The 57270-nt window shown below is 62.8% G+C and carries 57 protein-coding genes and 1 tRNA gene (1 of these 58 running past the window's edge); 44 read left to right on the top strand and 14 right to left on the bottom strand.

All coding sequences use genetic code 11. The features are described 5' to 3' along the window. Positions 1-210, bottom strand: the 5' portion of a protein-coding gene (locus B384_RS19230; RefSeq protein WP_272942581.1) for a class I SAM-dependent methyltransferase. Its footprint begins 297 nt before the window's first position; 210 of the gene's 507 nt are visible here — the first part of the coding sequence; the start codon lies at positions 208-210; its stop codon lies off the left edge, out of view. 184 nt (positions 211-394) lie between these two features. Here B384_RS19230 and B384_RS20690 point away from each other — a divergent pair, with 184 nt between their 5' ends. Further along, entirely contained in the window at positions 395-559 is a 165-nt protein-coding gene (locus tag B384_RS20690; protein ID WP_019484014.1) for a hypothetical protein, read from the top strand. A gap of 28 nt (positions 560-587) precedes the next feature. Here the strand turns inward: B384_RS20690 and B384_RS0115500 are convergent, their stop codons facing one another. The 3 genes from B384_RS0115500 to B384_RS0115490 all read right to left on the bottom strand — a co-directional run bounded on the left by B384_RS0115500 (position 588) and on the right by B384_RS0115490 (position 5157). Then, positions 588-2117, bottom strand: coding sequence for a long-chain-fatty-acid--CoA ligase (locus B384_RS0115500; protein WP_019484013.1), 1530 nt, complete (start codon positions 2115-2117; stop codon positions 588-590). Between the two features lie 138 nt (positions 2118-2255). Then, positions 2256-3722, bottom strand: a complete 1467-nt coding sequence (locus B384_RS0115495) for a peptide MFS transporter (RefSeq protein ID WP_024477146.1) — start codon at positions 3720-3722, stop codon at positions 2256-2258. 13 nt (positions 3723-3735) lie between these two features. Then, a complete protein-coding gene (locus B384_RS0115490; RefSeq protein WP_019484011.1) occupies positions 3736-5157 on the bottom strand; it encodes an amidase in 1422 nt (473 codons plus the stop codon). Positions 5158-5376: 219 nt separating this feature from the next. Between B384_RS0115490 and B384_RS0115485 the strand changes: the two genes are divergently transcribed. The 10 genes from B384_RS0115485 to B384_RS19225 all read left to right on the top strand — a co-directional run bounded on the left by B384_RS0115485 (position 5377) and on the right by B384_RS19225 (position 15155). Continuing rightward, positions 5377-5703, top strand: a complete 327-nt coding sequence (locus tag B384_RS0115485) for a rhodanese-like domain-containing protein (RefSeq protein WP_019484010.1) — start codon at positions 5377-5379, stop codon at positions 5701-5703. Between the two features lie 13 nt (positions 5704-5716). Further along, positions 5717-6658 (top strand): prephenate dehydratase, encoded by a 942-nt coding sequence (pheA, locus tag B384_RS0115480; RefSeq protein ID WP_019484009.1) that lies wholly within the window; start codon positions 5717-5719, stop codon positions 6656-6658. Between the two features lie 296 nt (positions 6659-6954). Beyond that, positions 6955-7920 (top strand): LacI family DNA-binding transcriptional regulator, encoded by a 966-nt coding sequence (locus tag B384_RS0115475; RefSeq protein WP_026041230.1) that lies wholly within the window; start codon positions 6955-6957, stop codon positions 7918-7920. A gap of 57 nt (positions 7921-7977) precedes the next feature. Next, complete coding sequence (locus B384_RS0115470; RefSeq protein WP_019484007.1) at positions 7978-9300, top strand: ABC transporter substrate-binding protein; 1323 nt, start codon at positions 7978-7980, stop codon at positions 9298-9300. Positions 9301-9378: 78 nt separating this feature from the next. Beyond that, positions 9379-10392 (top strand): carbohydrate ABC transporter permease, encoded by a 1014-nt coding sequence (locus tag B384_RS0115465; RefSeq protein ID WP_116778876.1) that lies wholly within the window; start codon positions 9379-9381, stop codon positions 10390-10392. Then, entirely contained in the window at positions 10389-11282 is an 894-nt protein-coding gene (locus B384_RS0115460; RefSeq protein WP_019484005.1) for a carbohydrate ABC transporter permease, read from the top strand. Before B384_RS0115465 ends, B384_RS0115460 begins: the two co-directional genes overlap by 4 nt. Then, positions 11279-12862 (top strand): alpha-amylase family glycosyl hydrolase, encoded by a 1584-nt coding sequence (locus tag B384_RS0115455; protein WP_024477147.1) that lies wholly within the window; start codon positions 11279-11281, stop codon positions 12860-12862. Before B384_RS0115460 ends, B384_RS0115455 begins: the two co-directional genes overlap by 4 nt. 73 nt (positions 12863-12935) lie before the next feature. Then, the gene (locus B384_RS0115450) at positions 12936-13667 is read left to right on the top strand and encodes a DUF72 domain-containing protein (RefSeq protein WP_019484002.1); all 732 of its coding nucleotides are present in this window, start codon (positions 12936-12938) and stop codon (positions 13665-13667) included. 63 nt (positions 13668-13730) lie between these two features. Beyond that, positions 13731-14705, top strand: coding sequence for a DNA topoisomerase IB (locus B384_RS0115445; RefSeq protein ID WP_019484001.1), 975 nt, complete (start codon positions 13731-13733; stop codon positions 14703-14705). A gap of 84 nt (positions 14706-14789) precedes the next feature. After that, a complete protein-coding gene (locus B384_RS19225; protein WP_019484000.1) occupies positions 14790-15155 on the top strand; it encodes a hypothetical protein in 366 nt (121 codons plus the stop codon). Here the strand turns inward: B384_RS19225 and B384_RS0115435 are convergent. Then, on the bottom strand, positions 15152-16252 hold the full coding sequence (locus B384_RS0115435) for a diacylglycerol/lipid kinase family protein (protein WP_024477149.1): 1101 nt from the start codon (positions 16250-16252) through the stop codon (positions 15152-15154). The genes B384_RS19225 and B384_RS0115435 overlap by 4 nt on opposite strands. A 72-nt stretch (positions 16253-16324) precedes the next feature. Between B384_RS0115435 and serS the strand changes: the two genes are divergently transcribed. Both serS and B384_RS0115425 read left to right on the top strand, forming a co-directional pair. After that, a complete protein-coding gene (gene serS, locus B384_RS0115430; protein ID WP_019483998.1) occupies positions 16325-17611 on the top strand; it encodes a serine--tRNA ligase in 1287 nt (428 codons plus the stop codon). Positions 17612-17654: 43 nt separating this feature from the next. Beyond that, entirely contained in the window at positions 17655-18485 is an 831-nt protein-coding gene (locus B384_RS0115425; RefSeq protein ID WP_019483997.1) for an HAD family hydrolase, read from the top strand. A gap of 14 nt (positions 18486-18499) precedes the next feature. Here B384_RS0115425 and B384_RS0115420 read toward each other — a convergent pair whose 3' ends face one another. Next, positions 18500-19147 carry a hypothetical protein gene (locus tag B384_RS0115420; RefSeq protein WP_019483996.1) on the bottom strand — a complete coding sequence of 216 codons (648 nt, stop codon included), beginning with the start codon at positions 19145-19147 and terminating at the stop codon, positions 18500-18502. Positions 19148-19216: 69 nt separating this feature from the next. Further along, positions 19217-19783: an inorganic diphosphatase gene (locus tag B384_RS0115415; protein ID WP_019483995.1), complete on the bottom strand. Its 567-nt coding sequence runs from the start codon at positions 19781-19783 to the stop codon at positions 19217-19219. Between the two features lie 142 nt (positions 19784-19925). Here B384_RS0115415 and B384_RS21330 point away from each other — a divergent pair, with 142 nt between their 5' ends. From B384_RS21330 to dhaM, 25 genes are all read left to right on the top strand, one after another. After that, positions 19926-20948, top strand: coding sequence for a D-alanyl-D-alanine carboxypeptidase (locus tag B384_RS21330; RefSeq protein ID WP_050995020.1), 1023 nt, complete (start codon positions 19926-19928; stop codon positions 20946-20948). After that, entirely contained in the window at positions 20830-21363 is a 534-nt protein-coding gene (locus B384_RS21325) for a D-alanyl-D-alanine carboxypeptidase (protein ID WP_192813105.1), read from the top strand. The genes B384_RS21330 and B384_RS21325 overlap by 119 nt, the downstream gene beginning before the upstream one ends. A 41-nt stretch (positions 21364-21404) precedes the next feature. Beyond that, positions 21405-22553, top strand: coding sequence for a zinc-dependent metalloprotease (locus B384_RS0115405; protein WP_019483994.1), 1149 nt, complete (start codon positions 21405-21407; stop codon positions 22551-22553). A 43-nt stretch (positions 22554-22596) separates the two neighbouring features. Beyond that, positions 22597-23589 carry a tRNA lysidine(34) synthetase TilS gene (tilS, locus tag B384_RS0115400; RefSeq protein WP_024477153.1) on the top strand — a complete coding sequence of 331 codons (993 nt, stop codon included), beginning with the start codon at positions 22597-22599 and terminating at the stop codon, positions 23587-23589. A 41-nt stretch (positions 23590-23630) separates the two neighbouring features. Further along, entirely contained in the window at positions 23631-24182 is a 552-nt protein-coding gene (gene hpt / locus B384_RS0115395; RefSeq protein ID WP_019483992.1) for a hypoxanthine phosphoribosyltransferase, read from the top strand. A 192-nt stretch (positions 24183-24374) separates the two neighbouring features. Beyond that, entirely contained in the window at positions 24375-26447 is a 2073-nt protein-coding gene (gene ftsH / locus B384_RS0115390) for an ATP-dependent zinc metalloprotease FtsH (protein WP_019483991.1), read from the top strand. Positions 26448-26483: 36 nt separating this feature from the next. Next, entirely contained in the window at positions 26484-27101 is a 618-nt protein-coding gene (gene folE, locus B384_RS0115385) for a GTP cyclohydrolase I FolE (protein WP_019483990.1), read from the top strand. 14 nt (positions 27102-27115) lie between these two features. Further along, a complete protein-coding gene (gene folP / locus B384_RS0115380; protein ID WP_019483989.1) occupies positions 27116-28021 on the top strand; it encodes a dihydropteroate synthase in 906 nt (301 codons plus the stop codon). Between the two features lie 8 nt (positions 28022-28029). Beyond that, complete coding sequence (gene folB / locus B384_RS0115375) at positions 28030-28419, top strand: dihydroneopterin aldolase (RefSeq protein ID WP_026041228.1); 390 nt, start codon at positions 28030-28032, stop codon at positions 28417-28419. Beyond that, positions 28416-28931, top strand: coding sequence for a 2-amino-4-hydroxy-6-hydroxymethyldihydropteridine diphosphokinase (folK, locus tag B384_RS0115370; RefSeq protein ID WP_019483987.1), 516 nt, complete (start codon positions 28416-28418; stop codon positions 28929-28931). The genes folB and folK overlap by 4 nt, the downstream gene beginning before the upstream one ends. Further along, the gene (locus tag B384_RS0115365) at positions 28919-29416 is read left to right on the top strand and encodes a DUF3180 domain-containing protein (protein ID WP_019483986.1); all 498 of its coding nucleotides are present in this window, start codon (positions 28919-28921) and stop codon (positions 29414-29416) included. Before folK ends, B384_RS0115365 begins: the two co-directional genes overlap by 13 nt. Next, positions 29409-29924 carry a PH domain-containing protein gene (locus tag B384_RS0115360; RefSeq protein ID WP_019483985.1) on the top strand — a complete coding sequence of 172 codons (516 nt, stop codon included), beginning with the start codon at positions 29409-29411 and terminating at the stop codon, positions 29922-29924. The genes B384_RS0115365 and B384_RS0115360 overlap by 8 nt, the downstream gene beginning before the upstream one ends. Continuing rightward, complete coding sequence (locus B384_RS0115355) at positions 29921-31516, top strand: PH domain-containing protein (RefSeq protein WP_019483984.1); 1596 nt, start codon at positions 29921-29923, stop codon at positions 31514-31516. The genes B384_RS0115360 and B384_RS0115355 overlap by 4 nt, the downstream gene beginning before the upstream one ends. Beyond that, positions 31503-32414, top strand: coding sequence for a Rossmann-like and DUF2520 domain-containing protein (locus B384_RS0115350; protein ID WP_019483983.1), 912 nt, complete (start codon positions 31503-31505; stop codon positions 32412-32414). The genes B384_RS0115355 and B384_RS0115350 overlap by 14 nt, the downstream gene beginning before the upstream one ends. After that, positions 32411-33328: a pantoate--beta-alanine ligase gene (gene panC, locus B384_RS0115345; RefSeq protein WP_237715336.1), complete on the top strand. Its 918-nt coding sequence runs from the start codon at positions 32411-32413 to the stop codon at positions 33326-33328. Before B384_RS0115350 ends, panC begins: the two co-directional genes overlap by 4 nt. Before the next feature lie 146 nt (positions 33329-33474). Continuing rightward, entirely contained in the window at positions 33475-34938 is a 1464-nt protein-coding gene (lysS, locus tag B384_RS0115340) for a lysine--tRNA ligase (protein ID WP_083850973.1), read from the top strand. Beyond that, on the top strand, positions 34931-35125 hold the full coding sequence (locus tag B384_RS0115335) for a hypothetical protein (RefSeq protein WP_019483980.1): 195 nt from the start codon (positions 34931-34933) through the stop codon (positions 35123-35125). The genes lysS and B384_RS0115335 overlap by 8 nt, the downstream gene beginning before the upstream one ends. A 126-nt stretch (positions 35126-35251) precedes the next feature. After that, on the top strand, positions 35252-35572 hold the full coding sequence (locus B384_RS0115330) for a histone-like nucleoid-structuring protein Lsr2 (protein WP_019483979.1): 321 nt from the start codon (positions 35252-35254) through the stop codon (positions 35570-35572). Between the two features lie 130 nt (positions 35573-35702). Continuing rightward, entirely contained in the window at positions 35703-38210 is a 2508-nt protein-coding gene (locus B384_RS0115325; RefSeq protein WP_026041226.1) for an ATP-dependent Clp protease ATP-binding subunit, read from the top strand. Between the two features lie 203 nt (positions 38211-38413). Continuing rightward, the gene (locus tag B384_RS0115320) at positions 38414-40504 is read left to right on the top strand and encodes a S9 family peptidase (RefSeq protein ID WP_019483977.1); all 2091 of its coding nucleotides are present in this window, start codon (positions 38414-38416) and stop codon (positions 40502-40504) included. Between the two features lie 34 nt (positions 40505-40538). Continuing rightward, positions 40539-41087: an amino-acid N-acetyltransferase gene (locus tag B384_RS0115315; RefSeq protein ID WP_019483976.1), complete on the top strand. Its 549-nt coding sequence runs from the start codon at positions 40539-40541 to the stop codon at positions 41085-41087. Between the two features lie 85 nt (positions 41088-41172). Then, a complete protein-coding gene (locus B384_RS0115310) occupies positions 41173-41355 on the top strand; it encodes a CsbD family protein (RefSeq protein ID WP_019483975.1) in 183 nt (60 codons plus the stop codon). A 228-nt stretch (positions 41356-41583) separates the two neighbouring features. After that, positions 41584-42585: a dihydroxyacetone kinase subunit DhaK gene (dhaK, locus tag B384_RS0115305; RefSeq protein WP_019483974.1), complete on the top strand. Its 1002-nt coding sequence runs from the start codon at positions 41584-41586 to the stop codon at positions 42583-42585. A 2-nt stretch (positions 42586-42587) separates the two neighbouring features. After that, positions 42588-43247: a dihydroxyacetone kinase subunit DhaL gene (gene dhaL / locus B384_RS0115300; RefSeq protein WP_019483973.1), complete on the top strand. Its 660-nt coding sequence runs from the start codon at positions 42588-42590 to the stop codon at positions 43245-43247. Continuing rightward, the gene (dhaM, locus tag B384_RS0115295; protein ID WP_019483972.1) at positions 43244-43978 is read left to right on the top strand and encodes a dihydroxyacetone kinase phosphoryl donor subunit DhaM; all 735 of its coding nucleotides are present in this window, start codon (positions 43244-43246) and stop codon (positions 43976-43978) included. The genes dhaL and dhaM overlap by 4 nt, the downstream gene beginning before the upstream one ends. A 15-nt stretch (positions 43979-43993) precedes the next feature. Here dhaM and B384_RS0115290 read toward each other — a convergent pair whose 3' ends face one another. Beyond that, a complete protein-coding gene (locus B384_RS0115290; protein WP_019483971.1) occupies positions 43994-44941 on the bottom strand; it encodes an A/G-specific adenine glycosylase in 948 nt (315 codons plus the stop codon). A gap of 86 nt (positions 44942-45027) precedes the next feature. On the opposite strand from B384_RS0115290, the gene B384_RS0115285 reads away from it, so the two are divergent. Next, entirely contained in the window at positions 45028-45747 is a 720-nt protein-coding gene (locus B384_RS0115285) for a hypothetical protein (RefSeq protein ID WP_024477167.1), read from the top strand. A 3-nt stretch (positions 45748-45750) separates the two neighbouring features. Here the strand turns inward: B384_RS0115285 and disA are convergent, their stop codons facing one another. From disA to B384_RS0115270, 3 genes are all read right to left on the bottom strand, one after another. Continuing rightward, positions 45751-46827: a DNA integrity scanning diadenylate cyclase DisA gene (disA, locus tag B384_RS0115280; RefSeq protein WP_019483969.1), complete on the bottom strand. Its 1077-nt coding sequence runs from the start codon at positions 46825-46827 to the stop codon at positions 45751-45753. A 169-nt stretch (positions 46828-46996) separates the two neighbouring features. Then, positions 46997-48373: a DNA repair protein RadA gene (gene radA / locus B384_RS0115275; protein WP_024477168.1), complete on the bottom strand. Its 1377-nt coding sequence runs from the start codon at positions 48371-48373 to the stop codon at positions 46997-46999. Positions 48374-48446: 73 nt separating this feature from the next. Continuing rightward, positions 48447-49574: an FUSC family protein gene (locus B384_RS0115270; RefSeq protein ID WP_026041224.1), complete on the bottom strand. Its 1128-nt coding sequence runs from the start codon at positions 49572-49574 to the stop codon at positions 48447-48449. Between the two features lie 268 nt (positions 49575-49842). Between B384_RS0115270 and pstS the strand changes: the two genes are divergently transcribed. The 4 genes from pstS (at position 49843) to pstB (ending at position 53986) form a co-directional block, all read left to right on the top strand. Next, positions 49843-50967: a phosphate ABC transporter substrate-binding protein PstS gene (pstS, locus tag B384_RS0115265; RefSeq protein WP_019483966.1), complete on the top strand. Its 1125-nt coding sequence runs from the start codon at positions 49843-49845 to the stop codon at positions 50965-50967. A 159-nt stretch (positions 50968-51126) separates the two neighbouring features. Continuing rightward, positions 51127-52074 (top strand): phosphate ABC transporter permease subunit PstC, encoded by a 948-nt coding sequence (gene pstC, locus B384_RS0115260; RefSeq protein ID WP_019483965.1) that lies wholly within the window; start codon positions 51127-51129, stop codon positions 52072-52074. Further along, positions 52074-53177 (top strand): phosphate ABC transporter permease PstA, encoded by a 1104-nt coding sequence (gene pstA / locus B384_RS0115255; RefSeq protein WP_019483964.1) that lies wholly within the window; start codon positions 52074-52076, stop codon positions 53175-53177. The genes pstC and pstA overlap by 1 nt, the downstream gene beginning before the upstream one ends. Positions 53178-53206: 29 nt before the next feature. Then, entirely contained in the window at positions 53207-53986 is a 780-nt protein-coding gene (gene pstB / locus B384_RS0115250; RefSeq protein WP_019483963.1) for a phosphate ABC transporter ATP-binding protein PstB, read from the top strand. 119 nt (positions 53987-54105) lie between these two features. Here the strand turns inward: pstB and B384_RS0115245 are convergent, their stop codons facing one another. The 3 genes from B384_RS0115245 to B384_RS0115235 all read right to left on the bottom strand — a co-directional run bounded on the left by B384_RS0115245 (position 54106) and on the right by B384_RS0115235 (position 56680). Further along, entirely contained in the window at positions 54106-55116 is a 1011-nt protein-coding gene (locus tag B384_RS0115245; protein ID WP_019483962.1) for an inorganic phosphate transporter, read from the bottom strand. After that, positions 55117-55734 carry a DUF47 domain-containing protein gene (locus B384_RS0115240; protein WP_024477172.1) on the bottom strand — a complete coding sequence of 206 codons (618 nt, stop codon included), beginning with the start codon at positions 55732-55734 and terminating at the stop codon, positions 55117-55119. A 298-nt stretch (positions 55735-56032) separates the two neighbouring features. Beyond that, on the bottom strand, positions 56033-56680 hold the full coding sequence (locus B384_RS0115235) for a hypothetical protein (protein ID WP_019483960.1): 648 nt from the start codon (positions 56678-56680) through the stop codon (positions 56033-56035). A gap of 483 nt (positions 56681-57163) precedes the next feature. Between B384_RS0115235 and B384_RS0115230 the strand changes: the two genes are divergently transcribed. Then, positions 57164-57236: transfer RNA gene (locus tag B384_RS0115230), tRNA-Lys, on the top strand. The last annotated feature ends 34 nt before the right edge of the window (positions 57237-57270 follow it).

The following is a 57270-nucleotide window of genomic DNA, read 5'->3' as shown; positions in this document are numbered from 1 at the left end:
GAACGAGCTGTCCGCGAAGGGAAGGTCTTCGGCGTTGCCTACCCTCAAATCCATCGGGCGGCCCAGACGGGATGCCCGTCCGGCGGCAATGCTCAGCATCGCCGGGCTGAGATCGATCCCGCTGACCTGCGAGTCGACCGGGAGATGGGGCAGATTCAGCCCGGTGCCGACCGCCACTTCAAGGACGCGCCCGGTTGCCCGGGCCCCCAGCCATTCCCGGCCACCGCCAAACTAGAACCGATCCAGGAATGCGATCTGCCGGTCATAGCTCGCAGCGTTCTGCTCCCAGGCCCGCAAAACCCTGGCCGTCTGGTCTTCTGCTGGGGTCATCGTGGTCTCCTCCAAGTGATAAGTTCGCTGTGTACTTAGCCAAATACAGGAAAGGTGCCATCCCATGAGTGAACAGATTGACAAGGAACGCGACGACGCGGCGGAGTCGGTCGGCGGGTCCGACAAGATCGATGCTGGCGGCTACGGTGGTCCCGGCCCGGCAAGTGAACTTCCCGAGGGTAAGGAAGTCGAAAGCGAGGATAACCGGGAGAACGACGACGACTCCTGATCCACGGGGTTGATCCCGGCGGCTGCCGCTAGACCCGGATTTCGCGTTTAAGGATCTTGCCGGTCGGGCCCTTGGGGAGGGCCTCCACCAGCAGGACCCGCCGAGGGTACTTGTAGGCCGCGACGCGTTCCTTGGTGAATTCGAGTATTTCGGAGCTCAGGCGCTCGCGGGCGGCGTCGTCCGCCGGTTCCGCTTCGGCTCTGATGCCGACAACGGCCACGATCTCCTCGCCCTGCAGCTCATCAGGAACACCAATAACTGCTGCTTCGGCGACTGCCGGGTGCTCGTAGAGAACTTCTTCGATCTCGCGTGGGTACACGTTGTACCCGCCACGCAGGATGATGTCCTTTTTGCGGTCCACGATGAAAATGGCTCCGTCCTCGTCAAATCTGGCAAGATCGCCGGTCCGGAACCAGCCGTCGGGGATAGCGGCGGCGGTGGCGTCGTCGTTGTTCCAGTAGCCCTTCATGACGCAGTGGCCGCTGACTGACAACTCGCCCACCTCGCCGGTAGGCACCTCCGCGCCGTCGGCGTCGAGCATCCGTACCTGGACGCCGTCGACCGGGGTCCCGATCGAGCCCGGTTTCCGTACTGTCCCGCGTCGGTTGAAGCTTACGATCGGCGATGTCTCCGACAAGCCGTATCCTTCCAGCAGCTCGGCACTGAAAACCCGCTCAAATTCGTGGAGCACCTCCACGGGCAATGCGGACCCTCCCGAAACCGCCACGCGCAGCGACGACAGGTCGGTCTCCGCGACCGAGGGGTGCCGCAGCATCGCGATGTACATGGTGGGCACCCCTTCGAAGATGGTTACCGAGTCGCGGGCGATAATCTCAAGGGCCTTACCTGGTTCAAACCTGGGTAGGAGGGTCACGGTCGCGCCGGTCAGTACTGATGCGTTCAAGGCGCAGGTCTGCCCAAAAATGTGGAAGAACGGCAGCCCCCCAAACAGCACATCCCCGGTGGCGATTCCCATCAGGTCCCGTGATATCTCAGCGTTTCGGCGCAGGTTGACGTGCGTCAGGGCGGCGCCTTTTGGCCGTCCGGTCGTTCCAGAGGTGTAGAGCAACACCGCGGTGTCCTCGTCATCGACCTCGACCACCTGCGGTGCTGGTTCAGTAGTTGAGAGCTGCTGCATGAAGGCGCCCGAATCGACAGCGATTACCTCGAGAGTTGTTCCCTGCGCCGCGCTGGCCGCAATCTGTCCGACCGCCGACTCAGCCTCCGATGCCACCCCCTCCCACGCGAAGACCAGGCGTGCCCCAGAATCGTCCAGATGATAGGCAATTTCCCGGGCTTTCAGCAGGGGGTTGAGGGGAACCACCACCGCACCGAACCGCAGAACGCCGTAATAGATAAATGCCATCTGCGGAATATTCGGCATGATCAGGGCTATCCGGTCGCCGGCTTGCACGTCTTTCTGTGCAAGCAGCCCTGCAACCCGTTGGCTCCACTGATCGAGCGCCGAGAAGGTGAGCTCGACGTCGTCGAGCTTGATCGCTACCGCCTCCGGGTGCTCGTGGGCAGTGGAAGTGAGGTTGTTGGCGAGGTTAGGCACGCGATCTCCTTTGATCAGGCTAGTTACTGATGAGTAACAGTCTGTTTCATGGAGTCGGGCTGCGCAATGGGGGCCGGGTCAGCGGGACGCCACAGGCGCCCACCAAATGCAGGTGGACGCCTGTGAAGAGTGGAGAGATTAGCGCACGCCCATCATCAGCTTCTTGATGGCTGGGGTGCCAACAACCAGCACTCCGCCGATTACTATCACCGAAATGCCAAGCACCGAGAAGTAGGTGCCCTCAGTTGATGGATCGTAGCGGCTCGCCAGAATGCCGGACAGCGTTGTCCCGAGGGAGATCGAGAGGAAGTTCAACGCAACCATCTGGGTCCTAAAGACTTCCGGCGCCAATTTGGTGGCCACCGACAGGCCGATGGGGGAGATCAACAGTTCGGAAATTGTGAAGACCAGCAAAGTGATTGCCATGGCGACTAGCGGGGTTGTGTTCGCGCCGCCGCCAGCGAACGGCAGGAACATCAGGTACGCGAGGCCGATCCCGATCAATCCGAAGGCAAACTTCAGGGGAGATGATGGCTGTCGGTCGCCCAACTTGGTCCACATTGCCGCGAAGATGCCGGCAAGCACGATGACGTATACCGGCACAAAGGAAACAATCCACTCAGGCAGAATCTCCAGGCCGAAGAAGTTCCGATTCAGCCTTTCCTCGGAATAGACGATGATCAGGGTGAACAGCTGCTGGTAGAGGGCCCAGAATGCGGCACTGGCAATAAACAGCGGAATGAAAGCCATGGTCTGCTTTCGCTCCGGAGCGGAAACCTTCGAGCTCGTCAGGATGACAGTGAAGTAGCCTGCTGCCGCGAGGATGGCCGCCCATGCCATTACCTGGGCCAGGTTGTCGGTACTGATCAAGCCGCTGAGGAAGGCGACAGTGACCACAGCAACGGCAGCGAATGCGATAGCGATCCACCGGAGGTATTGGGACCGGGGAAGGGGGTTCTCGATGACGTGCGCGTCGGCGGAGAAATGCTTCCGGACGATCGAGTATTGCACCAAGCCGATTGCCATGCCTATCGCTGCGGCTCCGAACCCGATGTGGAATCCTGCGGTATCACGCAACCACCCCGTGAGGAGTGGGCCAAACAGGGCGCCGAGGTTGATGCCCATGTAGAAGATGGAGAATCCAGCATCGCGTCGCTGGTCCTTCTTGCTGTACAGGGTGCCGACCAGAGAGGTGGCGTTTGCCTTCAATCCGCCAGAGCCGACTCCCACCAGCACCAGTCCGATGGTCAGTCCCACCCCGCCGGGGAGGACGGCTAGCGAGATGTGCCCCAACATGATCAGGATGGCCGAGTAGAACAGGGCCTTCTCGGACCCAAGCACGCGATCTGCGAGCCACGCGCCGAGAATTGTTGAGAGGTAGACGCTTCCGCCATAGGCACCCACCAGAGTGAGGGCCAAGCCCTGCTCAATGCCCAGGCCGCCAGCGGTGACTTCGAAGTACATATAGAACGCAAGGATCGCCTGCATTCCATAGAACGAAAACCGTTCCCACACTTCAAGGCTGAAGAGGTGGGCCAGCATTCGAGGGTGACCAAAAAAAGAGGTATCCGCCGAGCGGGGCGGTGAACTATGCGATGTGATCATTTATACGATGGTGTCACTCCACCAGGCCGGTGTCATCTGGGCCCCAGGCCGATTCGAGTTGGGCTGCAACCGACAGTAACTGGGCCTCACCGCTGGGGCGTCCAATGAGCTGGATACCCATTGAAAGCCCGGCTTCAGTGGTCAGGGTCGGCAGCGCGATGGCAGGCAAGCCGCAAACATTAACCATCGATGTGAACGGGGAGTACTGGCATTGCCTGAGGTAGTCGGTGTCCCCGTCCTCGGACGTGTACCACCCTATTGGCCTGGGGGTCTGCCCGAGCGCTGGGGTGAGGATGAAATCGTGAGCCGAGTACTGGGTGATGGTTTCCTGCTCAAACTGTCGCAGAATATCGATCGCCGCAACCAGGTCAGCCGCGCTTCGTGACAGCGCCCGCTCGCGCATGGTGGCGGCAAGCGGGGTGAGTAGCCGTTCATTGCCTGGCGGGATGGGCGCCGTCGCCAGTGCCGCTGTCCAGACGGTCTGAAAGGCTTGATGGTAGCGACTGTCGTAGGTGATCGAGGCTTCGACGACGTCGTGCCCGGCCGCGATGAGCGCCTCAATCCCCTTCTCGTAGGCGGCACGTGCCGCTGGGTCGAGCGCAATGTCGAATGCCGAGGCGAACGGTGACAGCGTACTGGCCCCGATGCGGAACGTGCCCTCCGCCTGGAGGGCAGCGTCGAGGAATGACGACGACGGCGGCACCGCGCTGGTCGCACGGAAATTTGGGGCATCCACCATCGCATCGAGAAGGAGTGCCGCGTCCGCCGTCGTGCGGGCCAGCGGCCCGGCGACCACAAATTGTCCGAGGTCGGCCTGCCCCGACAGGGACGGGATTCGGCCACGATTCGGTTTCAGTCCGATCAGCCCCGTGGCCGACGCCGGAATACGGACAGACCCGCCGCCGTCACTGCCTGGAGCGAAGGGGATCATGCCCGCAGCAACAGCTGCGGCACTGCCGCCCGAGGAGCCGCCCGGGCTGAACGCCGGATCGAGCGGATTGCGGGCAGCTGGTGCAATGTCATTCTCGCTGTGGCAGCTGAGGCCGAACTCGGGCACCTGGGTTTTGCCCAGACTGATTGCGCCTGCTCTGCGCAGGATGGCCACCAGCGGAGAATCGCTTGTCGCGATCGCCGGGGGAAACGCTGCGGTACCGAAGGTGGTGGGGACACCTGTGACATCGGCGAGATCCTTGTGGGCCAGGGGCATCCCGTGCAGTACCGGAAGCGACCCGGCAGCAGGCGATGCCAGCCGGTCATCGGCCGCTGCGGCTTCTCTCATGGCCAACTCACCGGTCACGGCGATGAACGATCCGAGGCCCGGATTGAGCTCATCAATCCGATGCAGGTAGTGGGCGGTCAGCTCCCGGGAGCTAAGTTCCCCGCGGGCGATTGCGTCACGCTGGGCCAACGCTGTCAGTTGGTGCAGTTCCGTCACTGAATGCTCCCCGGCAGTCTGGCGGCCAGGGGTTCCCCAACTGCTATCGCGTCAGCACTTCCCACGTAGGTAACGCGAGGACGACGACCGGTGGTGCCGGCGAGGATGGTGGGTTGATCAGCGGGCATTGTTACCTCCCGTTTGGGTACAGCATTGTGGGTGAGGTTCGTCTCCCACTATAGGCTTGGCGAAATAGGACCTTTGGGAAGGGGTTTGCCGATGAGCGAGTCCGAGAATGTCTCGATCGAGTCAATTGCCGACAGCAGCGCTGTGTTGGATGTCCGGGAGGACTACGAGTGGGAGGCAGGCCACATTGACGGGGCGGTGCACATTCCGATGGAGCAGATTCCAGCCCGCCTGGATGAACTTGACCCGGACACCGACCTGCACGTAATTTGCCGGACCGGTGGTCGCTCCCAGCAAGTCACGCAGTGGCTGGTTGCCAATGGCTACTCGGCAGTTAACGTCACTGGTGGGATGGGTGCCTGGCTTGAGGCAGGTAAGCCGATGGTCTCCGACACCAATCAGCCGCCCACCGTTCTGTGACTGTGAGGAATCCATGAGTTCTCGCGTTCCGGAGGCGTCCTATACTTTCCTGGGCCCGGAGGGCACCTTCACGGAGGCAGCTCTCTTGCAGGTTCCCGGCGCCGACGTCGCCCGGCGGGTACCGGCGCCGACGGTGAACGCAGCCCTGGACCTGGTGCGCAGCGGTTCCGTTGAGGCCGCGATGGTGCCAATCGAGAACTCAGTCGAGGGCGGGGTGAGTGCGACCCTTGACGCCATCTCCCAAGGCGAGCCCCTGCGGATAATCCGCGAAGTACTGGTTCCCATCACCTTCGTCCTGGTCGCCAAACCAGGGATGCAGTTGAACGAAGTCCACACCATCTCCACTCACGGGCACGCCTGGGCTCAGTGCCAGTTGTGGACCACCCAGAATATTCCAGGGGCAGAATATATGCCGGGTTCATCCACGGCCGCAGCGGCTGTGGGCCTATTGGAAGCAGACTGTCCGTACGATGCAGCGATTTGTTCACCTTTCGTAGCTGAGCGGTTGGGCTTGCCGGTGCTGGGAAGTCACATCGGGGACGTCGCGGATGCAGTTACCCGGTTCATTCTGGTGAGCCGGCCCAACATCCTGCCCGAGCCCACCGGCGCCGATAAAACCACTCTCGTCATCCCGCTGCCGGAAGACCACCCCGGTGCACTGATGGAGATCCTCGACCAGTTTGCTGCCCGTGGAGTGAACCTGAGTCGGATCGAATCCAGGCCCACCGGCCAGTTCCTCGGTGACTATTTTTTCAGTATCGACGCCGAAGGCCATATTGCTGATGCCCGGGTGGCCGACGCGTTGCAGGGGTTGCATCGGATCAGCCCCCAGCTGCGCTTTCTCGGTTCGTACGCCAGGGCCGATCGGCGCGAACACTCAGTCGCCAGGCACACCTCAGACGAAGCCTTCAAGGCAGCTCGGATCTGGGTGGAATCGCTCCAGCAGAGTGACTAGGTGATCGCCACCGGTTATTTCGCGAACGCGGCCCGGTCGCCTGGAGGCGGGGTGTGCCAAGACCTTAGTCGAAGACATTCCCCGACCGTTGTCAACCAGTTCCGGGATGCTCGGGTACCCCAGTAGACCGCGATCGGATTCGACCGTTCGGCCAGCTGTTTACGAAACGTGCTGGCTTTCTACTTCCCTCGGCTTAGCGTTAGTGCTGCAAGTCACGAAACCGTTTACGTAAACCGTTTGCGCGCAGGGTTTCGTGACTCCTCAGAGGGGAGGGAACCGTGACAACGATCAGGGATGTGGCACAACAAGCTGGCGTTTCGCCTGCCACTGTGTCCAGGGTTATCAACGGCCTGGTTGGCTATACGGACGCCACACGCCAGCGCGTGGAGGGGGCGATTGCAAAACTCAACTACGAGCCGGACTCCCTTGCGCGAACGCTCAAGACCCGTCAGACGTCCGTTATTGGCCTCCTGGCACCAATGGTGTCCGATGCCCTCGCCTCCGAGGTGATGCGGGGGGTCGAGGATGCAGCTCGTGAGCGCGGCTACGCGGTTATGCTCGGCCGGACAGGCGTGAAGTCCACCTTCATCGCCGGCTACCTGAGAACCCTACGCACCTACCGCGCCGCTGGGGTTATCCTGATCTCGGCCGTCATCACCCCGGAAATGCGTCAACTCCTGGGCCCCGCCATCCCGATCATCTCCGTTGCCATTAGCGATAACTCCGGTTCACCGAGCGTCGCGATCAACGATGAACTCGCTGCCTATGATGCCACCCGGTACCTGTTGAAGCTCGGTCACCGGCGCATCGGTTTACTTGCCGGAGATCCACTATCCATTTTCGTCGCAAAACCCCGGCAGCGCGGCTATGAACGGGCGATGAACGAGGCAGGCTGCGCGACGGTTACGGCGGCAGGCACATTCTTCTACGAGAGTGGCGCTTCCGGCCTCGCTCAACTCCTTCAACAGGACCCGGGCCTGACCGCCATTTTTGCCATGAGCGACGAAATGGGTGCCGCCGTCGTCAATGAACTCCAGAAGCTTGGTCGAAGAGTTCCCGAGGACGTTTCAGTGCTTGGCTTCGACAACACCTCGACCTCACAGCATGTTCACCCAGCCCTGAGCACGATCGCGCAGCCCCTGGAGGACATGGGACAGATCGCCGTAAGGAAAATTCTTCGGTCCCGGGATCTCGGTCCACGGGTAGTGCAGCACCGGTTGGTCAAGCGTGGATCGACGGGCCCGCCGCGGCCCGGTTCCTGACGTCACCACACAATTCCTTCTCACCATCACCATCACCAAACACACAAGGAGCAGTACATGAGGCAACGTCGCCAACACCGGCACATCCTTTTCGGCACGGCAGCATTTGCCATCTCAGCCCTCGCGCTTTCGGGCTGCGCGGGTGGCGAAGTATCCGAGGACGAAGGAACAGCCGTATCCGAAGCAGAATTTGAGGGCCGTGGTCCCATCAACTACGTCTCTTCGCGAGATGCTTCGGGGGCTGCACAGGACAGTCTCGACAAGTGGAATTCCGAGCATCCCGATGAGCAGGTGACTCTGATCGAGCTCCCGGACTCGGCCGATCAGCAGCGTCAGCAGCTGATCCAGAACGCGCAGATTGAGTCGGACACCTTCAGCGTGCTGAACCTCGATGTCGTCTGGACCTCCGAGTTCGCGGCGAACCGGTGGATCGAGCCGCTCCCCGAGGATGCGCTACCCACCGATAGCATGATCCCCGCTACGGTCGATGCCGCGTCTTACCGCGACACGCTTTACGGGGCTCCGTACTACACGGATGGCGCCCTGCTCTACTACCGGACCGACCTGCTGGAGGCGGCAGGGATCGACTCGCCCCCAGCAACCTGGGACGAGATGGAGGCTGCGTGCGACGCCATCCTTGCGCTTCCCGAGGGACAGGACATGTCCTGTTACGCGGGCCAGTTTGATAAGAACGAGGCACTCACCGTGAACTTCACCGAGGCTGTAGCCTCGGCAGGCGGCGCGGTGTTCGACGAGGAAGGCAACCCGACCGTCGATTCTCCGGAAGCCTTGGCTGGATTGACCCAGTTGAGTGATGCCTTCGCCGACAACCTCGTTCCGAGTGACGCCATCACTTATCTCGAAGAACAGGGACGTCGGGCCTTCCAGGACGGCGAAGTGGTGTTCTTGCGAAACTGGCCCTTTGTGTACGCGTCGTTGACCGCTACTGACGGTTCTAGCCAGGTGCTGGACAAGTTCGGCATCAGCTCGGTCCCAGGCATTGGAGACAATCCCGGCGTTTCCACCCTTGGTGGCCGAAACCTGGCCATTTCGCCGTTCACCGCCAATAAGGCCACGGCTCTGGATTTCATCAAGTTCTTCACCAGTGAAGAAGAATCTCGCGCCCGGCTGGACAAGAGTTCGCGTGCACCGGTGTATGCGTCTCTTCTGGAGGACCCGGCCGTTGTTGAGCAACGGCCGTTCTACCCCACCCTCCTGGAGTCGCTGGAGAATGCACAGCCCCGTCCAAAGGTAGTCCAGTATGGCGCCACTACAACGGCTATCCAGGAAGAAGCATACGCAGCGCTGACAGGCGACAAGGACCCTGAAGCGGCACTCGCCGATATGCAGGCGAAGCTCGAGGAATTGTCCGCCGAATAGTGACACTCGTGTCCGCCCGGGGCACCCCGGGCGGACACGGCACGTATCAGAATCTGTTGCAAATCAAGTGAGGACCACATGAGTACGAGAACTTCCGCGTCCGCGCGGTCGACGTCGGGTGCCCGCCCACTCGGGCGGAATAAACCCGGTAAACGCACAGCAGGCGAAGGTCGGATGGCGGCGATGCTGCTCTCTCCAACCCTTCTCGTGCTCGCCCTGGTCATTGCCTACCCCTTGATTTCGGCGCTCTACCAGTCCATGTTCCGGCAGCAGTCGGGCCTCGACGCTGACGGGTTCGTGTCTGAAGGAGAAGTCTTCGTTGGGCTCGGAAACTACACTGATCTTTTCGTTGGTGAGACAGGTGCCCGGTTCCTCAATGCCTTCGGTAACACCACCTTCTTCACCGTCACCACCGTCGCACTCGAAACCATTCTGGGCCTCTGCCTTGCTCTCGCGATGAACCGGGCCTTCCGTGGCCGGAGCTTCCTCCGGGCAAGCATTTTGATTCCCTGGGCTATCCCCACGGCCGTCTCGGGCCTCCTGTGGCGATGGATTTTCCAGTCGGACGGCATCGCCAACAATCTGATCGGAAGCGAGATCCTGTGGACCGCCGAAGGCGTCGCATCGAAGGTGGCAATCATCGTGGCGGAGGTCTGGAAGACCGCACCCTTCATCGGTCTGCTAGTTCTGGCAGGTATGCAGATCATTCCGGAGGAGGTCTACGAGGCGGCAAGAATTGACGGTGCCGGGTTCTGGCGCCAGGTTCGCTCCATCACTCTTCCACTCGTCAAGCCCACACTCCTGGTTGCGGTCCTGTTTCGCCTGCTCGACGCTCTGCGAATGTTTGACCTCCCGTTCGTGCTGATCGGTCCCGGCAAGGAATCAGTCGAAACTCTCTCGATGCTCGCCTGGGACGAATCAAACCAACTGCGGTACGGCTCGGCATCGGCATTCGCGATCATCCTGTTCCTTTATGTTGCGGTTGTTGCAATCGCTTTCGTCAAAATCCTCGGCGCGGATGTCGCCGGGACCAAAGAGGTGCGGGCGTTGAGCCGAGCCACCAGCACCCGAAAGGTCAAGGCAGCCCGATGACACAGATTCCCGTAATTCCGGCCGTTGAAACACCCGCCGAGGCAGCACCCAAGCGTCTGGGAAAGCGGCGAGGGTGGAAATCCTATTCGGTGTACGTAGGCCTGGCCGCAATCCTCGTCTACTGCCTGGCACCGTTCTATTGGATGCTGGTTTCGAGCTTCCGACGTACATCCGACATTTTCGACAACAGCCTCCTTCCTCAGCCGTTCTCCGCCGAAAACTACTTCAAGGTTTTTGACGGTTCCACCATGTTCGGGCAGGCACTGCTCAACAGCCTGATTGTTGCCGGCGTCACCACTGCGGCCGCGCTGGTTCTGGGAATCTTCGCGGCGTACGCTATCTCCCGGCTTAACTTCCGGTTCAAATCGGTGATCCTGGGCGTCATCATTGCAACATCAATGTTCCCCGGCATCTCAGTTGTTGTTCCCTTGCTGCGGCTCTTCACCGATATCGGCTGGATCAACACCTACCAGGCGATGATTGTGCCCAACCTTTCCTTTGCGATCCCGCTAGCCGTATGGAATCTGACCACCTTCATGAAATCACTGCCGTTTGACCTTGAGGAAGCCGCCATGATCGACGGCTGCAGCAAATGGCAGGCATTCCGGAAGGTGTTGCTTCCCCTTGCGGCGCCGGGTGTCTTCACCACCGCAATCCTTACTTTCATCCACAGCTGGAATGAGTTCATCATTGCTCTCTCGATGGTCAACGACCCTGCGATCCAAACTGCGACGGTCGCCATTTCCAAGTTCACTGGTGCTACCGAGTTTCAGGCACCCTTTGGGGAGCAGATGGCCGCGGGGGTGATTGTCACCATTCCCCTGGTGATCATGGTGCTCATTTTCCAGCGCCGCATTGTTGAGGGTCTCACCTCCGGGGCCACCAAATGAACGATCCGTGGTGGCAGACAGCTGTCATATACCAGGTATATCCGAGGTCTTTCGCCGACGGCGATGGTGATGGAGTAGGGGATCTGGCGGGTCTGCTGGCTCGACTTCCGTACATCGCGTCTCTCGGTGTGGACGGCATCTGGCTAACTCCATTCCAGCCTTCACCCCAGGTGGATCAGGGCTACGATGTCAGCGATTACTGCGATGTCGACCCCCTCTTTGGGACCCTTCAACAATTCGATCAACTTCTCGATCTTGCCCACTCGCTGGGCCTGAGGATAGTGCTCGACGTCGTTCCCAACCACTGCTCGTCGGAGCACCCGCTATTTCAACAAGCGATCAGCTCGTCGCCGGGCTCGTCCGAGCGGGCGATGTTCCATTTCGCCGACGGCCCCGATCCCGTCACGCCCCCAAATAATTGGCAGAGTGTCTTCGGTGGCAGCGCGTGGAGCCGAGTAAATCCGGGCTCGGACTCCGACCACCAGTGGTATCTGCACCTGTTCTCGCCGGCGCAACCGGACTGGAACTGGCGCAACCCGTTGGTCGGGGACTACTTCGCGGAGGTGCTGCGTTTTTGGTTCGACAGGGGAGTGGATGGACTGCGCATCGACGTAGCTCATGCACTGTTCAAGGCTGAGGGCCTGCCGGATGCGGCAACCACGGGCACCGTCATCGACGGGCTCAGATCAAATCCACTTGTGTCGGACCAGGAGGAGGTCCACGAAGTGTATCGGCGCTGGCGAACGCTAACCGATTCGTACACCCCGGAGCGTTTCCTTGTGGGCGAGGTCAACCTCGAGCCGCAGCGGGCGGCGCGGTATACCCGCAGCGACGAGATGCATCAGGCGTTCGCCTTTGCGTTCGTCCGCCTGGGCTGGGACGCAAATGAGTGGGCTGGTGTTGGGCGTGAGCTTGAAACAGCCCGGCTGGAACATGGTGCATCGCCCACTTGGGCTCTGGAGAACCATGACATTGTTCGTTCGGCAACACGCTTCGGAGGTGGCAGCCGCGGCGTGGCGCGGGCGCGGGCAGGTCTCCTGGCCATTCTTGGCCTACCCGGGGGAGCCTACATTTATCAGGGGCAGGAGCTTGGGCTGGCGGAGGTCGAGGTGCCAGTGGGCGCACGGGTGGATCCCATGTGGGAGCGCGGTGGGGTTTCCCGCGACGGCGCGCGAGTGCCGCTGCCCTGGACGGTGGCGCCCGAAAAATCCCATGGCTTCTCACTCGTCGATTCACCATCCTCGCCGTGGCTTCCGCTTCCGTCGTCGTGGGGGGCATCGGCTGTCGAGGTGCACCAGGCGGATGAGCATTCGACGCTCCGTCTAGTCACCTCCGCGCTTGAACTGCGGCGTCAGCTGGCTTTTAAGGGCGTGCTCGACTCCAACGATGCTGGCGTCTGGCGGGTGGGGAACGGAAACCTGCTCATGTGTGAACGCGGATCGGAGTTCTTTGTTGCTGTGGCCATGGGGGATGCACCAGTACGGTTGCCTACCGGCAGCACGGTGGTCATCGCTTCCTCGCCCCAGGCTGAGGAGGGCTGGTTGGAGCCGGATAGTGCGGCGTGGGTGCTTCGGCGCTGAAACGGCAAGCGAAGTACTCATACCGGGATCCTGAATGCCTAGCCCTGGAGCGGCCCGGTAGCCTGTTCTGGTGATGGGCATTCACATCGGCACCTCCGGATGGAGCTACGTCCACTGGAATGACGTGATCTATCCCGCAGGCACCGCCTCCAGTAAACGGCTGAGCTATTACGTGCAGCGGTTCGGAACGGTGGAACTCAACGCGAGCTTCTACCGTTGGCCGCGCGACACCACATTCGCTGGTTGGCGCAGCAGGCTTCCCGAAGGATTTCTTCTCTCAGTCAAAGCGCCACGAGGGCTCACTCACGGCAAGAAGTTGTACCAACCTGAGGTGTGGGTCGAACGCATCACCCGCTGCTGGCATGAGCTCGGGGATAAACGCGCCATCCTGCTCGTCCAGCTCCCGCCGGGCCTGCACCGTGACGACGCCCGTCTCGATTACTTCCTCGGACTGCTGCCGGACTGGATCCGGGTCGCCGTCGAGTTCCGGCACCACAGTTGGGACGACGAAGGCGTCTACTCACTGCTGGAACGCCACGGTGCGGCGTACTGCGTGATGAGCGGGGCACACCTGCCGTGCGTCCTCCGGGCCACTGCCCCGTTTGTCTATCTGAGGATGCACGGACCCGACTCCGAGCATTTGTACGGCGGTTCCTATACCGACGCCGAGCTGCAGTGGTGGGCGGGCCGGATCCGGGAATGGCAGGGAGCGGGAAAGGACGTTTACGTGTACTTCAACAACGACGGCGGCGGCAACGCGGTGCGGAACGCCGATAGCCTGCGTGCCATCCTTGGCGTGGGATAGCCTGCGGTGCCCTAATCAGGAATACGCAGTAGGCTGATCTTCTCAATCCGGAAAGGTGGCCCAATGCCCAGACTTCGCCGCAGCGACTGTGAAAAGCCGGGCATTACTCGCCGTCGACACGGTAAGGGGTTCGGCTACCGGCTAGCCGACGGAACCCCGTTACGTGACGCCGCTGATCTTCGACGCATCAAGGACTTGGCCATCCCGCCGGCATGGCAGGATGTCTGGATTGCTCCCTACCCCAATGGGCATATTCAGGCGCTGGGTACCGACGCCGCGGGCCGCCGCCAATACGTCTACCACACGGCCTGGCGGGAGAAGAAGGATCGCGAAAAGTTCGATCGTGCACTTGAATTCGGGGAAAAGCTGCCCGCCGCCCGACGAGTCATCACCACCCGCCTTCGCAGTGAGGGTATTCCTCGGGAGCGAGCCTTTGCCGCTGCACTACGAATCGTCGACTCAGGGTCACTCCGAATCGGCTCCGAGCAGTATGCGGAGACCAACGGATCCTTTGGGGTCACCACCCTGCAGGTGGAGCATGTCCGGATCAAGGGTCCGATGATCACCTTTGAGTTCCCGGGAAAGAGCGGTCAGCGGTGGGAATCATCCGTTGAGGATGCGGACCTTGCGGCGGCGATGCGGCCCATGTTGAAGCGGGAGCAGGCGGACACCGCTTTGGCCTACCGCACCCCCGACGGCGAATGGCATCGCGTCGACGCGTCGCAACTGAACGGGTTCCTCCGCCAGGTCACTGGCGAGGGCTTCACGGCCAAGGATTTCCGGACCTGGCAGGCCACAGTGGTTGCAGCAATGGACCTTGCCCGCAGCGACCTATTGGCCACCAGTAAGACCGCCCGGCAGAAGGCTGTGGCGGCGACAATGCGCGCAGTTGCCGAAAAGCTGGGCAACACGCCGGCGGTCGCCAAACGTTCCTATGTTGATCCGCGGCTGGTTGATCGGTTCATGGCCGGCGAAGTGATCGAGATTGCCAGCTACTCGGCTTCCGAGAAGGCTGTTCGCGGGCTGCTTAAAGCTTAGGGATCCTTCCCAGTTGAACCCGTTCATCAGTAGGCTTCACTCAAGGCGCCGGGGTCGGCGCAACCGTTCAACGAAAGGCGCACCATGAGCGAGCAAGCTAACGACGGACGCGACGTCAACCCAAACGAGGGCGGCGGAGCCACCTCTGACGAAAACTACCGCGGGGACGCCGGAGACCAGGCCAATGATCTGCGCTTCTCCGAGGAGCAGCAGCTCATCAACAGCCAGGCGAAAGGGGAGTTCCCGGACTCGAATAGCGAGAACCTTGAGCCAATCCCCGGCGGTGGCTACACCGGCGGTCAGAAAGAAAAAGAGACCGAAGGCGGCTACACCGGCGACCAGGACCCCGAGAAAGAGGGCGAGTACACGGACGTCGAGGAAGATCCAGCGGACGGTACCGGGCCTCAGGGAGAATACACGGATTCCGACACTGACCGCGGCACCCGCTAACTCCTAGTCCTTCGCGCCATTGATCTGGTGCGTTGCAGGTCAGGGAACGATGGGACCCTGACAAGCAACGCGCCAGGATCAATGCTGACGTCAAGTGAGGTGACGGCTCCGGAGAGGTCGCCGTCAAGCTGGGTCTCTGTAGGATCCGCTACCGTCACGGTGACCCGTCGTGCCTGATAATAGTTAATCACCGGGATGACGCTATGGGGGCGGAAGACAATCTTGGTCCCCAACCAGATCCACCCCACTATGCTGCGCGGGCTCATCACCACAACATCCAGATAACCGTCATCGAGGGTCGAGTTCGGGATCAGTTCGATGCCGCCCGGCAGCCGCCCGCAATTGGCGAAAAGCACGCTGTGCACCTTCCGGCTCTGAGCGGGCTGACCGTCGAGGCTAATGCTCACCCGCTGGCGCCTCCCCGGGAGGCTGCGGAACCCGGCCTCACTGTATGCCAGCCAACCCAACCGTTTTTTCAGGACGTCGCTGGTCGCCGCAACGACCACTGCATCAAGTCCAACGCCACCCATCACCAGGAAGACGTGCTCGGCACGGAACCCGGTCTGCTCGTTGTGTAACTCGATACGGCCCATATCAATTCGCCGCCCGTCGCCGTGAAGTGCAGCGCGCACGCTGGCTTTCAGGTCCGACACGGGAATCCCCAGATTGCGGGCCAGCAGGTTCCCGGTCCCCAAGGGCAGCAGCCCCAGCGCCGCATCCTGATGCGCCAGTGCCCGGGCAACGGCACGAACCGTCCCATCACCACCAGCGGCGATGACGACGTCGGCCCCCTCCCGCAGCGCCCGGCTCGCCTGCTCAAAACCCGGCTCGGAGACCGTGGTCTCAAAGACCAGGGGCGGGTCCCACCCGGCGTCAACGCATGCCGTTTCCACCTGGCCGCGCGCAAGATCGGCGTTGAGTTTTCCGGGGTGGATGATTAGGGCCACCCGCTGGCGGCCCGTCGGGGCCGGGAGGCGAGGCAGCGCCGTCGGAGCTGGATGCTGCCGGGAATGCAACCGGCGGACCCCCAGCCAGCTCATTGCGGAGGCGGCAGCGGCAAGGGCCAGGACAAAGAGGAGAATCAGGCGAATCGGCATGATGCACCTCAGCGTATCGCCATGAAGTGTCTGCCGGGGATAATCGTCCTGCGCCATTGATAGTCTTGGCTCGTGATCGATGTTAATGAACTCCGCGAAAACCCTGAGAAATTCCGCACCTCGCAGCGAGCCCGCCGCGCCGACGTTGCGCTGGTGGATGCGATCATTTCGGCTGATTCCCGCCGTCGTGAGGTGGTAACCAGCGCCGAATCCCTCCGGGCAGACCAGAACGCTTTCGGAAAGCGGGTCGCCCAGGCCAAAGGTGACGAAAAGCAGGCGCTGCTCGCAGAGGTAAAGGAGCTTGCCGCCTCAGTCAAGGCGGCGGCAGTCGAGGCTGAAGCGGCCAGGCAGGATCAGGACTCACTCCTTCGCCGGTTGCCGAACGCCATCCAGGACGGCGTCCCGGCCGGCGGCGAGGACGATTTCGAGGTCATCAAGACAGTCGGCACTCCACGGGATTTCAGCGCTGAAGGCTTCACCCCCAGGGACCACCTGGAAATCGGTGAGCTGATCGGTGCAATCGACATGGAGCGGGGGGCGAAGGTCTCGGGGTCCCGCTTTTACTTCCTCAAGGGTGTTGGTGCCCGGCTGGAGCTTGCGCTGCTGAACATGGCCATGGACCAGGCTATTCAGGCTGGTTTCACCCCCATGATCACCCCCACGCTGGTTCGCCCGGAAATCATGCAGGGTACTGGGTTCGACGTCGCCCACGACGCCGAAATCTACCGCCTGGCGGAGGATGACCTCTACCTAGTGGGCACTTCCGAAGTAGCAATGGCGGGCTATCATTCCGACGAGATCCTCGACCTTTCCGGCGGGCCGGTCCGTTATGCCGGCTGGTCCTCCTGCTATCGCCGGGAAGCTGGCTCACACGGCAAGGACACCCGTGGAATCATCAGGGTCCACCAGTTCAACAAGGTCGAAATGTTCGCTTACACCACCGAGGAAGAGTCCTACGCGGAGCACGCCCGCATGCTCGCGTGGGAAGAGGAAATGCTCGCCAAGGTGGAACTGCCCTACCGGGTGATCGATACTGCCGCCGGGGATTTGGGCATGTCCGCCGCCCGCAAGTTCGACTGCGAAGCCTGGGTTCCCACCCAGGAGGCTTACCGCGAGCTGACATCCACCTCTAACTGCACCACCTTCCAGGCCCGCCGCCTCAACATTCGGGAGCGGCAACCGGAGGGACAGAAGGGCACCCGGGCAGTTGCAACACTCAACGGCACGCTCGCCACCACCCGCTGGATCGTCGCTATCCTCGAGCACCACCAGAATGCCGATGGGTCAGTGACGGTTCCGCAGGCGCTCCGTCCCTACCTGGGCGGGCTGGAAGTGCTCCCGGTCCTCGGAGCATCCTGAGCCGACCTACCCCGGGGAGCAGCGAGTCTGGTTCACTGGAGTAATGAAAGAATTCTCCACTGCAGGCATCGAGGACCGGCAGACCGAACGCAAACTCATCGCCCTCGACGTCGACGGTACCCTCGTGGACCACGAGGGAATTATGTCCGAAGAGGTCCGTGATGCCGCGCGGGCGGTTGTCGACGCTGGGCATCAGGTCATCATCGCCACGGGACGCTCACTGGGAGCGGCGCTGCCCATCATCAAACAGATCGGCATCACCAGCGGGTACAGCGTGTGCTCCAACGGAGGAGTGACACTACGCGTCGATCCGACACTGGCCCACGGATTCGAAATTATTGATCGGGTCACCTTCGATCCCAGGCCAGCACTCGTCGCGCTGAGGGAGAAGTTGCCCACCGCCAAATATGCGCTTGAGGATGACGAGGGAAATTTCCTTGCCACCGAACGGTTTCAGGATGCCAGCTTCGGCGCCGAGACCCATACGGTGGACTTCGACGAAATGCTTGACGCGGCCGCGGTGCGGGTGGTGGTGTTCAGCACGGACAGCACTGCCGAACAGTTCGGGGAGGCGGTCGAGGCGATTGGCCTGCACGGTGTCACCTACTCGGTGGGGTGGACGGCCTGGCTGGATATTGCCGCGGCTGGTGTCACCAAGGCGAGTGCTCTTGAACTGCTTCGCCGACGTCTTGGTATCGACCCGTCCGGCACTGTTGCCATCGGTGATGGTCGGAACGACATCGAGATGCTCGAGTGGGCGGCCAGGGGTGTGGCGATGGGACAGTCACCCGATGAAGTGCTCGCGGCAGCAACCGAAGTGACGGCCAGCGTGTACGACGACGGTGCCGCGAAGGTCCTCCGCACCCTCGTCTAGCGTGCGGCACCCAGTCAGTAGACGCTACCCGATTCGTAGGGCAGCGTCGCTGGTGGTAGCGCCGCCGGACCGGCCGCAAGGTCGAGGAGCCTGGCGGCCGCCGGACGGGTTGCCCATTCCTCCACCCAGTGCGACCTGACCACCGCCTTGCTGACCGCCTGGGTGGTGATGCCCAGTTCCGCGGCGATCAGCTTTTGCTGACCCCGGGCGCCCGGGGTCAGCAGATCCAGCACATTCCACTCGGCCTCGGTCCGGGTGAACACAATTTGCCCCAACAGCCGAAGCACCGCTTCAGCCTCCGCCGCTACCTGCGAGTCAGGTCCCTCCACGGCCAATGGAATGCGTTCGCCGGTCTTCTGCGCCCGGGTGACCGCCCGTCGCGCGTACACCAGGCCGTAGCCCTGGGCTTCGAGAATGTTTTCAGGGATGGGCGAGTGAACTCCACCCACGCCAATCCCAACATGCCATCTCCGGTGACGCAGGGCCGTAAGCGCGACGTCGATCGCAGTGGCGGCGTTATCGACGACACCTTGCAGTTCATCGCCCGTTGACCGCTGGAATGGCACCACGGTTTCGACATGACGCAACCCGCGCAGTAGATCATTGACCAGGTCACCCACCTCACGGGAGTCACGCTGGTTGATCGTTAAGACGTAGAGCATGGCTTCAGTATGCCTGAAGCCATGCTCTTAACCGGTGTAATCAACCGGAAAACGTTGTTTTTGAACCTGCTAGCGGCCCTGCGGCGTGGTGGTGGCGTTCTCGACATCGGCGTCGACGTCGCGGCCCTGTGGCTCGTCCTCTTCCCGCTGTTCCCCGAGGTCCTGGAACCGCTTCAGTGAGGCCTCAACCTCAGCCTCCGCGGCTTCCCGATCCGCCCAATCGGCTGCCTCCACCCATTTGCCTGGTTCTAGGTCCTTGTACCGCTCGAAGAAGTGCTTGATCTCATCGAGCAGGAACGGTGACACGTCCGAGAGATCCTGGATGTGCTTGAAGCGCGGGTCGGTGGGCACGCAGAGCACCTTGGCGTCACCGCCGCCGTCGTCGGTCATGTTGAAGACGCCGATCGGACGCGACTCGACCAACACACCCGGGAGGAGGTCGAAGTCCTGGAGCATGACCATCGCATCCAGCGGGTCACCGTCCTCACCGAGCGTGTTTTCGAAGTAGCCGTAGTGGGTGGGGTACTGCATTGAGGTGAAGAGGACACGGTCCAGGCGTAGCCGGTGCGTCTCATGGTCGATTTCATACTTGACGCGTGATCCTTTGGGGATCTCGATGGTGACGTCGAGGTTCATGGCACTCTCCTGTGGAATCCTGTGGGGCAGCGCGGCGGTGTGCCTCAAAGGCTGCCGCGTCGGTCTAATCTTAAACATATAGGGTGAGGGCGCATCTCGTGGGTTCGAACCAGTGTGACAGCCAATCGATTGGGGGACCTGGATGCTCCGCGGCGCACGCGTGATCACCGCAGCCCTCCTTGTTGCCGTGTTCGCGGTTCTGGCAGTGCCCCTGGGGTTTGCCGCTGTTCCATCGGTGGTGCGCGCCCTCGAAGAGCCGGCAGCCACGCCGCAGCCCAGCACCCCTGAGCTCCAGATACCGCCGTCGGAGCTGACTCCGCCTGCACACGTAGCGGCACTCGACCCTGAAGCGCCGCTCCCAGATCCCGGGCTCCTGACGGCAGCCCTCGAAGCCGAGCTCATGCTCGACGGCCCTGGGAACCTGTCGGGGGTGGTGGTGGACGCCATCTCCGGCGATGTCCTTTTCGACCAGGATGGGGATGCTCACCAGCTACCGGCATCCAATCAGAAGCTGCTCACCGCCGCCGCCGCGATGACCAAGCTTTCAGCCGAGCGGCGGTTCGAAACAACAGTGGTTGCCGGTGCGAGAAGCAGCGAGCTGGTGCTGGTTGCTGGGGGTGACGTGCTGCTGTCCGCCGGGGAGTCGGATCCGGACGCGGTGGTGGGCCATGCCGGCCTGCAAACCCTTGCCAATGAAACCCTCGACGCGGTGGACCCGGCTGACGGACCGTTCACCATCCTGCTCGATGACACGATGTTCGTGGGACCCACACTCAACGCAGGATGGTTGCCGGGAGACATTGCGGCAGGAGAGATAAGTCCCATTTACCCGTTGGCGATCAATTCGTCATGGGTGGAAGAGGGCGTCTCCCGGGGGCCCCGCTCAGCCGACGCGGCATTCGACGCCGCAACGGCCTTCAGCGCGGCGTTTGCCGCCGCTGGCAGCGAAGCCGGTGTGGAGGTGGCGGCGGAAGTCATTCGGGCCTCAGCGCCTGCCGACGCCGTCGAGCTGGCAGCGGTCGCATCGGCAACCGTGGAACAACAGGTTGAGCATATGCTTCTCACCAGCGACAACTATCTCGCCGAGACACTCGCCCGGCTGGCGGCGGGNGGGAGCCGCTGGCCAGCCGGCATCGTTTGGTGGCGCCACCGATACCATCGATAGCGTCCTGGGCCAGTTGGGAGTGCCCGGGGAGGGGCTGGTAGTCGGCGACGCTGCTGGGCTCTCGCCGCGCAACGACGTGTCGCCAGCTCAGCTCGCCGCAGTGGTGCGGGCCTTGGCAATCTCCGAAGATCCTGCGCTCGTCGCGGCCCTGGGGGGCATGCCGATTGCTGGACTATCCGGCACCCTGCAGGATAGGTATGAGCTGCAGGGTCCTGCCGCTAACGGCGCCGGTCTGGTGAGAGCAAAAACGGGAACACTCAACGCGGTGACCGCGCTCAGCGGGTACGTGGTCACTGTTGACGGACGGCTTCTGGTGTTCTCGTTTATTGCCGGAGAATTGGACGGAAACACTGTCGCGGCGCGTACCGCAATCGACCGGACGGCAGCGGCCATCGCGGGTTGCGGTTGCCGATAGCTGCGCCAATCTTCACAGGCTAGTGTGGTCGAATGGACCACATGGAGAGCAACTTTTCGTCCACTGTCCGCCACAAGGCACCGCCTCAACTCATCAACTGGGAGCTGGCTGCCGCTAGCGCGGCCAAACTCACGTCCGCTGGGCCGCAGGTCAGTCCACGGGAGATTGCCGAGGTTGTCGCTGAACTCCGCGCCGCTGCTGACGCATCGATCGGCTACGTCCACCAGATCACCGGGCTCGACGCCGCCAAGGACCTGCGGGACTCCGATCTGTTGATCGTGGATCGGGCGTCCTGGGCGAAGGCAAACACCCAGAGCTTCCAGGCGCTGATGGCGCCAGCGCTGGAGCATCTTTCACGCACCAAAAAGGAGCAGCTCACCACCGCCAGTGCCGCGCTCGGCGGAACCCTCACCGGTGCCCAGTTCGGTGCAATCCTGGCCTTCCTCTCCTCAAAGGTGCTTGGACAATACGACCCCTTCGGGCCGGCGAAAAACGGATCAGGCGGGCGCCTGATGCTCGTAGCCCCCAATATCCTCGCGGTGGAGCGTGAGCTGAACGTAGAGCCTGCCGACTTCCGGTTGTGGGTATGCCTTCACGAGCAAACCCACCGGGTCCAGTTCGCCGCCGCACCCTGGTTGAAGGACCACATGCTGGCGCACATTTCCGAGCTGACCGAGGGGCTGCTGGATAAGGCGGATGGACTCTCCGACCGACTGGCCAAGGCGGCAAAGGGTCTCACCAGCGGCGGTGCTCCCACCGACAGTGACAGCAAGGACAGCGACCCCAAAGACAGCGACAACGGAATCCTCTCCCTGCTCCAGGATCCGCAGGACAAGGCTCGCATGTCACACCTCACCGCCGTCATGAGCCTCCTCGAAGGGCACGCGAACGTGGTGATGGACGCCGTTGACTCAAGCATCGTCCCGAGCGTCAAAACCATTCGCCGCCGCTTCAACGCGCGGGGAAAGTCACGCGGACCGGTGGAGAAATTCCTGCGGCGGGTCCTTGGGCTCGATGCCAAGATGCGGCAGTACAGCGACGGTGCGAGGTTTGTGCGCCGGGTCGTGGACCGGGTGGGCATGGAGGGATTCAACAGCGTCTGGACCAGTGCAGAGCACCTTCCGACTGAGGAAGAAATCCATGCCCCTGACAAGTGGATCGCCCGGATGGGGTTGCGCAACGGTGGTTAGGCGACCCCGGCTCAGCCCGGTGGTGGCCAACGCCCGCAACCTGCTGCAACACGCCCTTGAATCGGGGGGAACCCCGGTGGGGTCTCTCATCCTGGTGGCCTGCAGCGGAGGACCCGACTCTTTGGCACTGGCATCCGTCGCAGCACACTCAGCCCGCTCCGGACGGTACCGGGTAGGAGCGGTGGTAGTGGATCACGGCCTCCATCCAGACAGTGCAGCGGTCTCCGCGCAGACGGCAACCAAGCTCACAGAGCTGGGGCTGGAACCGGTGAGTGTACGGGCAGTCACTGTCGACCAGACAGGCATGGGACCGGAAGCGGCGGCGCGTACGGCCCGGTTCGGGGTTCTGGACGCGGCTGCAGCCGAACTGGGTGCTTCAGCGGTGCTCCTTGGCCACACACTTGATGACCAGGCGGAGCAGGTGCTGCTGGGGTTGGCGCGCGGATCCGGCACCAGGTCCCTCGCCGGCATGCCGGCCCAGCGCGGCCGCTACCTTCGGCCCTTTCTGGGACTGCGTCGTGAGGAGACGGTCGAAATTTGCCGTTTCGAGGGCCTTGAACCTTGGCATGATCCGTCAAACTCTGATCCCAGCTTCGCTCGTTCCCGGGTCCGAACCCAGGTACTGCCCTACCTGGAAGACCAGCTCGGCCCAGGGGTGGCCCGGGCACTGTATCGCACCTCACGCATTCTGGCGCAGGACGCCGACTATCTGGATCGGGTCAGCCTGGAAAAGTATGAGCAACTGCACGTGCTCGACGGCAACGACATCCTGCTCCCCGAAGACGCACTCCGCGCGCTGCCGCCATCCCTCCGGCAGCGCGTCCTGGCCCTCACTGCCGTCCGGCTCGGCGGGGAACAGCCGAGTTTTGAAAGGATCCGTGCGACAGAGACGTTGCTGGAGCGCCGTGGCTCTGCCGGCCCGGTGCAACTTGGCGGATTCATCAGCGTGCACCGTCAGGTGCGCGGGAAATCCGTTCCCCAAGGGGACCCAAGCTATGGCAGTCTTGTCTTTAGAAACAACCGCGCACTTTCCTAAGCCCTTCGGTGCCGCCCTATCCAAACCCTCAGGAGCAATTGGTGGATTCACAGGACGTCCATGACGACCTCAAGCATGTTCTCTACACAAAAGAGGAAATCCAGCAGCGCGTAGCCGAGCTGGCGGCCCAGATAGACGCCGACTACGCCGGCCGGGACATCCTGATCGTCGGTGTACTGAAGGGCGCAGTAATGGTGATGGCTGATCTGGCGCGTGCACTGCATTCCCACGTCACCATGGACTGGATGGCGGTATCGTCATACGGCTCTGGCACCCAGTCTTCGGGGGTGGTGCGTATCCTCAAAGACCTGGAAACCGATCTGATGGGAAAGCACGTCCTTATCGTGGAGGACATCATTGACTCGGGTCTGACCCTTTCCTGGCTGAAGTCCAACCTGCAGTCCCGCGGACCGGCCTCCGTTGAGATCTGCACCCTCCTGCGGAAACCAGACGCCGCGAAGGTCAGCATCGACGTGAAGTACGTCGGCTACAACATTCCCAACGAGTTTGTGGTCGGCTACGGCCTGGACTTCGCAGAAAAGTACCGCAACCTTGACTTCATCGGTACCCTCGCCCCGCACGTCTACGAGTAGACCGGGTCACCAGCGGGGCGGGCACACTCGAAATCTGTCCGCCCATAGGGAACTTATGCGCAATTTGGTGCGTGGTTGTGTGAAGACGGTGTAAAGCTTGGGTAGCAGCTTTCGCTGCGCGCGGACCGCGTTGCCGTAAGCGATATTTGGTTTGTTAAGCAGGAGGGACAGGGTCTCGCAGCCCTGAGACGAATGAAATTTAAGAACCTTTTCAAGGGGCCCATCTTTTGGATTGTGCTCGCCGTGGTGGCGCTGCTGATCATTTTGCCCAACCTGTTCAGTACCAGCAGTTCGCGGGTTGACACCAATGTTGGGCTGGACCTGCTTAACGACAACCAGGTGGAGCAGGCCAAGATTTACGACGGCGACCAGCGGGTTGATCTCACGCTGCGTGACGACTACGAGGATATGGGCCGCAGCGTCCAGTTCTTCTTCAGCACCGCCCGTGCGGAGGACGTGGTTGCAGCGATCAACACCTCCGACGTCGACGGTTTCACTGATCAGCCAGCCGAAAGCAACTGGTTCACCAGCCTGCTCGGTCTACTCCTGCCCCTCCTGATCATCGGCGCCATTTTCTGGTTCCTGCTCTCCCGGATGCAGGGCGGCGGATCCAAGGTGATGCAGTTCGGCAAGTCCAAGGCGAAGCTCGTCACCAAGGACATGCCGCAGGTCACCTTCAACGACGTCGCCGGCGCTGACGAGGCGGTCGAGGAACTCCACGAAATCAAGGAATTCCTGCAGGAACCGGCCAAGTTCCAGGCCCTCGGTGCCAAAATTCCCAAGGGTGTACTGCTCTACGGTCCCCCGGGGACCGGCAAGACCCTGCTGGCCCGAGCGGTAGCCGGCGAGGCGGGGGTTCCGTTCTATTCCATCTCCGGCTCCGACTTCGTGGAAATGTTCGTCGGCGTGGGCGCTTCACGGGTCCGTGACCTGTTCGAGCAGGCCAAAGCGAACGCGCCCGCGATTATTTTCGTTGACGAGATCGACGCCGTCGGACGCCACCGTGGCGCCGGCGTCGGCGGCGGCAACGACGAGCGCGAGCAGACCCTGAACCAGCTACTGGTTGAAATGGACGGCTTCGATGCAACATCGAACGTCATCCTCATCGCTGCCACCAACCGGCCCGACGTCCTGGATCCTGCGCTCCTTCGGCCCGGACGCTTCGACCGGCAGATTGGGGTTGAAGCACCCGACATGCTGGGCCGGGAACACATCCTCACGGTGCATTCCAAGGGCAAGCCGATGGCTCCGGGGGTGGACCTCCGTTCGGTAGCCAAGAAGACCCCAGGTTTTACCGGCGCTGATCTGGCCAACGTCCTTAACGAGGCGGCCCTCCTGACCGCACGTTCAAATGCCCAACTGATCGACGACCGGGCACTTGACGAGTCGATTGACCGGGTGATCGCCGGACCGCAGAAGCGCAGCCGGGTCATGAAGGAACTGGAACGCAAGATCACCGCCTACCACGAGGGTGGGCACGCCCTGGTAGCGGCCGCCCTGCGCAACACCGACCCGGTCACTAAGGTCACCATCCTCCCGCGTGGCCGCGCCCTGGGCTACACGATGGTGCTGCCCAGCGACGACAAGTACTCGATCACCCGCAATGAGCTGCTGGACCAGTTGGCCTACGCCATGGGCGGCCGGGTAGCGGAGGAGATCGTCTTCCACGACCCATCGACTGGTGCATCCAACGACATCGAGAAGGCAACTGCCACGGCCCGCAAAATGGTCACCCAGTACGGGATGAGCGAGCGGATCGGTTCGGTCAAGCTCGGGCAGGGTGGAGGTGAGCCGTTCCTCGGACGGGACATGGGTCACGAGCGCAATTACTCTGATCACATCGCGTACATCGTCGACGAAGAGATCCGCAGGCTGATCGACAACGCCCATGACGAGGCGTACGAAATTCTGACCGAGAACCGGGATGTGCTGGACCGTGTCGCGCTGGAGTTGCTGGAGCGGGAGACACTGAACCAGGCGGAAATCGCGGAGGTGTTCACCGAAATCCGCAAGCGTGACCTGCGCGACGTCTGGTTGTCCAAGGATTCCCGTCCGGTACACGCCCTGCCTCCGGTGGTCTCAAAGAAGGAGCGCGAGGAAGCCAGCGAGGCCGGCGAACCTGCGCCCGAGACCGTTGCACCCCAGGATCAGATTGCTGACGCGCAAATCGTTGGCGACTTTGATGTTCACGGCAACGATCTGCCTGAGCCCGAGTCCGGCGAAGGCTCACCCGGCAAAGGTGGCGCAGAGAGTTCCCAGCCCTAAACGGTGGGATTGCAGGTACCGCGTAGGATTGGTTCAGTGACCGAATTCGACGACGAGGTGTTCTCGGCGGCCCTTGAAGCGGCCGGTTCCCCAGTAGACCAGCCCAGAATCCAACGTGCAGTGCGGGAAATCCTTGCTGCCATTGGAGAGGACCCCGACCGGGACGGGCTGGTGGAAACCCCCAAACGGGTTGCAAAGGCCTACGCCGAGTTCTTCGCGGGGCTCCATCAGGACCCAGCGGAAATCCTCTCCACCACCTTCGAAATTGATCATGAAGAGCTGGTCCTGGTCAAGGACATCCCGTTCTACTCCACCTGCGAGCATCACCTGGTTCCTTTCCACGGGTCAGCCCACATCGGGTACATCCCCTCGGCGGAGGGGCGTGTCACCGGGCTAAGTAAGCTGGCCCGGCTGGTGGAAGTGTTCGCGCGCCGCCCCCAGGTGCAGGAGCGGCTCACCACCCAGATTGTTGAGGCGCTCATGACGCACCTGCAGCCAAAGGGTGCCATTGTGGTTATCGAGTGCGAACACATGTGCATGTCAATGCGTGGAGTTCGCAAACCTGGAGCGAAAACTGTCACTTCAGCCGTCCGCGGCCAGGTGCGCGACCCCGCCACCCGTGCCGAAGCCATGAGCCTGATACTCGGAAGATAGGACACCACATACCGATGGATTCACTCGCTGCGGCGCCGGGAACCGGACCCGCCACATCACCAATTCCTGTCCTGAGGGTCTCCAGAGTGGCGAAGACCCTGGCAGACCTACCCACCGACCGTTCACTCGTGATGGGTGTACTGAACATCACCCCTGATTCCTTCAGCGACGGCGGGCGCTTCACCAGCGCCGATGAGGCTATCGCGGAAGGCCTCAGGATGCATTACGCCGGCGCGGACATCATCGATGTGGGGGGCGAATCCACCCGCCCCAACGCTGACCTGGTCAGTCCGGACGAGGAACAGAAACGGATCCTGCCGGTGGTTAAGGCCCTGGTGAAGGCCGGTGCCCTCGTCAGCGTGGACACCATGCACGCCTCGACGGCAGGGACAGCGCTCGACGCCGGCGCTGCGTTGGTGAACGACGTTTCCGGCCTGGACTACGACCCCGAGATGCCCGCCCTGATTGCTGAGCGGAAGGTGCCCTACGTTCTGCTGCACCGCCGCGGCACGGCCGCGACGATGGGCTCACTCGCCGAGTACGAAAATGTCGTCGACGAGGTGATCGCCGAAATGAGCCAGGTTCGGGACGCTTTCGTCGCAGCCGGTGTGGAGCCACACCAGATCATCCTTGACCCAGGCCTCGGGTTTGCCAAGGATGAGGCCCACAACTGGACAATCCTGCGCGCCATTGACCGGTTCAACGCGCTGGGCCATCGGGTCCTGATCGGTGCTTCACGTAAGCGGTTCCTGGGGACGCTCCTCACCTCGGCGGGCAAAGCAGCCGCACCGCAGGAGCGCGACTCGGCAACCGTTGCGGTGTCGGCGCTGGCCGCGGCCGCAGGCGCCTGGGGTGTACGCGTGCATGAGGTCGGGCCCAACCTGGACGCCGTCAAGGTTTCCGCCGCGTGGACCGGCTAGGTCCCGACATGACACCGGTCCAGCAGGACACCATCACGATCACCGGAATAACCGCAGTAGGTTTCCACGGCGTTTTCGAGTCCGAGCGCAGGGACGGTCAGCCATTCGTCGTCGACGTCGTCCTGCATCTCGATCTCCGCGAGGCGGGCGCCACCGACGACCTCACCACCACCGCACATTACGGTGACGTCGCTGAGCAGGTTGCCGCGGTCATCACCGGCGACCCCCTGAACCTCATCGAAGCGCTAGCCGAACGGATAGCGTCGCGGCTTCTCGCGTCGTTCCCGGCCGAGACGGTTCAGGTAACGGTTCACAAACCACGGGCGCCGATTCCGGTGCCGTTTGGGGACGTCGCTGTTTCGCTAGTGCGCACCCGGATCGGCCAGGAAGCCTCGTGACCGAACGGGTGCGCTCGGTGCTGGCGTTGGGGAGCAACCTTGGCGACAGTCACAGCACCCTGTCCCTCGCCGTCGCCGACCTGGTGGACAGCGCCCGGGTGCGGTTGCGTGAGGTTTCACCGGTGGTACGGTCGATCCCGGTCGGGGGTCCGGCGGATCAGCCGGAGTACCTGAACATGGTGATCGAAGTCGAAACCGATCTGGGACCCTACGAGTTCCTGACCCACTGTCAGTCGGTAGAGGAAAAGCATCACCGGACCAGGGACGTCAGGTGGGGACCGAGGACTCTCGACATCGACATCATCACCTTCGGCGACTTCAGGTCAGACGACGAGCGACTGACCATCCCGCATCCCAGGGCAGCCGAGCGGGCATTTGTCCTGCAACCCTGGGCCTGGATGGACTCTACTGCGCTGCTTGACGGGCGCCTGGTAACCGAGCTGGTCAATGACACCGCGGACCGCACAGGAATCCGACCGTATGAGGGGGCCGACACTCAGTGGGTACCCTAAAGGTCGGCTGGCTGGCAGCATTCGGAGTGGTTGCCGGTATTGGTGGCTGGATGATGAACTGGTGGGCGGGCCGGAACGGTTTTCCGGTTCCGACACTGCACTTGAGTTCGCTGCTGACGGTGGCGGCCATCCTGACCGTAACGCTCATCTTCGGGATCCGGGTCCAGCGCTGGCGGAACGGGCGCCGCGACCGGCCGCTCAACCCCATCCTCGCCGCCCGCACCGTGGTGTTGGCCCAGGCGACAGCGTACGCTGGCGCATTGAACGCCGGCTGGCACCTGGGCATTCTGGTGGATCAGCTTTCGCTCGTCGCCGTGCGCGGTGTGACAGCCTCAGTCTGGGGCACGGTCGCATTGGTGGCCAGCGGCATGGTGATGATCGTTGTGGGGCTGATGGTGCAGGGATTCTGCCGGCTGCCGCCCGACGACGGTGCCACCGGCGTTGACGGGGAAAGTGGTCGCAATGACGAGGGGGAGTATGCGTAAGGAACCTATTGATCCGGCCGGTCTGGAGTGGACACGGGTATCACCGAAGTATCTGAGGGTGCGCCTGCTCGGCTGGGTGATCGGCACGATCATCAACGTCGCCATCTTCAGCATTCCCCTGATCCTGCGTCTCACCGACATCTGGTGGGGCTTCCCACCCATGTGGGTAGCCTGGGCCCTGCCGATCGGGGCGCTGGTTCTTTCCGTTTGGCGAGGAATTCTGCTGCCACGGCAGGTCAGGGCTATCGGCTACGCGGAGCGGCACGAAGACCTGTTGATCCGTACCGGGGTCTTCTACCAACGGACCATGGTGGTGCCCTACGGGCGGATGCAGTACGTGGACGTCGCTGTCGGCCCAATCGAACGGGCCTTCGGATTATGCACCCTGAAGATGCACACCGCTTCCCCCGGCACCAACGCTTCCATCCCGGGGCTGCCAGCAGACGAAGGCGCACGGCTGCGCGAGCAACTCTCTGCCCGTGGTGAGGCGAAGCTGGCCGGACTGTGACAACCCACGACCAGACACCCCATGAGGACCCGGTCGTTCCGGATGAGTCACTGCTGGCGACCTCCGACAATCAATGGCGCCGGGTGCACGTAATTTCCCCACTGGTGCGGGGCTGGATTGCGTTGATCGCAATCGCCTTTTTTGCGGGCCAAGACCTGTTTGAGAGCCTCCTCAGCGGTGATGGTATTCCCAACCTGTCCGACGGCGGGGCGCGGCTGCCGTGGACCATCGCCGCCATTGCCGGGATCGTGGTGCTCGTCGCGATTGGCTTCCTTCTGTCGTGGTACTTCACGCGCTATCAGGTGACGGCCGAGCATGTGAAGGTCAACTCGGGGATAGTGTTTCGGCAGAACCGGCAGGCACGGCTTGACCGGGTACAGGCCATCGACGTGGTGCAACCCTTCCTGGCGCGGGTCTTTGGCCTGGCGGAACTAAAATTCGAAGTGGCTGACGCAGGCGAGTCCGCTGTCAAGCTCGCATTCCTCAAACTCAGCGATGCGCAACGCTTGCGCGCCACCATCCTGGCCCGGGCAGCGGGGGTCAGCATTGACCCCGATAACCCCGACGATATTCAGGAGGCACCCGAGCGCGAGGTGTTGGCTCTGAAACCCGGGCGGGTGATCGCAGCCGCGCTTCTCTCAGGAACCACCATCTTCCTCATCATCGGTGTGGCAGTGGTGGTTGTCCTGGCGGTGATCCTTGAGCAGGCGGCGCCGCTCGCGGTGATAATACCGTTGGGCCTAGGTGTTGCCGGAGGCTACTGGAGCAGCATCAAGAACGGGTTCAACTTCCGGGCCGCTATTTCCCCGGACGGCATCCGGGTCCGCTACGGGCTGCTGGATACCCGGACACAGACCGTCCCACCCGGGCGAATCCAGGCGGTCGGAATTACCCAGCCCCCGCTCTGGCGGGCCAAGGGCTGGTACCGGATGACAGTCAACGTAGCCGGATACGGCATTTCAGCATCGGGAGACGCCCAGGCGCGGGCAACGCTCCTGCCCGTAGGCACCCGGCAGGACGTCCTACAGATCCTGGCCCTGGTCCTCCCAGACCCCGGCACTGACGAACCCCTCGACGTTTTTACCGCCGGAATGGAGGGGAGAGACAGCCGGGCCGGGTTCCTCTCGACCCCGCGGCGTGCACGGTGGATTGGGCCGCTGGAATGGCGCCGCAACGGCTTCGCGGTCACCAGGACGGCTCTCCTGATCCGGTCGGGATTCTTCTGGCGGAACCTTGCCGTGGTCCCGCACGAACGGACCCAATCGCTGGCACTTCACCAGGGGCCGGTGTACCGGCGATTCCGGGTCGTCGACCTATTGCTTCATACCACTCCGGGGCCGGTCAGCCCACGGATCCAGCAGGTCGATGAGGACACCGCCTGGCGGCTCTTTCACGAACAGGGCATCCGCGCCGCTGAGGCGCGTCGCCGCAGTCTGCCGGAGCAGTGGATGAGGCCGGTGGAGGTTGCAGACGCCACGCTGATGCCACCGCCGCCAACCTATGACGGAGCGACACGACCGGACGACGAACCTGAGGAGCTAGAAGAAATGTCGGTGGATGAGGAAGGAACCCCTCGAGATGGCGAGCGGTAGCGGGGCACGGCGCCCGGGCCGACTCGGGGTCGGAGTCATTGGCGCCGGCAAGGTAGGAGCGGTGCTCGGTGCAGCACTGCGCGCCGCCGACCACGCAATTATCGGGGTGTCGGCTGTTTCTGAGGCGAGTCGGGAACGTGCGGAAATGCTCCTGCCCGGCGTGCCGGTGCTGGAGATTCCGGAGATCATCGAGCGGTCCGAGCTGGTCCTGATCGCGGTTCCCGATGATGCGCTTCCGGAACTCGTCGAGGGTCTGGCCGTGCTCGGGGCATGGCAGCCCGGGCAACTCGTTGCCCACACCTCCGGGCGGTTCGGTATTTCGGTGCTGGACCCAGCCCGCAAGCTAGGAGCCATTCCGCTGGCGTTGCACCCTGCGATGACCTTTACCGGCATGAGCCTTGACCTCGCTCGCCTGCCCGACTGCAGCTTCGGGATTACCGCGCCAACAGCCGTGCTTCCGGTCGCCCAGGCACTGGTAGTCGAAATGGGTGCGGAACCGGTGGCGATTGAAGAAGCTCACCGGCCGCTGTACCACGCGGCACTGGCTCACGCGTCGAACCATCTTGTGACGATCACCGCTCAGTCGACCCAACTGCTCTCTGACATTGGCGTTGAGCAACCCCACCGAATGCTCGGACCACTGATGCGGGCTTCACTTGAAAACGCTCTATCAGCAGGCGAGGGAGCGCTTACCGGGCCAGTGGCACGCGGCGACATAGGGACCGTCGAGGCGCACATGGCGGCTTTGAAAGACCAACCCTCCGAGGACATCCGCGCCGCCTACCGTTCACTGGCGGTTGCCACCGCCCGACGGGCCGTCGAACGGGGACTTCTCAGCCACGCACAGGGTGCGGCAATCGCCCATGCCCTCGCACTCGATACGTCGGGCACCTCGTGAATGGTTCGAACCGCCCGACGGTGGTCAGGACCCCGGCCGAACTAGCTGAGACCACCGCCGACCTCCTGGACCGACGCCCGGGAACACCCCGCGGTGAGCGGCGTCCCACCCTCGGCTTTGTCCCCACCATGGGTGCCCTCCACGACGGGCACGCGGCGCTGGTGAGGGCGGCACGCAAAAACAACGACGTAGTGGTCGCCTCAATCTTCGTCAATCCGCTGCAATTCGGTGAACGAACCGATCTGCAACGCTACCCGCGGCAACTGGATCAGGATTTGGAACTGTTGGCCAGCTGCGGGGCAGAGGTGGTCTTTGCCCCATCGGAGACGGTGATGTATCCGGACGGCCCACCGCTTGTTTCCCTCAACTCCGGTGCCCTCGGTGAAAAGTTTGAAGGGGCCGCCCGGCCAGGGCATTTCGACGGAATGCTCACGGTGGTAGCGAAACTGCTGCACCTTACGGCGCCAACAGTTGACGCCGGGTTCAAGTGCTATTTTGGCCAGAAGGATGCGCAGCAGCTTGCCCTGATCCGCCGGATGGTTCGGGACCTGGACTTCCCCGCCGAAATTGTCACGGTACCAACGGTCAGGACCGCTGATGGGCTGGCGCTCTCCAGCCGCAACCGTTTCCTGACGTCGGCCGAAGAAGAAGCAGCGTTGGTGCTGTCACGTGCGCTACGTCTCCTGGAGGGTCGGGCGGAACGGAATGAGCCGCTGGACCTGGACTCCGCAGTGGCATTGGTCACTAGCCAGCCGCTGGTGGAACTGGACTATTTTGAGGTTGTCCACCCCTCGACGCTCGAACCGTTGGCTTTCAACTGCCGCCAGACACCCTTCACCGGAGAGGCATTGGCGCTGATCGCGGCGAAGGTTGGAACGGTCAGACTAATTGATAACGCTCCGCTGGGGTCCTGACCGAACCACGATCTTGATCGGCTGCAAATCCGGGTGGCGAAAAGCAGCCGGTAAACTTATATCTCGTGACCCCAGATAATTCCAGCACCGCCAAAGAATCAGTCCTCGCCGATGTCGTGGGCAACGCCGACGAAACCAACGAGCAGATGCGTATCCGCATGGAGAAACGCGAGCGGCTGCTCGAACGGGGGGATGAGGCCTACCCGGTTAAGCCGGCGCGCACACACTCGTTGGCCGAGCTGCGGAAAGAGTTTGGGCAATTGCCCGCTGAAGCCACCACCGGTGAGATGGTGTCGGTGGTGGGTCGAGTGGTGTTCATTCGCAACACCGGGAAACTGTGTTTCGCGACGCTGCAGGAGGGTGGTGGGGCCAGGCTTCAGGCCATGCTCAGCCTGGCCGAAATTGGTGACCAGTCGCTTGCGGACTGGAAAGCGCTGGTGGACCTCGGGGACCACGTTGAAGTGCACGGTGAAGTAATCAGTTCCAGGCGCGGGGAGCTCTCGGTCATGGCGGACGGGTGGAGCATGGCCTCAAAGGCACTGCGTCCGCTGCCAACCCTGCATACGGGAGTCAGCGAGGAAACCCGGGTCAGGCAACGCTACGTCGATCTGATGGTGCGCGAAGAAGCGCGGGAGATGGTTCGAACCAGGGCCGCTATCGTGCGATCCATTAGGGAAACTCTGCACTCGCTGGAATATGTAGAAGTAGAAACGCCAATGCTGCAGTTGGTGCATGGCGGTGCTGCTGCACGACCGTTTGAAACCCATCTCAACGCTTTCGATCAGAAAATGACTCTTCGAATCGCACTGGAGCTTTATTTGAAGCGGGCGGTCGTCGGCGGAATAGACCGGGTCTATGAGATTGGCCGGATTTTCCGCAATGAGGGGGTCGACTCAACTCACAGCCCCGAATTCACCATGCTGGAGTGTTACGAGGCGTACACCGACCAGTTCGGAATGGCCGAACGAATGAAGGAAATCATTCTTAATTGTGCGGACATCCTGGGCACACGGACCATCGAAACAGAGGCCGGCGTGATTGACCTTGATGGGGAATGGCGGTGGCTCGGCGTGTACCCGGGGCTTTCGGAGGTAGTGGGTAGCGAGGTAACTCCGGAGACATCCGCTGAGGAGCTCCGGAATATCGCCGAAATCCACCAGGTGAAGATTGCGCCGGAATGGGGCAGCGAAAAGCTTGTCCTCGAATTGTTCGGCGAGCTGGTTGAGCCGACCCTGATCCAGCCTACTTTTGTCTACGACTACCCTCCCTCGGCCCAGCCGCTGGCCCGGCCGCACCGGGAGGATCCCGCTCTGATTGAGGCGTGGGACCTGATCATCGGCGGAATGGAGCGAGGGACGGCGTTCTCTGAACTCATCGACCCGGTGGTGCAGAGGGCACGCCTGGTTGAGCAGTCCCTGCAGGCAGCTGCCGGCGACCACGAGGCTATGCAGTTCGATGAGGATTTCCTCCGCGCGCTCGAATATGGCGCACCCCCCATGGGAGGCATCGGCCTTGGGATTGATCGACTGGTGATGCTGTTCACCAATGCAGGTATTAGGGAAACCATCCTGTTTCCCATTCTGAAACCAGTTGGAGATAGTCGTGCTTGAGTATGTTGCGGTATTGCTGCCATCGATAGGGGTCGGGGCGATCTTTTACTTTGTCATGCGGTCCATTTTCAACGCGGATAGGGCTGAGCGCGAAGCAATGAGCCAGGCCGAGGAGCGTCAGGCCCAGGCACAGCAGGAAGCGCCAGTTGCAACGCCCGATCACGAGGACCCAGCCGAGTCCCGATGAAGTAGTTTTGTTCGCCTTTTCGAAAAAGTTCCCAAAAGTAGGATTTTTCACACTTTGACGATTACTGTCTGCCTAGCCCATAATTAGAGTTACATATAAATTCAGTACAAAACGCAGGAGCTAACCGTGGCACAAAAAGTAAAGATCCTCCTGATCGATGACCTCGACGGTGGCGAAGCTGATGAAACCGTACGTTTTGGCCTTGATGGTGTGCAGTATGAAATAGATCTTTCAAAATCCCATGCGAAAGAACTCAGGGCCGCTATGAGCAATTACGTATCCGGGGCCCGCCGCAGCACGCAGGTAAAAGCGCGGGTGGCGACGCCGGGTCGTAACCAGGAAGCAGCCCAGGTGCGTGAATGGGCGCGAGCCAATGGCCACAATGTCTCGGCGCGTGGACGCGTCAACAGCGAAATCGTCGAGGCCTACCGGGCAGCTCAGCGCTAAAGAGGAACCGGACTGCGCCCCCTGGGGCGCAGTCGCAGGTGGGTGTGATATCTCGCCTGTGGCGAACACGCTCCAAAAGCCTGTGCAGGACACGTAGCATCGAATTACGCGTTAGCTAGGAGTGTGCCCCATGTTTGAGAGATTTACCGACCGCGCCCGTCGTGTTGTAGTGCTGGCCCAAGAAGAGGCCCGCATGCTCAACCACAATTACATCGGCACCGAGCACATCCTGCTCGGGCTCATCCACGAGGGTGAAGGGGTCGCCGCAAAGGCGCTCGAATCCCTCAGCATCTCCCTCGGCGCCGTCCGTGAGCAGGTCCAGGAGATCATCGGCCAGGGCCAGCAGGCACCGTCCGGCCACATCCCGTTCACCCCGCGCGCCAAGAAGGTACTTGAGCTTTCGCTGCGGGAAGCGCTGCAGCTCGGCCACAACTACATTGGCACCGAGCACATCCTGCTCGGGCTCATCCGTGAGGGTGAAGGCGTCGCAGCCCAGGTACTGGTCAAGCTTGGCGCCGACCTCAACCGTGTCCGCCAGCAAGTGATCCAGCTGCTGTCCGGGTATCAGGGCAAAGAGCCTGCGTCAGTGGGCGGCCAGCAGCAGGAAGGCACCCCAGCCGGTTCGGTGGTCCTTGACCAGTTTGGGCGGAACCTCACCCAGGCTGCCCGCGAAGGCAAACTTGACCCGGTTATTGGGCGTGCCCTGGAAATGGAACGCGTGATGCAGGTGCTGTCGCGCCGCACCAAGAACAACCCTGTTCTGATCGGTGAGCCAGGCGTCGGCAAGACGGCAGTCGTCGAAGGTCTCGCGCAGGCAATTGTCCGCGGTGACGTGCCCGAGACGATCAAGGACAAGCAGTTGTACACCCTCGACCTCGGGTCGCTGGTGGCAGGATCCAGGTACCGCGGAGACTTCGAGGAACGCCTCAAGAAGGTGCTCAAGGAAATTCGCACCCGCGGCGACATCATCCTGTTCATCGACGAGATCCACACCCTGGTGGGTGCGGGAGCCGCAGAAGGTGCAATTGATGCCGCTTCGATACTGAAGCCGATGCTCGCCCGGGGGGAGTTGCAGACCATTGGCGCCACCACCCTCGACGAGTACCGCAAGCACATCGAGAAGGATGCGGCCCTGGAGCGTCGATTCCAGCCCATTCAGGTGCAGGAACCGTCAGTGGCGCACACCATTGAGATCCTCAAGGGCCTGCGGGACCGTTACGAAGCACATCACCGCGTGTCAATCACCGACGAGGCGCTCACCTCGGCTGCGACGCTCGCCGAGCGTTACATCTCGGACCGGTTCCTGCCCGATAAGGCAATCGACCTGATCGATGAGGCTGGTGCGCGGCTGCGTATCCGCCGGATGACCGCCCCGCCCGAGCTGAAGGAAATTGACGACCGCATTGCGGACGTCAAGCGGGAGAAGGAGTCGGCGATCGATGCGCAGGACTTCGAGGGTGCCGCCTCACTGCGCGACAAGGAGCAGAAGCTTCATGACGAGCGGATGGAGAAGGAGCGTCGTTGGAAGTCGGGCGGTCTCGATGACATTGCCGAGGTCGATGAGGAACTCATTGCTGAGGTCCTCGCCAACTCAACCGGTATTCCGGTCTTCAAGCTCACCGAAGAAGAGTCCACGAGGCTCCTCAAGATGGAAGACGAGCTGCACAGGCGGGTCGTCGGCCAGAACGACGCCATCAAGGCGATCTCGCAGGCAATCCGGCGCACACGTGCCGGGCTGAAGGATCCGAAACGGCCGGGTGGATCATTCATCTTCGCCGGCCCCACCGGTGTCGGTAAGACCGAGCTCGCCAAGGCCCTGGCGGAATTCCTGTTCGGTGATGAGGACGCGTTGATCACCCTCGACATGTCCGAATACTCCGAGAAGCACACGGTGTCCCGGCTCTTTGGTGCCCCTCCCGGTTATGTGGGCTACGAAGAGGGTGGGCAGCTCACCGAAAAGGTGCGGCGCCGTCCGTTCTCGGTGGTGCTGTTCGATGAGGTCGAGAAGGCCCACGCGGACCTGTTCAACTCGCTCCTCCAGATCCTGGAAGACGGTCGCCTGACTGACAGCCAGGGCCGGGTGGTGGACTTCAAGAACACGGTCATCATCATGACCACCAACCTCGGCACCCGGGATATTTCCAAGGGCGTCATGACGGGTTTCCAGTCCGGCACCGACACCACCACCACCTACAACCGGATGAAGGCGAAGGTGACGGAAGAGCTGAAGCAGCACTTCCGCCCCGAGTTCCTCAACCGTGTTGATGACACGGTGGTATTCCCACAGCTCACCCAGGACGAGATTGTCGAGATCGTCGACCTGTTCCTTGAGCGGCTGGGCAAGCGGATGGCTGACAAGGGGATGAGCATCGAGCTGACCCCCGCGGCGAAGGTACTGCTGGCCACCCGCGGTTACGATCCTTCGATGGGTGCCCGGCCGCTGCGCCGCACCATCCAGCGGGAGATCGAGGACCAGCTCTCCGAGAAGATTCTGTTCGGTGAACTGAAGTCCGGTGAACTGGTCTCCGTTGATGTCGAAGGCGAAGGGGACGAAGCCCGCTTCACCTTCGTTGGGCACGGTGCTCCGAAAGAAATCGAGGATGCTCCTGCGGCTATTGAGGCCACAGTCCCCGAGTAGACAGCGGTGACGCCGGGTGGCGTCAGCCTGAAGGCCTCCGGCCGGCACCATGGTGCTGGCCGGGGGCCTTCGGTTTATCAGCTACCGACACGGCAGGCCCGGCCGGAAGCTCACCTTGTGTGCCTGAAGCAACTTATTACTCTCTCAGAGAAGTCGCTGTGAACCACGCCACGTCCGCTGCGGGACGGTGGTAGACAGGGGCGATGACACCCGAATCGGAACAGCAGCCCGAAACCCCCTTCCACGACCTGGATCTCTTCATCGCGATGCCCCGGCTGGCCGCCCTGGCGCTGAGCCCCGACGGGTCTCGACTGGTGACGACCGTGGCTACGCTCAATGCCAAGGCAACTGAATACGGGACGGCGCTCTGGGAAGTTGATCCGCGCGGAGAGCAACCCGCGCGCCGGATTACGCGCAGCGCCAAGGGCGAAACGGGTGCCTCATTCCTGGCTGGCGGGGACCTGCTGTTCACCTCGGCGCGGCCCGATCCGGATGGGGCAGAGGGGGATGCGGCCAAGGAACCCACCAACGCGATCTGGCGGCTCCCGGCCCGGGGAGGGGAGGCGCAGCTGGTGCTCTCTCGCCAGGGCGGTGTGAGCAGCGTACTAACGTCCTCCGAGGCGGAGTCCGCCATCGTCGTCGCTGACGTCCTCGCGGGTTCGACCGACGAGGGCGACGACGGTGCGCGCCGTACTCTGCGGAAGGAAGCCAAGGTGGGCGCCATCCTGCACTCCGGTTATCCGGTTCGTTATTGGGATGCCGATCTAGGTCCGGCAGAGCCTCGTTACTTCGCGTTGGAGGGGAAGGGGACCGCCGGGCAGCCGCTCCAGGCAACCGACGCTGCAGCCCGGTTCGAGCTCCGCAACATCACACCCGCCGCAGGCACCTCCCTCAGGAACGCCAAGCAGGTGATCAGCCCGAACGGTTCAGTTGTGGTGACAGCGGTGAGCATTCCGGTGGGTAAGGGGGACGCACGAAGCATCCTTGCCAGGATTGATGTTGCCACCGGGGAGCGCTCGGTCCTGCTCGACGACCCCGGCTACGACTTCTCGCCCGGACCGATCAGCCCCGACGGTGCCACCCTGGTGGTCCACCGGGCCAGACGGACCACCGCTGAGGTTGCGCCGCAACAAACACTTGGCCTGCTCCCACTCGCCGGCGGGGAACTCCTTCCCCTTGCCGCAAAGTGGGACCGTTGGCCGTCCCCGGCTGCGTGGTTGCCCGATGGCAGCGCAGTGCTGGTCACTGCCGATGAGGAGGGCGCCTCGCCGCTGTTCTTGATCGACGTAGCCACCAATGAGGTGACCCGGGTGACCAGCGACGCAGCCTCGTACACCAACGCGGTGGTGGCCCCCGATGGTCACACCGCCTACGCACTGCGCAGCTCCTACGAATTTCCCGCCGAAGTGGTCACAATTGACCTCATCAACCGAACCGTGGCGGCACTACGGGGACCAGTCGAGCGACCAGCCTTGTCGGGGCGGCTGGAACGAGTAGAGACCACCGCCGACGATGGACAGACGATTGGATCCTGGCTGGTCCTCCCCGCCGGAGCGGACTCTTCCCGGCCCGCTCCGCTGCTTTTATGGATCCACGGCGGCCCGCTGGGCTCCTGGAACGCCTGGACCTGGCGGTGGTCGCCGTGGCTGCTGGCGGCCCAGGGCTACGCGGTCCTGCTCCCTGATCCAGCCTTGTCTACCGGGTACGGCCAGCACATGATCGACCGGGGCTGGGGACAGTGGGGCAAAGCACCGTTCACTGACCTGATGACAGCAACCGATGCCGTGGTAGCACGAGACGACATCGACGAGACCCGGACCGCCGCCATGGGCGGGTCCTTCGGCGGCTACATGGCCAACTGGATAGCTGGCCACACGGACCGGTTCACCGCTGTAGTCACCCACGCCAGTCTGTGGGCGCTCGACCAGTTTGGCCCAACCACTGATGCGTCCTACTACTGGGAGAAGGAGATGACGCCCGAGATGGCGTCGGAAAACTCTCCGCACCACCACGTGGAGAACATATCGACACCCATGTTGGTGATCCACGGGGACAAGGATTACCGCGTCCCAATCGGAGAGGGCCTCAGGCTCTGGTACGAACTGCTGTCACGATCCCAGCTGGCAGTAGATGAGGAAGGCCGGACCGCTCACCGGTTCCTTTACTTCCCGGATGAGAACCACTGGATTCTCAAACCCCAGCACGCGAAAGTCTGGTACGGCGTCGTCGGGCATTTCCTGGCGCACCACGTCCTCGGTGAACGCAGAGACCTGCCCCCCGAACTCGGACTGTAGCTGATACCTGCGGCAGGGTTTGTAGACTGCCTTAGTGAGTTCCTCCTTCAGAATCCGGCCCGCGCGTACTTCCGACGTCCCAGCAATCAAGGCGTTGGTGGCCCCGCTTGCTGAGAGCCGGGTACTGATGGCCAAGGAAACTGTTGCCTACTATGAGGGTTTGCAGGAGTTCCGGATTGCCGAGGACGACGACGGCGTCCTCGGTTGCGGGGCGCTGCACGTCATGTGGGAAGACCTGGCCGAGATCCGCACCCTTGCCACGTTCCAGGCCGCGAAGGGGCGCGGCGTCGGCAGTGCCCTGGTGGCGAAGCTGCTCGACGACGCGCGCGCCCTGGGCGTCGAACGCGTCTTCTGCCTGACCTTTGAAGTGGAGTTCTTCCAGCGCCAGGGGTTCCAGGTGATGGCTGACCAGTCGGCAGTGGACCCGGCGGTCTATTCGGAACTCCTTCGTTCCCACGACGAGGGCGTCGCTGAATTTCTCGACCTTGCCCGGGTCAAACCGAACACCCTCGGCAACACCCGGATGATCCGTCAGCTCGGGAATAGCCCGCATAAGGTGGCAAACCGAGGTCAGGATCGATAAGCTAAGGGAGCTTGGCATCTATGATGATGCGAAAAGCGGGACCCGGACCCGGGCCCCGACACACCGAGCGGAAGTAGGTCAGACTATGGGTGCAGACGACAAGGCAGCAAACAGCGGCGAGAAGCTGGGCGGCAAGATCAAAGAAGGCGTTGGCAAGCTCACCGGCAACGAAAAGATGGAAGCCGATGGCCACAAGGACCAGGCCTCCGGCGACATCAAGAACGCCGGCGAAAACGTCAAGGACGCCTTCAAGGGTGACAACCGCTAGATCTGGTCCAGCAGGCGTTCACCCGATTCATAGTCGCCAGTGGAAGCCGCCGAAGGATTAGTGCTGTGGGAGGAGCCGAGCGTAAGTAGCTCGGGGGCCTCCCACAGCCGTTTAACCAGTAGTGCACCCTATAGGCAAGCAGTTGACCGGAGGGTAGGGTTCAGACAAGGCCAGCAGGTCCGGCGGGCCGGCAAACCCAATCCTGTGTCCTTTCACCGAGGAGCCGCCATGAAAAAGCTAATCAATGACCCAAAGCAGGTCGTCACCGAGTCCGTTGAAGGGTTCGGGGCCGCCCACGCAGACCTGGTCAATGTCCATCCCGACCCCCTGTTCATCACCCGGAAAGACGCACCCCGCCAAGGAAAAGTCGGGCTGGTCTCCGGCGGGGGCAGCGGTCACGAACCGCTGCACGCCGGATATGTAGGTCGGGGAATGCTCGATGCCGCCGTACCCGGGGCCATGTTCACCTCCCCGACCCCCGACCAGATTCTCCCAGCCACCACAGCTGTTGATGGGGGAGCGGGGGTGCTCCACATTGTGAAGAACTACACGGGCGACGTCCTGAACTTTGAAACCGCAGCCGAGCTCGCTGAAGCCGAGGGCGTGACCGTGCGGACGGTCCTGGTGAACGACGACGTCGCAGTCGAGGATTCGCTGTACACCGCTGGCAGACGCGGCGTCGGCGGAACGGTCCTCGTTGAACGGATCGCGGGCGGCGCAGCCGAGCGGGGAGACACCCTCGATGCGGTGACTGCAATCGCCCAGCGTGTCATCGACAATGTCAGGTCCATGGGGGTGGCGCTCGCCGCCTGTACTGTGCCGCACGCCGGCCAGCCGAGCTTCGACCTCACCGACGACGAGATCGAGATCGGCATCGGCATCCACGGTGAACCCGGCAGGCATCGCATTGCGATGGAAAACGCCGACGGGATCACCGGACGGCTGATGGAGCCAATCCTCGCCGATCTCAAGGTGGACAGCGGCGAGAAGGTGCTGCTCTTCGTCAATGGCATGGGAGGCACGCCGGTAAGTGAGCTGTACATCGTCTACCGGCGCGCCAGGCAACTCCTTGAGGAGCAGGGAATCGTTGTTGAACGATCCCTGGTGGGCAACTACATCACCGCCCTGGAAATGCAGGGCGCCTCGATCACCGTGCTGCGACTTGACGACGAAATGGTCGAGTTGTGGGATTCGCCAGTTAACACTGCGGCGCTCCGGTGGGGAGTCTAGGCGTGGTAGAGGGATCCACCAATACCCTCACTACTGAATGGGTGGTCGCGTGGCTGCGGGAGAGTGCCCGGGTGGTCAGCGAGAACCGGCAATACCTGATCGACCTTGATCGGGCTATCGGCGATGCCGATCACGGTGAGAATCTCGATCGTGGGTTCACGGCGGTAGTGAAAAAGCTCGACGACGGTACACACCCCGCCACGCCGGGTGCCGTGCTGAAGCTGGCCGCGATGACCCTCATGTCATCCGTGGGGGGCGCAGCTGGGCCCCTCTACGGAACCGCCCTGCTCCGTGCAGCCACCTCGCTGGGCGACACCGAGGCAATAGGCCCCGACGACGTCGCCGGGCTGCTGACCGCTGCCCGCGATGGGATAGTAGCGCGCGGCAAGGCCGAATCCGGTGACAAGACGATGGTCGATGCCTGGACTCCTGCGGCTGAGGCGGCAGGCACCGCCGCGATGGCCGGCGCATCGGTTGCAGAGGTGCTGGCGGCAGCCGCCAACGCTGCAAACGCCGGGGCCGCGGCTACCGAACCCCTGATTGCACGGAAGGGCCGTGCCAGCTACCTCGGCGAACGCAGCGCCGGCCACCTCGACCCGGGCGCCGTCTCGTCAGGGTTGATTTTGCAGGCAGCGGCCGATGCGGCAGGTGCGCACGAGTGAACGTTGGCCTGGTCATTGTGTCCCATAGTTCGAAGATCGCCGAGGGAATCTGCGACCTCGCCCGTGAGATGGCGGGGGACGTCCCGCTCGTCGCCGCCGGTGGGTTGGACGATGATTCTGGTGTCCCACTGATCGGAACCAGCTTCGAGAAGGTGCTTGAGGCTATTTCGACGGCCGACCAGGGTGCCGGAGTCGTGCTCCTGACAGATCTGGGCTCTGCCGTGATGACTGCCGAGATGGCGCTTGAGTTCATTGACAGCGACCAGCGTTTGCGGGTCAGGCTTGCCCGCGCGGCACTGGTCGAAGGTACAGTCGCCGCGGCCGTCGAGGCGCAGTCCGGAGCCGATGTAGACACGGTGACACGTGCCGCCGAGACAGCGATCGTCGCGCTGGATCCAACGGAGCTCGAACCGTTTGTCAGCCATGCTGCAGCCGCGCCCGGAGAAGGCGGATCTCAATCCTCCACCGATGGAAAGCCGGTTGAGGCAGCCTGGGAATTGCCCAACCCGATGGGGTTGCACGCCCGCCCCGCGGCAACCCTGGCCCGGATGATGAGTGAACTGGATGTGGAGGTGACGGTCAACGGGGTGGACGCGAAGTCGGTGATGCTGCTCATGAGCCTGGGTCTCGGCCAGGGCAAGGTCCTGACCGCGTCAGCCGCTGGCCCCGACGCGCAGAAAGCCATTGATCAGATAGGTGCTGAGGTGGCCAGCGGGTTCGGGGAACTCTGAAGCGGTCTGGGCCGGTCAGCTGGGGAGGCTGATGCCGGCCGGGGTCTCGCTGGCAAGACCATCCGCCACGAGCCCGTCAAGGGACCGTTCAAGTTGCTCCCTTGACGCGTTCAAGCGGTGCAGTTTAATGAGTGGGGACACTACGGTGCCGGGCGGCGAGCCGAGCGCGAGGTCCACCGGTTCGGCAACGAGCACCTCCCTGATCACCGGTGCCACCGCGTCCCGAAGGACTCCCATCATCGCCCCGCGCACCTGACGATCCGTCCCGGCCCAAGCCTGTCCCCTGGGCACGTAATGAGGTTCCGGTCGCCCCGCAGCAACCCATGCGCAGGCGTCGAGCACCGGACACTGGGAGCACTTGGGGGCCCGGGCAGTGCAGATCAATGCGCCAAGCTCCATCACTGCCGCGTTCCACTTGACTGATTCGCCGTCGTCGTCGGGCAGGAGGTCAGCCGCCCGCCGCATCTCGGCGGCCGTCAGGGTGGGGGCCGGCAGAGCATCCCCGCCGAGCAGCCGCGCGTGGACTCTGCGGATGTTGGTGTCAACAACTGTCTCCCGCTTCCCGTACGCAAACGCTGCCACCGCAGCAGCCGTATAGGTGCCGACGCCGGGAAGGGTCAGGAGCTCCGCGGCGGTGCGGGGCACCCGACCCCCGTGGTGTTCGACGATGGCCCCCGCGGCCGCGTGGAGGCGCAGGGCGCGGCGCGGATAACCAAGCCGCCCCCAGTGCCTCAAAGCATCACCGGCTGGAGCCGCAGCAAGGTCAGCCGGTGTGGGCCACCGGTCGAGCCAGTCGGCGTAGACGGGCAGGACCCGCACCACCGGTGTCTGCTGCAACATGAACTCGCTGACCATTACCGCCCAGGGGGTTCGCCCGGGACCACGCCACGGGAGATCCCGGGCCTGGACGTCGAACCAGCCAATAATGCGTCGATGCAGCTGGGCGGTGGGAACCGGGATCATTGGCACTCCTGATAGTTGACCATCAATACTGTACTGACCGGCGTGGTGTGACGCGCATCCGAGGATTGGGTCCCTAGCCTTAACCCATGGATTCACACGGGGGGCCGTCGCGAGGCGGGCCGCAGGACAGGTCAGCGCGGCCGTCCAACGCGCCCCGGGTCAGCCCGAAGGTGTATCGCCGACGCAGGATTGTGGTGCTGGTCCTGGGCCTCATCCTGGCCGGCGTACTGGTTTGGGGCGGAATCGCCCTAGCTGGCCTCATCGGCAACGGCGCGAACACCGACGACGCCGTGAGCGCACCCACCGGCTCGGCCCAACCAGCCCCCTCAACCTCCCCGTCCGAACCAACGGCAGAAGTCAGCGAGCCCGCAGCACCGACCGAATCCGCAGCACCGACCGTGTCCCCTTCGCCGTCGGAACCCGAGTGTGGTCCGGAGCTGGTGGAAGTCAGCGCATCGACCGATGCGGACGCCTACGCCCCCGAAGAGAATCCAGTGCTCACGCTGACGGTAACCAACACTGGTGATATCCCCTGCCCGGTCAATGTGGGAACTTCACAGATGGAATTCCTGGTCACCAGCGGTGAGGATCGCATCTTCTCCTCTGCCGACTGCCAGGAAGGCGCCGAGGACCTCAACCGGGACATCCCGCCGGGCGGGTCGGAGGAAGCGAACTTCACGTGGGAACGAAACCGTAGCGCACCGGGTTGCCAGGCGGTCGAGGCGAACCCTACCCCCGGTTTTTACAACCTGACGGTGACGCTCGGCGAACGGACCAGCGAAGAAGCAACTTTCGAGCTGCAATAGCAGCTACATGAAACGGTCGAGCAGGCTCGTTTCAGCGATCCTTGACAGTCCCTCACGCACGGTCCGGGCACGTTGCTCACCGATCCCATCCACAGCCATCAGGTCATCAATGTTCGCTGCCATCAGGTTTTGCAGGCCCTCGAAGTGGTCGACCAGCCGGTTCGCCACTGCAGGCGGCACAGCCTTGATGCCGGACACCAGCCTGAATCCCTTGGGTTGCACCACGGCGTCCAGAGAATCAACCGAGGGATTGAAGCCCACCACGCTGGCGATGGTGCCGAGGTCGATGAGGTCGGTGGAGCTGAAGGCCTGCAGCTTCGCAAGTTGCTCTTCGACCACCAGGTTGGCGTCTCCAAGGTCCAGGTAATCCCGGAGCACCATTTCGCTGCCCGGGCCCAGCCCGGTGGTCAGTTCTTCCACCTGCAGCGAGAGGAGCCGGCCATCGACGCCGAGCTCGAGCACGTATTGCGAAATTTCCTCGGAGATGCGTCGGACCATCTCCTGGCGTTGCAGGGTCACCGCCACATCCCGGACCGTGACCATCGCCTCGATTTCCAGGGCGGACAGCGAGCCGGTCACCTGGTCCAGTCGTGCCCGATAGCGTTCGAGGGTGGCGAGGGCCTGGTTGGCTCTTGCCAGGACCGGCTCGGAGCCTTCCAGCACATGCCGCAGTCCGTTGATGTAGAGGGCGATGATGTGCATCGACTGGCTGACTGAGATGACCGGGAGTCCGGTCTGGATGGCTACCCGCTCTGCTGTCCGGTGCCGTGTCCCGGACTCCTGGGTATAGATGGTGTGGTCAGGTACCAGCTGCACGCCTGCCCGGAGGATATTGCTTGCATCTTTATCGCAAACGATGGCGCCGTCCATCTTGGCAAGTTCCCGGAGCCGGGTGGGGGAGAAGGTGATACCGATATCGAACCCGCCGGAACAGATCGAATCCACGGTGCGGTCAAAGCCGAGGACGATCAAGGCTCCGGTACGCCCGCGAAGGATGCGTTCGAGACCATCCCGCAACTGGGTGCCCGGCGCAACGCGCGCCAAAGTGGCCTTCAACGCGTCCTCTGGGCTGCGAACCATTGCCACTTCCTTCCGGCTACCGGCGTTGCCAACCGGTTCCCGGATGTGCAAGGCCCTGCCGCGCAGGCACCAACGCAGCCGTTCCAATCCTAGTGGGCGCGCCGCCTAAACCCGGATACCAGCTACGGGCGCAAATGTATAACGGTTATCTGCCGGTCCAGCCGGAAGTCTAAAAGAGTAGCTCCAGGGCTTCGGTCAGGGTCGATACCTCGTGCACCTTGAACCCCGCTGGAACCTTGCCTGGCCCATTGGGTGAAGCCGGCACCACAGCGTGGGTGAAGCCGAGCCGTTCGGCCTCCTGCACCCGCTGGGCGATGCCAGGAACCGGCCTGACCTCACCGGCAAGGCCCACCTCGCCGAAGGCGATGAGCCGGGCTGCGAGCGGCTGGTTGGTTTTCGCCGAGGCGATGGCCAGCGCCACTGCCAGGTCGGTGGCCGGCTCACTGAGCTTCACCCCGCCGACTGTTGCAACGTAGCTGTCGTCCTTATGCAGGCTCAACGAAGCGCGCTGCTGGAGAACAGCCAGCAGCATGGCCACCCGTGAACTGTCGAGCCCGCTGGTTGCCCGCCGGGGCTGCGAGTTCGACGACTCCGCGAGGAGAGCTTGCACCTCGGCCAGCAGGGGCCTGCGCCCCTCCAGAGTCACGGTGATGCAGGTGCCGGACACGGGGTCTTTGGTACGCGACACGAACAGGCCGCTCGGATCTGCGAGGCCCTCCACGCCAGTCTCGGTCAGGTCGAAGCAGCCCACCTCGTCCGTGGGCCCATACCGGTTCTTGATGGCCCGCATCAGGCGAAGCCGTGAGTGACGATCCCCTTCAAACTGGCACACCACATCCACCAGGTGCTCCAGCAGGCGGGGGCCGGCGATGGACCCGTCCTTGGTGACATGCCCCACCAGGATGGTGGTCATGCCTCGGGTCTTCGCGGCGGCGATCAGCGAGGCGGCAACCTCCCGCACCTGCGTGACCCCGCCGGCGGTCCCGTCGACGGCGGCGCTACTCAGGGTTTGAACCGAGTCCACGATCAGCAGCGACGGCGACAACCGTTCCACCTGCCCGAGGGCCTGCCCCAGATCGGATTCGGCGGTGAGGTAGAGGGTGTCGGCGAGGGCGCCGATCCGCTCTGCCCGTAGCTTCACCTGGGCTGACGATTCCTCCCCGGTGATATACAGCACGTCCTTGCCGAGTCGCGCCACCCGGGCCGCGACGTCGAGTACCAGGGTGGACTTGCCCACGCCGGGTTCCCCCGCGAGGAGGATCACCGCGCCCGGTACCAGGCCGCCACCGAGAACCCGGTCAAGCTCACCAATCTGCGTCGGCTGGTAGGACGCGGCACTTGCGTCGATCTCCGAGATCCGCAGGGCTGGAGTGGCGACGGTGACAGCCGCCGTCGTTCTCGCCACCACCTGGCCGGTCTCCTCGACCGTCCCCCAGGCCTGGCATTCACCGCAGCGGCCCACCCATTTCGCGGTAGTCCAACCGCATTCTCCACACCGGTAGGCGGGTGCGGAGGTGCGTGCCGGGCGTGCTGTCTTTGTAGCCATGCCCTCTAACGTACCGGCGGGTAGGGACGTGCAGCGGCAAAGACACTACTGCGGGAGCCAGCTTTGACCAGGCTCACAATTTCGGCAGGTACCCGGCAGCCTCATCGTGGGGGAGACCCGTTGCCTCCAGAAGGTCAACTATCAGAGGGCGGTACAGCAGCACCAGCCCTTCTCCCTCCAACCGTTGGATCCGCAGGAGACGGGGGTGGAGCATGGTGGCCACTGCCGCAAGGTCTTCCCGTGCCTGGCGGAGCGTCAGCCCCCGTTCGGGGGCGCTGGCCGCCGAGAGGGCCCGGCCAAGCATATCGACGGCATCGGCGGTGTCCTCAATGACCTGGGAGAGTTCCTGCACTGCCTCGTCGGTGAGCGCAGCGTGGTTGATGACCGAGGTCAGCCGTCGGGTGAATACCCGGGCGTTACGGACGGCAAGGTCTATCGAGTCGATTGATCCTCCGAGCTCGGCAAGTTCCTGCCGATGGCGCCGGTAGGCGGGGGAGAGGCGTGCCACTTCCCTGGCCGCCCCCATGCTGCCGGAGAGACCCTCCATCAGGGGCTGGCAGCTGCGTGCCCTGATCAGGGCGTGCCAGGCCAGGGTCGGGTCGCTGCGGGTCAGCGCGGTCGACGATTCGCGAAGCACCGTCGAGAGTTCGCCCAGTAACTCCCGCACGTTCGTTTTGGGCTCTTTCCGTGGGTCCTTTGGCGCGAGGATCACAATTACCAGGGCGAACAGACCGCCGACGATGGCGTCGACACTGCGGGTGAATGGGCCGCCGTCGGGGGCTGGGAGTAGTACCACCAGCAAGGACTGCAGGCCCAGCTGCGTGGTGAAGATGGTACCGCTGTCCAGGAATCGTGCCAGGAGGATCGACACGAACAGCACCACCGCTGCCTGCCAGATCCCGGTGCCAAACAGGGCCAGGAGGACGTCTCCCAGCGCAATGCCGAGAGTGCAGCCCACCCCAACTTCCAACACCCGGCGAAGCCGCGGGTCGCGGGTGAAACCGAGCGCAATCATCGAGGAGGTGGCGGCGAACAGTGGTCCGCTGTGACCAAGGACCCGTTCCGCGAAGACATAAGCGCCCACCGCACAGACGGTCATCTGGATGGCGGGGATTACCGAGTTGGAACTCCGCCGGAAACCTACCCGCGTCCGGTTGCGAACAAAGGAGCGGGCTCGCGAGAAGTTTGATGGCCGCGGCATGAAACCCAGCCTAGCCCCGGTTTCCCGGGTTGGGGGCCGCAACCGCGCCAGGAGATCCGCACAGCACCCGGAGCGGTTTGGCAAGGCTAATGAACGGGCTGATCGCAACTGTACGTTTCACGTTCACCCTCCGTTCACTTTGATCCGTCAGTCTCTTTACCTGTGGCGCCTAGCTTATTCAAGGTACGCATACTGAAAAGTTCAGATTCTCGTTTTTCATAGGTGCCCACAGCACCAATTTTCGACTCCCTGGAAGGGGCAACATCAAGTGAAGGTTCTTCGCTTTGGCCGCGCAGCGGCAGTAATCTCTGTCGCCGCGCTCGCATTGACCGCCTGCGGCACCGACAGCGCAACCGACGAGCCGGCAGCAACCACCGGGGATAACGGCTCCGCGGAAAGCACGGTAACTGGCACGCTGACGGGCTCTGGCGCTTCCTCCCAGGGTGCGGCAATGACCGCCTGGCAGTCCGGCTTCCAGGAAGCCAACCCTGACGCAACCGTTCAGTACTCACCTGATGGATCCGGTGCTGGTCGCGAAGCGTTCACCGCTGGCGGAGTCCAGTTCGCTGGATCGGATGCCTACCTCGACGAGGAAGAGCACGCTACGGCAGTTGAGGTCTGCGGGCCCGAGGGTGCGTTCAACATCCCCGCCTACATCGCACCAATCGCTGTGGCATTCAATCTGCCAGGTGTCGACGAATTGAACATGGACGCCGACACGATTGCAGCCGTCTTCCGTGGCGATATCGCTAACTGGAACGACGAGGCAATCGCCGCCCAGAACGAGGGAGTGGAACTTCCCGATCTGGCCATCACTGTTGTGCACCGTAGCGACGAGTCGGGCACCACCGAGAACTTCGTCGACTACCTTGCAACGGCCGCCCCAGAGGTGTGGACCGACGAGGTATCGGGTGACTGGCCCGCCGAAATCGTCGCCGAGAACGCGCAGGGCACTAACGGTGTCGTTTCGACCACCTCAGGCACGGAAGGCGCCATCACCTACACCGACGCTTCGGCTGTCGGGGACCTAGGACAGGTCCTGGTGCAGGTCGGCGAAGAGTACGTGGCGCTGACCCCAGAGGCCGCTTCACGCGCCGTTGAGGTTGCCGAGCCAGCCGAGGTGGAAGGCGCACCCGAGGTTGATATGTCCTTCAACCTCACCCGGGACACCACCGAGTCCGGTGCATACCCGATCGTGCTGATCTCCTACCACGTCTACTGCGCCACCTACCCCGATCAGGAGACAGTCGACCTGGTCCAGGCCTTCGGCTCCTACGTGATCAGCGAAGAGGGCCAGGCCGACTCGGCCGACTCGGCCGGCAACGCCCCGATCTCGGACGGGCTGCGCGAGCAGGCCCAGGCCGCAATCGATTCGATTGCAGTTGCCTCCTAAGAGGCGTCGATTGCCCCGTCCGGTCCTCACGGACCGGGCGGGGTTGTCCTTTGCGCCCAGCCATTAGGCTGGTATGCAGTTACCACCTCCACCGCTGACAACGCCCGCTCTCGGCAACCCAGCAGGAACAACCAAGTACCAGCACCGAAGGGTTCACTAGTGTCCACGAAGACTGTGTCTCCGAACACGCTGCGCAGACAAGGCGACAGCGGTCAATCGGGGGACAAGATATTCTCAACAGCCAGCCTGCTGGCTGGCTGCCTCATTCTGGCAGTGTTGTTCTGTGTTGCGGTTTTCCTGCTGGTCCAGGCCTTCCCCACGTTCGTCGCCGATCCCGCGGAAATCTCCGGTGGCAGCGGATTCTTTTCCTACATCTGGCCGATCGTTATCGGTACGGTCATTGCTGCGACTATCGCCCTGGTCCTCGCCACCCCGGTGGGTATCGGCGTCGCTCTTTTCATCTCGCATTACGCACCCCGGCGGCTTGCCCAGGGGTTTGGGTATCTGATCGACCTGCTGGCCGCCATCCCGTCGGTGGTCTACGGCGCCTGGGGCTATGCGGTGCTGGCCCCACAGCTGGCATTGGCGTACGAGTGGCTGGCAAACAACCTCGGCTGGATTCCCATCTTCGAGGGCCCCGCCAGTAACACCGGGAGAACCATCCTCACCGCAAGCATCGTGCTGGCCGTGATGGTGCTGCCCATCATCACTTCCCTCAGCCGCGAAATCTTCCTCCAGACCCCCAAACTCCACGAAGAGGCATCGCTGGCCCTCGGCGCCACCCGGTGGGAAATGATCAAAATGTCGGTGTTGCCATTTGCCCGGCCGGGGATCATCAGCGCCGCAATGCTCGGCCTGGGTCGCGCGCTCGGCGAAACGATGGCAGTGGCCCTGGTTCTCTCAGGTGGTGCACTGAACGCCAGCCTGATCCAGACGGGCAACCAGACCATCGCCGCTGAAATCGCCCTCAACTTCCCCGAGGCGTTCGGACTTCGCCTGAGTGAGCTCATCGCGGCGGGCCTCGTGCTCTTCGTGATCACCCTCGCCGTCAACGTCGTCGCCCGGTGGATCATCAGCCGCCACAAGGAATTCTCAGGTGCCAACTAATGAGTAATGCAACCATGACCCGGCGACCGTCCCAATTCACCAAGAACAAGCTTCCCAAATGGTCCATCTGGGCCGTTCTGGTGGGCGCACTGATCCTCGGCGCAGCAGTCTCGTCCCTGTTCGGTTTCAGCCCGGTTTCGATGGCCGTTTTCGCTGCGATCTTCTTCGTGGTCGGTGGTACCGCGACCGCGGGTGCAGTAGAGGGCAGCCGTAAAGCAAAGGACCGGTTCGCTACCTATCTGGTCTACGGCGCTTTCATCATCGCCGTACTGCCGCTGCTGTCAGTGATCTGGACCGTGCTGGAACGCGGCATGCCAGGGATGACCAGCGATTTCCTGTTCCGGTCGATGAATGGGCTGACCGGTGCCATCGATAACCAGACAGTGGCTGAAGGCACGCCGGTCCTGGGCGGCGCCTACCATGCGATCCTCGGAACCTTGCAGATTACCCTGTGGGCGACGATCATTTCGGTGCCGGTTGGTCTGCTGGCGGCCATCTACCTGGTGGAATACTCTACGGGTGGCCCGCTCAGCCGGGCGATCACCTTCTTCGTCGATGTCATGACCGGAATCCCCTCCATCGTCGCTGGCCTCTTCGCCGCAGCATTGTTCGGGCTGATCTTCGGGCCAGGCACCCGGACCGGATTCGTGGCAGCCGCGGCGTTGTCGGTGCTGATGATCCCGGTGGTGGTCCGTTCCACCGAGGAGATGCTGAAGATTGTCCCGAACGAGCTCCGCGAAGCCGCCTTCGCGCTGGGTGTGCGAAAGTGGCGGACCATCACCAAGGTGGTCATCCCGACAGCAATCTCGGGCATCGCTTCCGGAGTCACTCTCGCCATCGCTCGGGTGATTGGCGAAACCGCGCCGATCCTGGTGACGGCCGGGTTTGCCCGCGGCATCAACCTCGACGTCTTCAGCGGATGGATGAGCACTCTTCCCACCTACATTTACTACCAGATTATTACCCCGACCTCCCCGACCAGCACCGACCCGAGCACCCAGCGAGCCTGGGCCGCAGCCCTGATTCTGATCATCCTCGTGATGCTCCTGAACCTCGCTGCCCGCCTCATCGCCCGGATGTTCGCCCCTAAAACCAGCCGCTAACCTGCGCTGTACAACCCATAAGGATTTAGATGTCAAAGCGTATCGACGTCAAGGATTTGAATGTCTACTACGGCAAGTTTCTTGCCGTGGAAGACGTCAACGTAACCATCGAGGCCCGCTCCGTCACCGCCTTCATCGGACCGTCCGGCTGCGGCAAGTCGACCTTCCTTCGCACCCTGAACCGGATGCATGAGGTAATTCCCGGCGGGCGCGTCGAGGGCGAGGTCCTGCTCGACGGCGACGACCTGTACGACGACGCGGTTGATCCCGTGCACGTGCGAAGCCAGATCGGTATGGTCTTCCAGCGGCCCAACCCGTTTCCCACCATGTCCATCCGTGACAACGTGCTCGCTGGTGTGAAGCTCAACAGCAAGCGCATCAGCAAATCCGATGCCGACGCGCTCGTGGAGAAGTCCCTGCGGGGCGCCAACCTTTGGAACGAAGTCAAGGACCGTCTGGCGCGCCCCGGCTCCGGCCTTTCCGGCGGCCAGCAGCAGCGCCTGTGCATCGCCCGGGCCATCGCGGTCTCTCCCGAGGTCATCCTCATGGACGAACCATGTTCAGCCCTGGACCCGATTTCCACGCTCGCCATTGAGGACCTGATCAACGAGCTGAAGAACGACTACACGGTGGCGATTGTTACCCACAACATGCAGCAGGCCGCACGGGTGTCCGACAAGACCGCGTTCTTCAACATCGCAGCGACCGGCAAACCGGGGAAACTGATCGAGTTCGGCGACACCTCCGACATCTTCAACAGGCCCAAAGAGAAGTCCACCGAAGACTACGTGTCAGGCCGTTTCGGGTAGCTAAACCGGGCGGGTCAGCCCAAAAGCGGCCCTCAGTGTGAGATCCGCTGGTTCCGACCGGTGGAGCTGACCCTGGGGGCCGCTTCTGCTTGTCCAGCGGGTGGCACGCCACCGACGGGCTAGAGTAGCGGGCTCATTGCCAGGAAAAGGATCGCGCCGATGAGTGCGGTGACTACCGCCGTCGAGAACCACACGATCAGCACCTTCACCACTTCACGGCCGCGCACGGTCGGGAACCGCTGGTTGGCGCCAGCTCCAAGAATGGCCGAGGTCATGGTGTGGGTGCTTGAAAGCGGCATCGACAGCGAGATGGAGCCGACGAAGAGCATTGCCGAGCTGACGCCCTGGGCAGTCATCCCCCGCAGCGGGTCCACGCGGACCAGCCGGTGCGCCAAGGTGTGGGTGATACGCCAGCCGCCGAACAGCGACCCGGTTGCCAGCAGCACTGCCGCAAAGATTTGCACCCAGAGGGGAACCTCGGCGCCGGTTGCGATACCGCTTGCCACCAGGGCGAGGACCACCACCACCATCGTCCGTTGACCGTCCTGCAGGCCATGGCCCAGCGCAAACACCCCGGCAAGCACCGATTGCGCCATCCGGCTACCGGAATTCACCTTCCGCGGCGGACTGTAACGGAGCAGCCAGATGGCCGGGAACACTGCCAGATAGGCGAGCAGGTACGCCACCAACGGCGAGAGCAGCAAGGGGAGGGCAATCTGCAGCAGAAAAACCTGCTCGGAGTCGGCGATCGATTCGCCACCAATCAGGGCCGACGCCCCACCGGACCCGATCAGGCCGCCAATGAGGGCGTGGGTGGACGACGACGGCTTGCCCCGGTACCAGGTGAACAACCCCCAGCACAGCGCACCGAGAAGGCCTGCGATCAGGATGCCGAGGCCAACCCGTCCGGACGGAACCCGCAGGGCGTCGCCGGCGAACAGGAGGGCGACGCCGGTGCCAAGGAGGGCGCCAATGAGGTTGAAGACCGCTACCAGAAGCACGGCGATGCTGGGGGTCAGCGCCCGGGTGCGCACGGCGGTGGCCACCGAATTGGAGACGTCGTGGAACCCGTTGAGAAACGCGAAACCTCCAGCGAGCACGATGACCATGCCCAGGAGGAACTGTTCCACCTATGATTCCTTGACGAGGATGCTGCCCACGTGGGTGGCAACCTTTCGGATGTCTTTGGTGACGTCGACCAGCTGGTTTGCCACATCCCGGTGTCTGGCGTAAACCAGGGTCTTGTGGTCGTTGAGGAGTTCGGAACACCAGATCCGGTGGGTGCGCTCGGCGCGTTTGGCTAGCCGGAGGATCTCGATCCAGTACTCCTCGAGATCATCCATCGAATTCAGTCGTTTCATCGCCTCAGCGGTGAGTTCCGCCTGCCGGGTGATCACCTCGAGCTGTTCAGTGGCCCGGCGGCTTAGCTTACTGAGTTGGTAGAGGGAGATGAGCTCGGCAGCGCCGTCGAGCTTCTCGATTGCTTCGTTCAGCATCCTGGACAGGGCATAGAGGTCCTCACGCGGCAGCGGGTTGACGAAGCTGCTGCGCATCGACGTGAGCAACGCGTAATGGAGATCGGTTGAGTTCGCCTCGTGCTGGTGCAGTTCCTCAGTCAGGCTGTCGTAGTCACGCTTGTCCGCCCCGAGGATTCCCGACATGGTGCGCACCCCGAGCACCAGTTGCTGGGCCATGTCCGAGAGTAAGACAAGGCCAGCATCCTCCTGTGGAAAGAGGCGAAGCTTCACGTGGACTACCTAACCTGCCGGGGCATCGAGTTGATCAGTTGCTGCCTAAGAATAACTGACAGGCCCGGGGTGGCTCATTTCGACTAGTTGTCACCGCCCTGGCGCCCGGCCGCGTCGCCGTTGCCACTCAGATGTCGTTCAGTAGGCACAAAAATGGTGTCGAACCGGGAGCGCCTCTCGGCGGAAGGCCGCTCGAAGCGGCTAAATGTTGAAGCCCGGGGGTTCCACGGTCCGACACCACTTTCAGTGTTCTCCTCCGGTGCGCTCATGTCAATATTGACCGGCACCCCAGTGCTGACTAGTCCAGTTCGCCCCGGCGCCAGGAGGCAGCAGCATGCTCAAGGTCTTCGGCGGTTTTGATCAGCTGGTGCGAGTTGCGGGTCAGCTTGGCCGCGTGCACCCCGTTGGCTGGTTCGGCGTCGTCGGCATGATGGGTCTGGCCCAGGGCGATCACCCGGCAAAATGCTGCGAAACGTTCGAGTGCGACGTCGAACTCGCCTTCGAAGGCACCCGAGAGAATAGTGTCGGCCATGGACCGGACCTCCTCTGCACCCGGCGGCTCGGCAACGCCGGCCACTACCTTGGAGACCTGTGCGACATCCTTACCTGACTCAAAGTAGGCGGCGATACGTTCGGGATTTTGCTGGGTAGCCGCCCGAAGGGCGTAGAGCCGCCACAGCGCGCCGGGAAGGGATCGTGCGGGACTTTCCGCCCACATTTCCGCGATTGCCTCAAGGCCCTGCTGGTCGGCCAACTCAACAAGACGCTGGGTGATGTCCGGATCGTCAGCGAGCCGGCCATGGTGAACCAACGCGTGTGCCGAGAGGTGGGCGGCCTCCGACACCCGTGAGGGATCGGCACCGCCCGCGAAAACTTCAAAGTCCAGTGGCGCGAAGGGCTTGGGCTTGTGATGCCGTGGACTCTGGTTCTCGTAGTTACCGCTCATGAATTGAGGATACTCCTGCCATTTCCCTCCATGCCAGAGTCACTGGGCCGGAGCCCGCCGGCTAGTTCGCCAGGCAGGTGCGATTGGGATGGGGAAGGCCTCGACTTTGCTTGCCATCATTGTTCCAATGAGTGGTAATAGCACGCGCAGATCCGATCTCAGCTGGCCTACGTCGAGCAGGAGACACCCATCGTCCCCGGTACCATCCAGGACAACCTGCCCCTCACACACCCTGATGCCACCGATGACGAGATCTGGGATGCTCTGCGCGCGGTGAGGCGGGCGGATCGGGGCCAGCGGAACCCACAGTGAGCTGCTCGATCGTGACGACCTGTACCGTCAGCTGGTCGAGGCTCTCCGGATAATTGAACCCGCGGTCAGCTGACCCCACCGGCCCGGCAAATGGCCGCGTTCGGCACACGACGGCAGGATGCGATAATGTAGGCAGGTCATTTCGACCACTTCGGTGGTCAGGAATGATGCGGGCCTTTAGCTCAGATGGTAGAGCATCGGACTTTTAATCCGTGGGTCGAGGGTTCGAGCCCCTCAGGGCCCACATCAGTGGGATACCCGAACAAAGAATCCCCGCC

The organism is Arthrobacter sp. TB 23 (genome assembly GCF_000294595.1).
Lineage (GTDB): Bacteria > Actinomycetota > Actinomycetes > Actinomycetales > Micrococcaceae > Arthrobacter_D.
Note: the sequence above shows the minus strand (reverse complement) of the source record. Positions and strands in the feature narration are given on the sequence as shown.

What these genes read in the sequence shown, in the direction of transcription:
- B384_RS20690 (WP_019484014.1), top strand. Translation starts at nt 395, where the DNA reads ATGAGTGAACAGATTGACAAGGAACGCGACGACGCGGCGGAGTCGGTC.
- B384_RS0115495 (WP_024477146.1), bottom strand. Translation starts at nt 3,722, where the DNA reads ATGATCACATCGCATAGTTCACCGCCCCGCTCGGCGGATACCTCTTTT.
- B384_RS0115485 (WP_019484010.1), top strand. Translation starts at nt 5,377, where the DNA reads ATGAGCGAGTCCGAGAATGTCTCGATCGAGTCAATTGCCGACAGCAGC.
- pheA (WP_019484009.1), top strand. Translation starts at nt 5,717, where the DNA reads ATGAGTTCTCGCGTTCCGGAGGCGTCCTATACTTTCCTGGGCCCGGAG.
- B384_RS0115470 (WP_019484007.1), top strand. Translation starts at nt 7,978, where the DNA reads ATGAGGCAACGTCGCCAACACCGGCACATCCTTTTCGGCACGGCAGCA.
- B384_RS0115465 (WP_116778876.1), top strand. Translation starts at nt 9,379, where the DNA reads ATGAGTACGAGAACTTCCGCGTCCGCGCGGTCGACGTCGGGTGCCCGC.
- B384_RS0115460 (WP_019484005.1), top strand. Translation starts at nt 10,389, where the DNA reads ATGACACAGATTCCCGTAATTCCGGCCGTTGAAACACCCGCCGAGGCA.
- B384_RS0115455 (WP_024477147.1), top strand. Translation starts at nt 11,279, where the DNA reads ATGAACGATCCGTGGTGGCAGACAGCTGTCATATACCAGGTATATCCG.
- B384_RS0115450 (WP_019484002.1), top strand. Translation starts at nt 12,936, where the DNA reads ATGGGCATTCACATCGGCACCTCCGGATGGAGCTACGTCCACTGGAAT.
- B384_RS0115445 (WP_019484001.1), top strand. Translation starts at nt 13,731, where the DNA reads ATGCCCAGACTTCGCCGCAGCGACTGTGAAAAGCCGGGCATTACTCGC.
- B384_RS19225 (WP_019484000.1), top strand. Translation starts at nt 14,790, where the DNA reads ATGAGCGAGCAAGCTAACGACGGACGCGACGTCAACCCAAACGAGGGC.
- B384_RS0115435 (WP_024477149.1), bottom strand. Translation starts at nt 16,252, where the DNA reads ATGCCGATTCGCCTGATTCTCCTCTTTGTCCTGGCCCTTGCCGCTGCC.
- B384_RS0115425 (WP_019483997.1), top strand. Translation starts at nt 17,655, where the DNA reads ATGAAAGAATTCTCCACTGCAGGCATCGAGGACCGGCAGACCGAACGC.
- B384_RS0115420 (WP_019483996.1), bottom strand. Translation starts at nt 19,147, where the DNA reads ATGCTCTACGTCTTAACGATCAACCAGCGTGACTCCCGTGAGGTGGGT.
- B384_RS0115415 (WP_019483995.1), bottom strand. Translation starts at nt 19,783, where the DNA reads ATGAACCTCGACGTCACCATCGAGATCCCCAAAGGATCACGCGTCAAG.
- B384_RS0115405 (WP_019483994.1), top strand. Translation starts at nt 21,405, where the DNA reads ATGGAGAGCAACTTTTCGTCCACTGTCCGCCACAAGGCACCGCCTCAA.
- ftsH (WP_019483991.1), top strand. Translation starts at nt 24,375, where the DNA reads ATGAAATTTAAGAACCTTTTCAAGGGGCCCATCTTTTGGATTGTGCTC.
- folP (WP_019483989.1), top strand. Translation starts at nt 27,116, where the DNA reads ATGGATTCACTCGCTGCGGCGCCGGGAACCGGACCCGCCACATCACCA.
- folB (WP_026041228.1), top strand. Translation starts at nt 28,030, where the DNA reads ATGACACCGGTCCAGCAGGACACCATCACGATCACCGGAATAACCGCA.
- B384_RS0115360 (WP_019483985.1), top strand. Translation starts at nt 29,409, where the DNA reads ATGCGTAAGGAACCTATTGATCCGGCCGGTCTGGAGTGGACACGGGTA.
- B384_RS0115350 (WP_019483983.1), top strand. Translation starts at nt 31,503, where the DNA reads ATGGCGAGCGGTAGCGGGGCACGGCGCCCGGGCCGACTCGGGGTCGGA.
- lysS (WP_083850973.1), top strand. Translation starts at nt 33,475, where the DNA reads ATGCGTATCCGCATGGAGAAACGCGAGCGGCTGCTCGAACGGGGGGAT.
- B384_RS0115325 (WP_026041226.1), top strand. Translation starts at nt 35,703, where the DNA reads ATGTTTGAGAGATTTACCGACCGCGCCCGTCGTGTTGTAGTGCTGGCC.
- B384_RS0115320 (WP_019483977.1), top strand. Translation starts at nt 38,414, where the DNA reads ATGACACCCGAATCGGAACAGCAGCCCGAAACCCCCTTCCACGACCTG.
- B384_RS0115310 (WP_019483975.1), top strand. Translation starts at nt 41,173, where the DNA reads ATGGGTGCAGACGACAAGGCAGCAAACAGCGGCGAGAAGCTGGGCGGC.
- dhaK (WP_019483974.1), top strand. Translation starts at nt 41,584, where the DNA reads ATGAAAAAGCTAATCAATGACCCAAAGCAGGTCGTCACCGAGTCCGTT.
- B384_RS0115290 (WP_019483971.1), bottom strand. Translation starts at nt 44,941, where the DNA reads ATGATCCCGGTTCCCACCGCCCAGCTGCATCGACGCATTATTGGCTGG.
- B384_RS0115285 (WP_024477167.1), top strand. Translation starts at nt 45,028, where the DNA reads ATGGATTCACACGGGGGGCCGTCGCGAGGCGGGCCGCAGGACAGGTCA.
- disA (WP_019483969.1), bottom strand. Translation starts at nt 46,827, where the DNA reads ATGGTTCGCAGCCCAGAGGACGCGTTGAAGGCCACTTTGGCGCGCGTT.
- radA (WP_024477168.1), bottom strand. Translation starts at nt 48,373, where the DNA reads ATGGCTACAAAGACAGCACGCCCGGCACGCACCTCCGCACCCGCCTAC.
- B384_RS0115270 (WP_026041224.1), bottom strand. Translation starts at nt 49,574, where the DNA reads ATGCCGCGGCCATCAAACTTCTCGCGAGCCCGCTCCTTTGTTCGCAAC.
- pstA (WP_019483964.1), top strand. Translation starts at nt 52,074, where the DNA reads ATGAGTAATGCAACCATGACCCGGCGACCGTCCCAATTCACCAAGAAC.
- pstB (WP_019483963.1), top strand. Translation starts at nt 53,207, where the DNA reads ATGTCAAAGCGTATCGACGTCAAGGATTTGAATGTCTACTACGGCAAG.
- B384_RS0115235 (WP_019483960.1), bottom strand. Translation starts at nt 56,680, where the DNA reads ATGAGCGGTAACTACGAGAACCAGAGTCCACGGCATCACAAGCCCAAG.